This is a genomic window from Salipaludibacillus agaradhaerens (assembly GCF_002019735.1).
In the GTDB taxonomy this organism is placed as follows: domain Bacteria; phylum Bacillota; class Bacilli; order Bacillales; family Salisediminibacteriaceae; genus Salipaludibacillus; species Salipaludibacillus agaradhaerens.
Window position 1 is genome coordinate 3697725 of record NZ_KV917378.1, and the last position, 57671, is coordinate 3755395.

Here is a 57671-nt window from a genome sequence, read left to right on the forward strand (position 1 = left end):
ACAATCGGGAATAACGAAGGGATTACCTTATCCAAAGAGCAATTAGACCATTTATATGATGAAGCTAAATTTCCTGTTATTTTAAGCAATTTAATATATGAAGACGGTAGCTATCCAGAGTGGACTGTTCCGTATAAAATTTTCACATTGTCGTCAGGTGTTTCTATCGGCGTAACAGGTGTGACGATTTCTTTTCCACTGTTTTATCATACGCTGGGCTGGCGGGTGACAGAGCCATTTGCTGCATTAAAACGCACAGTTGCGAGGTTGAGCGAGAAAGTAGATGCGATTATATGTTTATCCCATCTAGGTTTAAAAGAAGATGAAAAAATGGCCAATGAAGTTTCTGGGATTGATGTCATACTAGGGGCACATACCCATCATGTCTTGGAAAGAGGAAAGAAAGTAAATAATACGTGGATTAATCAGGCAGGACGTTCAGGTACTCATGTTGGAGACATACAATTATCGTTTAAAGAAAATGAAAAAGGGGCGTTTAGTCTTTCAGTAAATCATGTTCAATCTATAAAGGTAAATTTAAACGAACGTGATGCAGAAACAGAAAAGCTTCTTTCAAAATTGGCGAAACAAGCCGATAATATCCTTAAGGAACCTGTGACACATTTAGCAGAATCATTGGAAGTTCAATGGTACCAACATAGTGATTTTCCGAAACTACTGGCTGAAACATTGAGGGAATGGTGCCACGCAGACTTGGCCATGGTTAACTCAGGAGTGCTATTAAAGAGTTTGGAAATTGGCCCGGTCACGTTAGGAGATCTACATGAGTGCTGTCCCCATCCAATTAACCCTGCAAAGGTTGTTGTATCAGGGGAGAATTTGATTAACATTTTGCACGAAGCGCAAGAGGAGAGAATGATACACTTTGCGTTAAAAGGCTTTGGCTTTAGAGGCAAAGTGTTAGGATATATGGTGTTTGACAACTTAAGAATTGCAAAAGGCGCGCCAGCCCTTAATGAAAAGAGTATTTTTATCGGAAATAAGCCATTACAAAGAGACCGTAATTATACACTCGCCACAGTTGATATGTTTACATTAGGGCAACTATATCCTGCCATTAGCACGTCGACTAAAATAGATTACTTTATGCCGGAGTTTTTAAGGGATCTACTCGCTTGGAAACTAAGAACCTTTAAGACACCCTCCCGTTAAAGAGCCTATTACATAGAAAGGAACGGGGTTTTTATGAAATTGATGCCTTTAGATAAAATAACGCATGAGGCCCGTCTTGCTGAGCCTATTTATAATGAAGAAGGAAAAACATTATTAAATCGGGGCATGCTGTTATCAGAAAATGTTGTGGAGCGTTTAAAAGAAAAAGGCGTCACATTTGTGTATATTGAGGATGAAGTAACTGCTGACCTTTATCCGGAAGAATTGCTTACGCCACATGAACGTCAACAAATGTTGACTACCATTCATAAGAATTTCAATGACATTTCCAATAAAATGTCAGAGGGTGCAACAGTTAATATGGATGAGTTTTCCCAATCATTTTCAAAAGTCATTAAAGAAATCTTAGAAAAAGTAGCGGCCAATAATGAAGCCATTTCGTTACTGACCAATGTTATCTCGTTCGACTCATCGATTTTTCAGCATTCATTAAACGTTTCAGTTCTTTCACTTGCATTAGGCAAAAAACTTAAGCTTAATATGTATGAACTGTATGAGCTTGGGCTAGGGGCCTTATTACATGATATAGGAAAGCTTGGTATTCCAGCTGACATCTTAAATAAAACGGATTCATTAAGCGATGATGAATATGAGACTATAAAAGCCCATACGATAATAGGCTTTGACATGATACGTAAATGTGGCACATTACCATTATTGGCAGCTCATTGTGCGTATCAGCATCATGAAAAAGGAGATGGCAGTGGTTACCCTCGACAATTAACTGCAAATGAGATCCATTTGTATGCTAAAATAATTAGTATTGCCGATGTCTTTGACGCGGTCACATCAAATCGTGTTTATCGTAAAGCTCTCTTACCTCATGAAGGTTTAGAGTTACTTTTTAGCGGGGCTAACAGCGTGTTTGATCAACAATTAGTAGAATTATTTGCCAAAACAGTGGTCATTTATCCAATTGGATTAGAAGTGCAGCTAAGTGATGGGCGGGTCGGGATCGTGGCTAAAACACATGCGCATTTACCATCACGTCCTGTTGTGCGAGTGGTGACTGATAGCACGCAATATGACCTTGATTTGTCAAAGGAATTAGGGGTGACGATCTCTGCCTGTGAGCAGCCACTGATAGGTTAAGTCATCATATTAATAAGGGGGATATGTCATGCAAGCTTACCTCAATCTTTGTAAGCATATTTTAGAAAATGGCACGAAAAAAGATGACAGAACAGGTACAGGAACGATTAGTACATTCGGTTATCAAATGCGTTTTGATTTAGGAAAGGGTTTTCCAGTCTTAACGACAAAAAAACTAGCACTTAGAGCGATTATTCATGAACTTCTCTGGTTCATCAAAGGTGAGACAAATATTGCTTATTTAAAAGAAAATAATGTTCGGATATGGAATGAATGGGCTGATGAGAATGGCGATCTTGGTCCTGTATATGGTAAGCAGTGGCGTTCATGGCCTGCCCCAGATGGTCGTACGATTGATCAATTGGGAGATGTTATAGAACAAATTAAAACGAACCCTGATTCTCGCAGATTGCTTGTCAATGCCTGGAATGTAGCAGATATTGATAAAATGGCGCTCGCTCCTTGTCATTGCTTATTCCAATTTTATGTAGCAGATGGGAAATTGTCCTGTCAATTGTATCAGCGGAGTGCGGATGTCTTTTTAGGTGTGCCGTTTAATATCGCATCATACGCATTATTAACAATAATGATTGCCCAAGAATGTGGCTTAGAGCCAGGAGACTTTGTCCACACATTTGGTGATGCTCACATCTACAATAATCATGTTGAACAAGTAAAGCTCCAACTGACACGTGAACCTCGCCCTCTTCCTGAAATGCGATTAAATCCAGAGCGGAAGAAGATTGAAGACTTCACAATAGATGATTTTGAACTAATAGGCTATGACCCGCATCCTCATATCAAAGGGGAAGTGTCAGTATGATCGCAATGATCGCTGCTTTTTCAGATGGACGAGTTCTAGGTAAAAATGGGAAGATGCCGTGGCATCTTCCCGCTGAATTACAGTATTTTAAACGTGTCACCAGTGGGCATCCTGTGCTTATGGGACGGAAAACATTCGAATCCATCGGCAGGCCTCTTCCGAATAGACGGAATATTGTCCTCACACGCAATGAAAGTTTTACGGCGGAGGGAGTTGAAGTCTTCCATCATATAGAGGATGTTAAGCCACTGATGAAGGAGCAAGAAGAATTTTTTGTGATCGGCGGCGCGACTCTTTATGAAACGCTACTAGATAAAGCCGATCGTTTGTATATTACAAAAATCCATGCCTCATTTGAAGGTGATACGTTTTTTCCTAAAATTGATGAAGACGAATGGAAAGAAGTGTCTCGTCAAGAAGGAACGGTGGATGAAAAAAATCCTTTGGCACATACGTTTCATGTTTATGAACGTTTAAAATAGGTGCTTTAAAGAATACTCAAGTTAAGTCTGCCTATTTCGAGAAACTTGTAAGACGGTCACCAAACCTTAGTTTTTAATCTATTTTGATATAATCGCCTCCGTTATATTTGTTTGTATGGTTAACTTACATTAATACAACGGGGCGATTTTTTAAAAATCAAATAGTCATAGATAAAACGCCTTCAATCAGTAAGTGTTTTCGTACTTATTCCCCTGATTGGTCGTTGAGTGAATCAAGACATTAGCGTGCGTTAGCTCTCCTCTCTATTGTGAGTCGGGAGTTTTACGGACGTTTATCTGTTGATAAACCAGCACAAAAGAGTAAAAAATACGACTCCAGTGAGGTTTATCGCAGTCTGACAATCCACTTTGATGATACTTCGTAGGTATGAGTGGAAGGCAATTTCACGGAAAACGGCTGCGTGCATGGATTTGAGTAACATTTATCTCTTATAAAATAGGATGCCGTAAAAAATTGGTTACTTTACCGACTTTTGGGATATCCCTATTTTTCTTAAATTTAACGGTTTGAGAAATGTACTTGTTAATTTTTGTGACCTGGTTATATCAAAATTACATTTCATAAATTTAGTATATAAAGAATATTGAAATTGATGGTTATAGAACCTTTAAATTAAATATGCTGGATGGTAGTTGAATATAATATTCATTAACTTATATTTGGATAACTCTTCCTAAAGGGTTAGTCGAAAAATAAGAGATTTTAGCACTACCAAAAAATAAATAGACAAAGGCTTTTAACAGGAATACCTTACTAGAATTATGGTCTATTTCGATTTTCCACTTGATTTATCCAGTTTAAATCTGCTTCTAAATGCAAAAGGGTACTAGTGATTAATAAATACCTATTCTCGTCCCCTTGAAGAAGAAATTCTGTTTTAAATTTAGTCAAATCCATAACATCTTTCATTATCATCGCTTTTTGTTGATCAAGCATTTCATTTTCCTGTTTGAAGTCAATCTTACGAGCACAACTCCATTTAAAATGAAAATCTTCTTTAGTAGAATGATAGGGTACTGGTTCCAGTAACCATTTTTCCAACTCTTTATTACCTTTCGTCGTTATTTCATAAAATTTTCTTTCTTGGTCATCCATTCCTACAGATATGACAAGTTGATCACGTATTAGACGGTCTAGAGTCGTATAAATTTGACCAGGATTAATTTTCCCTTTAATCCCAAGGAGGGATTCTAGTTCTAGTTTTAATTCATATCCATGATTTTTTTGTAAATATAGCATTGTTAATATTCCATATTTCACCGACATATTTGTTCAACCTTCTTTGAGTGATGATATAATATCTATTCTACTCGCTGTAGCACTTGAAATCCAGGAAGCAAGGAGACTCAGGCAAACTCCAGCAATCAGTGCTAGAATAATATTCCCGACAGGTAATTGAAAAGATATAAAACCTCCTAATAGTTCGGATTGGCTAGTTGTATAAAGTAAAACTATACCTGAAATTATACCACCAATAACCCCTGACAATCCTATGAGTAAACCTTCTCCAATGATCATCTTTTTGACTTGCAGTTTCGTAAATCCAAGCGCTCGCATTGTCCCTATCTCAGAGGTGCGCTCTAATGTATTCATTAATAAAGTATTAGCTGTACCTATGCTAGCTAGCCCGATAATTAAAACTAGCATAATCAGAATTAATTCGTTCATTCCAGAAAATGCTGAAGTAGTTGATTGTATTTCATCTTCTATCGTTTCAACTTCTGAGAGGTGAGTGCTGAAATCCAGCCATAACTGATTTCGTAATTGTTCACCAGTATATCCGTCGTTTAAAGTTAATAAGATATCGAAGTGATTTGTCCAACCAAATTCATTATTTAAATGATTCTCATCCATAAATCCAACATAGCCTGAGTAATTCGATGTTTTCACTACATCAAGGACTTCAAGATGCTGTTTACCTGAGGGTGTATTAATGTAAATATATTCTCCTATATCTCCACCCCATTCATTAAAAGCTCTTTCCCCGAGGATAACAGAAGGTTCCTTTGCTAGTTCATAATACAATTCCTCTTTATTAGAACTCTCAAATAAGGTTGGTCCGGCTTCATCTACAGCAAAAATGGAAAATTGTCTCGTCTCCTCATCGGTGGTTACCCATGTAATTGGCGTAGCTTCCGTTAAAGGCTCAACGTTTACAACAGCATCATACAAAAGTAGCTTTTCTCTATCCTGTTTAGACCAAGGCGCTTCTGATGAAACTCTCAGGTCTCCGCCATACGTATTTCTGATTTCATTTTCATAACCTTCAGGTGCGGATTCAATAACAGCACTTAGTAATAATATCACTGCAATCCCCACAGCAAGAATAGCGGCAGTATTAGCATTTCGATTTAATTGTTTTGTAAGGCTTTGCGCCGCCAGACTTCCAGAGTATCCGAAGAATATTTTTATAATAGGCCTAAATATACATATCAGACCAAGTAACAGTAATGGAAACATCAATATGACACTTGCTAAAATCGCTAAGTAAGAGATGGGGTGATCGATAAATACAAAAACAAGCAAGCCGACACCTACAATTGCCCTAACTATGTATAGGCTTCTCAATGATTGGGGTTGGTTTGCCATTTTTAGTGTCAATAACACAGAGGTTTTCCCAGCATTGTAAATAGGAAATAATGAAGATAAAACAGGGAATGAAATTCCAATTAATACAGCTATTAATACAGGTATTTCCCAATTTAATGTGTAAACCATTTCAAATTCAAATACGCTTAGTAAAGTTTGCATGAACATATCCCCAAGCAAAATTCCTATAGGCACCCCAATAGCTGTACCTATTATTCCCAACAGTAGTACTTCAATTAGAATAAGTCTGGAAACGGAACTTTGTAGATATCCGAAACTTTTCATGATTGCAAATTCTTTTTTTCTCTCCATGACACTTGTATAAATCATATTAAATACAATGAATCCGCTAATAAACATGGATAACCCCGCGATTAAGTAAAAGAACGTATATAGTCCCCCTATGTCGTTACTTTGTCGATCATCCGCGACAACTGGTTGTACATATACATTTGAATGACTAAATTTTTCCTGTAGAGATAGAAAAAGTTGCTCTCCTTCTTCATTTATTTGAAATCTTACATAGGAAAGTTCGTCTTCCATACCCGTCCATTCTTGTAATAATTCAAGTGGAGCCATGATTCGGAAGCTGGTTGATTCAGCACGCTCCCAATTACCCGGGCTTGAAAGCAATTGTGTATATTCAACAATGGCGGAAACCTTAGCTTCTCCCAAATTGGTAAATCTAATTGTATCTCCTACCTCTTTATTTAACAGTTCTGCAACAGCTTTTGGGATCACCAAACCTTCATTATCCAAACTCCCTTCGATAACAGGAAGTTTCAGTAAAGAGCTGCTCTGATCATTCACACCTGTAATTCGGACGGATCTTTGATTTAGAGATTGATCACCCTCCAACTCAAAAAAAGCTTGTTTATCAAGCGCAAGCATGGTTTCTGTTATAATTGGACTAGTTAAAACTGACGAAACCATATCCACAGAGTAAGAATGTTCATCGCTTAGAATCCAATAATCGGCATTTGCCACATACATTTCTTCATAATAATCGAAAACATCATTTGTGGTTTTGTTTGCAATAAGCATAGATGTTACAAAAGCTACACCTAAGATTATCCCAAGTAGGGAAATAAAAAACCTTTTTTTATTTTGTGTTATATTACGCCATGAAATTTGCCACATATTTAGCAAAATCATCATCCTTTCTAGAAATCACTTGCTCAATAACGCCATCTTTAAATAGAATAATTCGATCCGCAACCCCAGCTGCAAAAATATCATGAGTTACCATGATGATTGTTTGATTATTTTCTCGATTGAATCTTGATATTAATCCGAGTATTTCGTCGGCTTTCCCTCTATCTAAATTTCCTGTCGGTTCATCGGCTAATAAAACAGAAGGTTCATTGACTAACGCCCTGGCTATGGCAACTCGTTGTTGTTGACCGCCACTCAGCAAATTAGCACGCTTTGGACCAAGTTCTTTCAATCCGATAGAATCAAGTAATTCTATAATAATTTGGTTATTCTTTTTACCATCTGCATGAAGAGGGAAAGCTATATTTTCCTCTACACTTAATGTAGGGAGCAGTTGGTAATTTTGAAAAATAAAACCTAGGTATTTTCTACGAAATATAGTTCTTTCTTTTTCCGTCATATTACTTAAATTACTCTGATTTATTACTATATCTCCTTCAGTAGGGACATCAAGCCCCCCTAAAAGTTGGAGTAATGTACTCTTTCCAGAACCACTTGGTCCCATTACAGCCACAAATTCGCCTTCTTTAACATTCAAATCAAAGCCCTTCAAGACGTGTGTTCTTTCTTGTCCCTGTGTAAATTCCTTTTTCAAGTTTCTAACCTTTATCATGGGTTAATTCCTCCTATTCTTCTAATGAAATTATATACTAAGTATATAATTTTCGAAAGAGGAATCGTTTTAATTTCTTTATACATTATATGTTAACTATAAATATCTTAAATATCATATATCCTAAATATCATATATACTTAATATGTATGGTATTTAGGGGAGATACCCATCCATAAAGTTTGAATATTTCTGCTGTTGACTTTAATATAGTCGGAACAATTAGCTAAGTTATTGACGAAATTAGGTATTAAAAAATTACGCTTCACGGTTTAAGAGATACTCATGCATTATTCTATTTTCTCAAGACATAAAATATTGAATATGTATCCAAACGATTAGGACACAAACATACATACTACACAGAATTATTATCTGGAACTTAACGCCTTGAGATAAATCCCCCAGCACTCTACAATATATTTCGTTGTACAATCCTCCTTTGTTGCATAGATATTAAAAGAAGGGGGAATGACCATGTTAACTCTCCGCACCATTCGGCCGCGCCGTAAAAAGAAAGGACCTCTTCCATTTCGTTATGTCTTTATGATCTCTTTAATCATTTTTATTATCTTGACGGTACAAGGGTTAATAATCGTTGAGAAAGGGGTCCGACCTACATTATTAGCCATTGCTAAAACGGAAACGCAACGTATTGGGACACTGGCAATCAATGATGCCATTTCTCGACATATTTTAGAAGATACTGATATGGAAGACCTTGTGGAATACGAAAAAGATGATGAAGGCAATGTGATTCTTGTTCAGTATAATCCCGTTATTTATAATCGTGTTTTACAAGAAACCACGAAGAGAGTACAAAATTATTTAAATGATATTGAGCATGGACGCGTGCAAGATATGCGTATCCCAAATGAAGTTGATGTAGATCGAGATGGAGCGACCTTTTCGGAGGACGGTATTATACATATGATTCCATTAGGTCAGGCGACTAACAATGCATTGTTGGCGCACTTGGGGCCGAGAGTGCCCGTCAGATTATCAGCAATCGGGGATGTGAAATCACAATTGAAGGAGAATATTGTCCATGTGGGGATTAACAACACTTACATGAGTGTATCAGTTGACATTGAAGTGGATGTTAAAGTGGTCATTCCATTTGCTACTGATACAGAAGTGGTGAAAACATCGATCCCTGTAGCGATGGTGTGGATTCCTGGTGAGGTACCAGACTTTTATGGTGGAACAGGTGGAGAAGGTGGTATGACACCGGCAGTCATCCAGCGACCAGAAGAGCTAGACATAGAAGATTCCATTGACTAACTATTGAATTATGACCGTTATTTTGATATTATAGTTCTCGGTCTAATAATTAAATACTGTCAGCATACCTCATCAAGAATGGGGTAGAGGCGCGAAATTTATGAGTAATGATCAAGAGCTAGGACAGCTATGAGGGGTCATGAAAGGAAATTTTGCCGAAGCATTTTATTTCGTCCAAAATAAAGGAGCTGGGGTTGCATTGAATAAGTGCAACACTGTCACTTTCGGGAAGACCGGAGTGGAGGACTACTTTTTACCTTGACGAGGATGATTTTCCTGACTTCAATGAAGCAGCAAGAACACACCTCTTGCTGCTTTTTGTGTTGGTATTTTAGAGGAGGAAAGAGAAAAATGGAACATGGTATTTTATCATTACTACCGCCAATTTTAGCATTAGTAATGGTTATCGTGACAAAAAGAGTCCTATTCTCCCTAGGGGTAGGGATCGTTGTAGGTGCCCTTATGATTAACCAAACTGAAGAACTATTTATTAATCAGGCATTGTCGCAAGTTGGAACAATTGTGACAAACATCTTTTATGTTGATGGTGGGATAAACACTTGGGAATTTTATATTATTTTATTTCTTTTAATTTTAGGGATGATCGCGTCTCTTATTTCCATAAGTGGCGGAAGTCGGGCATTTGGAGAATGGGCCTTAACAAAATTTAAAACCCGTATTAGCGTTCAAATAGCATCGGCTGTTCTCGGTCTGCTCATCTTTATTGATGATTACTTTAATAGCCTGACAGTGGGAAATGTAAGTAGGCCTTTGACGGATAGGCATCGTATTTCGAGAGCCAAATTAGCTTATATCGTCGATTCGACGTCAGCACCAATTTGTGTTATTTCTCCTGTTTCTAGTTGGGGAGCTTCCATCATTACAATTATAGCTGGCATATTTGCAACACATAATTTCACAGAGTATGGTTCTCTTCAAGCCTTTTTACTCATGGGCCCAATGAACTTTTATGCTGTTTTTACGATCTTGTTAGTTTTTGCAGTTGCTTATTTTAAATTGGACTTTGGCCCAATGCGCGTGCATGAAAATAGAGCTCTCTCAACTGGAGAAGTAGTGGATAAAACAAAAGGTCCTATCCCTGGGGATAGCAACTTAGATAAGAATGATAAAGAAGGTTATGTTGGAAACCTATTGTGGCCTATTGCAGCACTTATCATGTCTACAAGCATTTTTATGGTTATCACTGGTATAGAAGGGACAGAAGGTAGTGCTACATTATTAAAGGTATTTGAAAATACAGACGTGGCAGCCTCATTATTATATGGTGGTCTAGTTAGTTTAGTGATTACAATTGTGATTGTGTTAGTTCGTAGTCTATCGGTGAGGGACATGGGGATCGGCCTTTGGGCCGGTATTAAATCCATGCTTCCGGCAATATATATTCTCATATTTGCATGGACGATTATAGAAATTATTGGTGAGTTGGGCACTGGACAATTTTTGGCAGGCATAGTGGATGAACATGTATCACTTGCTCTTTTGCCAGCTTTACTATTTGTCCTAGCAGGTGTGATGGCATTTAGTACTGGGACGTCGTGGGGAACATTCGGTATTATGCTTCCTATTGCTGGTGATATAGCGGCCGCCACAGATATGTCTTTAATGCTTCCAGTATTGGCGGCTGTTCTTGCAGGGGCAATATTCGGGGATCACTGCTCACCAATTTCGGATACAACTATTTTATCGTCAACAGGTGCAGGTAGTCATCATATTGATCACGTATTAACGCAATTACCTTATGCGCTCATAACAGGAGCTATATCCATTTTAGCTTTCTTAGCCTTAGGGGTGACAGGGAGTTTATGGTTAGGTTTATTAGTTGGTGGTATTTTATTTACTCTCACCGTCTTTTTGCTACGCATCATCACCTTACGATTATCCGTTTAATGGTAAAAGATAAACGATTCCGTTCCAGTCTAGGCTGGAACGGTTTTTTGCGTGCAAAATAATGAAATAAAAGGCGTGTATACATTATGACTGTAAAATAATATATTATCGGGGCCGTGATTATTTATGAAAACCCTATCTAAATAAATTCCAATTTTTAGATTTTTATATAATATTCCGAAAATACTTTACTTTCAATTATCTGATAACTATAATAAGATAACGTAAGTTAAATCATTTACCTAGATGTTGATAATTTTTAAGGGGGAAACTCGTGCCATTAGTCGGTAAATGTATCAATAAAAGTCACTTTGTAAAAGAGAGAGAGGAGTTAGTAACATGAACAATGGGAGAGAAAGATGGGCTAGTGGACTTGGATTTATTCTTGCGGCTGTTGGCTCAGCGGTAGGATTAGGAAATATTTGGCGTTTCTCGTACGTAACGGGGGAAAATGGGGGAGCTGTCTTTTTATTAATTTATATTTTATGTATTTTCCTCATAGGGCTTCCAGTATTACTAGCTGAATTTTCTATAGGTCGTAAAGGCCAAGCTGACGTCGTGCAGTCATTTAGTGCAACGACGCCCTCAAAGGTGTGGAAAATAGGCGGTATACTCGGCGTATTTACATCATTTTTAATTTTATCGTTTTATGGCGTCATAGCTGGTTGGATCAGTTATTTCTTGTATAGTTATATAACAGGAACAGCCGGAGCTGTACCTGAAGGTGAGTTCGGTGATTTCTTTGGTGAATTTATTAGCGGAGACATAGCACCTGTTTTTTGGCAGTTTTTGTTTATGGCGTTTGTTATTGCTATTGTGTTCTTTGGTGTTAAAAAAGGGATTGAACTTTCAAATAAAATTTTCATGCCATTATTAGCTATCATTATCATAGTCCTATCAGGTTATAGTTTAACACTCGATGGTGCTGGAGAAGGGTTGTCATTTTTATTCTCTCCTGATTGGAGTGTATTAAAAGATCCAAATGTTTATTCTTCAGCTATAGGGCAAGCATTTTTTACTCTTTCCCTTGGGATGGGGATCATGATCACTTACAGTAGTTACTTGCCGACAGAAAGTCGTCTTCCCCGTGCTGCAGGACAAGTTGTCGTCTTGGATACCTTGTTTGCAGTCATTGCAGGTGTCATGATTTTCCCAGCGGTGTTTACATTCGGTTTAGATCCTGCTGGAGGTCCAGGTCTTATTTTTATTACTCTTCCTGAAGTCTTTAATCAAATGGGCACAGGAGGCACGATGTTTGCCATACTTTTCTTCTTCCTCGTTGCCATTGCTGCCTTATCATCAGCTATTTCGCTGTTGGAAGTTAGCGTCTCTTACCTTATGAGAAAGATGAATTGGGAGCGTAAAAAAGCGACTTTAGTAGCTGGTGTTGTTGTCACATTGGTTGGAATACCTTCTGCTTTAAGTCAAGGTGGTTCACTTAGCGAGTATACGTTATTTAATTTGCCATTCTTAGATCTTATAGATACGATTACTGACCAGTATACGTTACCACTTGCAGGTCTTATTATTGCCCTATTTGTTGGGTGGGGATGGAACAAAGTAGATGCCCTTAAAGAAACGGGTCTCACTAATTCAATAGTAGGGACTATCTGGATTTGGTTTCTACGCATAGTAGCACCTTCAGGGATTTTATGGATACTGGTGATTAACATTAGGAATTTATTTTAACTGTTTAAATTCGTCAAGCTCAACGGCTAATCCGTTGAGCTTGTTGTATTGAGGACGTATAAATCGCTTATTGCCGCTTTTTTTCTTCCTTTTCCCATTTTTTAAGGAGGGGATAAGGATCAAAAGACCACTCAGAAAACCCGTTGTCCCTGTACATACCATAATGAAGGTGGGGAGGAAACTTACCTTGTGTACCTTCTTTTCCATAGCCGGAGCTTCCTACATAGCCAATAATATCCCCAGGTTTAACGACTGTTCCCTGATCCATCCCTTTTTCAAAAGCGCTTAAATGGGCGTAATAGTGATAAACATTATTAGTATCGCGAATACCGACTCGCCACCCGCCATATTTATTCCAGCCCTTCAGCTCAATAATGCCATAAGTAGTCGATTTTACAGGGACTCCGTGATTGGCAAAAATGTCTGTCCCCTCATGAATGCGTCTACCTCCCCAGCCTCTTGCGTTTCCCCATGTACTGTTATAGCTGTAGTTAGCACGTAATGGAAGAGGGAATGCTCTTTCCCTAACATTTAAAGAACCAATTGTTTTGTAGGTTTTAGCGTGACCTATTATCATTTGCACTGCCTTGTCCCTTTGATAGTAATCCCAGAGGCCAATGCGAATATCTTTTTCTTTAAATCCGTATGTTGACAAGTAGGAAGCGAATGTCCAAAGGATGTCTTCATCATTTTCTAAATCGGCTAATCCATCGCTGTTACCATCTTTACCTATTCCTCCAAAAAAATCAATCGAGCTAAGTTGTTGATCATCCTGATTAGGGTTCATTTCTCCTACCCATTTTTCTTTTGGGATGTGGATAGCAATAAGTCCTTCTTCTTTAGGTAATGCCTTTTTTGCCCGACGTAATCCCCGCTCATAACTATCAACAGCGGCAAAATAGTACCATGGTATGGACGTTTCTGCTTCCGTTTTTAAGTAAAGTGCCATTCGTTGTTTATAAAGTTCCTCTAACGGTAAATCATCTGACAAAGCAGCAGATGAAAGTATGGGAAAGGACATCACGCATGAGGCCATAATAAACAATATAAGAAGCGCTGTATGTTTGATTTGTCGCATCATAATCTCCCTTCAGTAAGTTTTGAAAAATGAGAAGGCCTAGCAAAGTAAAAATCACTATAGCTACTGTTAACAATTAAATAGAAACATCATCATATCTTGTTTTAATGTTTATGCTTTGAAAACATGACATCTGGCGCTTTTCTTATATCGTGTCAAAAAAAAGCTGATTTCATTCGTCTGTATGTGAGCAAATTAATTCTTTGAGATCTGTTTCACAACGTGTTACAGTAAAAATTGAGATTATGCAGAAATATCGGAAAAAAGGGAGCGTGAAGAGCTTGGCAAAGCAAGCAGAACATGTCCGAAAGCCTGATTGGTTAAAAATTAAGCTAAATACAAATGAATCTTATACTGGTTTAAAAAAATTGATGAGAGACCAACGGTTAAATACAGTATGTGAAGAAGCAAAATGCCCAAATATTCACGAATGCTGGGCGGAACGAAAAACCGCCACTTTTATGATTTTAGGAGATATCTGTACGAGGGCTTGTCGCTTTTGTGCCGTAAAAACAGGCCTGCCAACCGAGTTAGATGAGCAAGAACCTGAAAGAGTTGCTGATTCAGTAAGTATTATGGGATTGAAACATGTGGTGATAACGGCAGTAGCACGAGATGACTTGAAAGATGGTGGCGCGAAAGTGTTTGCTGAAACAGTTCGTGCTGTTCGACGCAAAAGTCCTTTTACAACGATAGAAGTTTTGCCATCAGATATGGGAGGTAAGGAAGAAAATTTAAGTACATTGCTAGAGGCTAACCCGAATATCTTTAATTATAATGTCGAAACAGTACGTCGGCTAACACCGAGGGTTAGAGCGAGAGCTACATATGATCGCACGATGAAAGTGTTAAGAGAAGCAAAAGAGATGAAGCCAAGCATCCCTACGAAATCGAGCTTGATGATAGGGCTAGGGGAAACAAAGGAAGAAATTATGGAGACAATGGATGACCTTAGAGCTGTAAACGTGGACATCCTAACGATCGGCCAATATCTTCAGCCGACAAAATCTCATTTAAGTATTGAGAAATATTGGACACCAGAAGAATTTGCAGAATTAAAAGACATTGCTCTTTCGAAAGGGTTTAAACATTGTGAATCTGGCCCACTAGTTAGGTCTTCATACCATGCAGATGAACAAGTTAATGCGGCAAAGAAATAAGCTTCCATACCCTTACAGTAAAAAAGACAGGATTTTAAAATCCTGACTTTTTTTACTTTTTAGGTGATTATTGGATGTCGGTCTGAATCATAATAGATCTGAATATGTCAGCTTTCATCGATGGTCACTAATTCGCTGAAAGCGTCTCACATGAATAGGTTCAATTAATAAGCCAATTAAGTTGAAGTCAATAAATATAAATTCACTGATGAAAAAAAGATAGTAAATTTCAGTATGATGATGTGTCATACTAGTACTTAGAAAAAAGTATGGCTTTCGCTTTAAAAAAAGAGGCATCCGCAAAAGATTATCTCTTTTCGGATACCTTTGATCATTTAATTATCTGTTGGATCTTCACCTTGAGGGAAAGATTTCATTTGCTCAATCGTTTGTTCTAAAGCGTCACTTTCAGCTTGGTTTTCTGAATAGTGCCCTTTAAAACGTTCGATATCGTTCATAAGTTGTGGTTCGTCTGCGACGTACACATCATAATACGATGGAACGACAGACATAGCGGTTTTTTTCACTTGATCAGCAACTTTAGTTCGATTATCACTGTTAGATTTGTAAGCAATCAATACGTGCTGACTTGTAACGAGAACGCCAGCATCTTCCACATCAGGGATGATAGCAACCATTTCGCTAATACTTTCAGCTAAAAGGGGCCGATCATAAACGGCATAACCTGGCATCCTTTCTTCACTTGCAGCTTCTTTTGTATGACGTTCATAACCATATTGAATATAGGGAGTTGGATCATCAACATTTTCTTTATTAATGGCCTGACTCGGTTCTACTGTTTGGTATCCTCTCATAAAGTTAAAGGCTTCCCCATTATTATTGTCGGGTGTATTTCCACACCCTATTACTGTTTGACTCATAATAGTGACTAATCCTGCTAGGATACATAAGCGTCTTTTAATCATTTTCTACACCTCCGTATGATTAGGATGTGCAATTTTCTTTCGTGAATTTTGGTAATTTGAGGTTGTTCGATGTGAACTAAATATTGAAATTTTCAAGAATATAAGGCACTATAGAAAGAGATTATAAAGGAAGGTGTCCAATCATGATTCGTGTGCAAAGTAACAGTTACGAAGTCGTGGAAGATGTAAGAAACGGATGGTCTGAAGAAGCATTTAAAGAAAGATATAGTGATGTTTTAAATAAATACGATTATATTGTGGGAGATTGGGGATACGAACAGTTGCGTCTTAAGGGCTTCTTTCATGAAGAAAATCGAAAGTTTGGCCATGAATCCAAAATTGGCTTTCTGCCAGAATATTTGTATGAGTATTGTAACTTTGGATGTCCTTATTTTGTTATAAAAAAGGTGAACGAGACAAACGAGACTAGTTAAAACCCGTTACCGCTCAGGGTGATACAGGGGCGGTAACGGGTTTGGTTGAGGTTATAAAAAAATGAGACGTTTTCCCGAACGTCTCATAAGTGTTAATCGTCATTTTCCCGACTGTCGTGGGTCGGATGTGCTCCTGGATCTTTCCTTTTGTTCCCTTCATGCAGCTCGCGGTTTTCATAGGTAAAGGCACTGATTGCTCGTCTGTCAGGCTTGAGGCCGTTAGTACTTGCTTCAGAAGGAGCATAAGGAGAACCATAGGCCCCATCAGGAGTACCCTCTGGAATGATTTCTTCGCGATTCTTCTCAACAGCTTGAAAATCTTTTGTGTCAGGGTCTTTACTCATAAATAAGCACCTCCTCACCATAGTATGGCGCGGAGGTGCTTTCTCATACCTTTAAATGATTTCGTAAAGAAACTCTCGTAATTCTTGTCCGTCTTCCGAATTTAGTTCAAATACCGTCTCCAAATAATCGTCTTCTTCGAGGTCATCGGTTCCAATAATCGCGTAACGACTTGATAACATATTAAGGACGAGCTTTTTACCGTAATATCTTGTCGTGGTTATGATAGCAAGGTCAAAACGCTGATTTTCCCCCATGAAACTAACGAAGCGAGTTTTCGTTTCTTCTGAGTCATCGTATAGAAAAAAACGTTCAGTCACGCTATGTCGTCACTCCTATCTTACGTATTTTCAGGCATGACTAAATGAGGTTTTTTATTCAAGCGGTGATGGGCTTTAATATACCGGACGGTCCCTGTCTTTGCCCTCATGACAATCGTATCAGTCTCTACAAGATCCCCACCTAGGAATCGGACACCTTCGAGTAATTCACCAGTTGATACACCAGTAGCGGCAAAGATAGCGTCATCTCCCTTAACGAGATCATTAAGCATCAACAATGTGGTGGGATCTTCAAGCCCCATCTCTTGACAACGTTTATACTCCTCATCATTCATCGGGACTAAGCGAGCTTGCATATCACCGCCCAGTGCTTTAATGGCAGCTGCTGAAATAACGCCTTCCGGGGCACCGCCTGTTCCTACAAATAGATCTATACCTGTACGTGGTAATGCTGTCACAATAGAAGCTCCTACATCACCATCTCCAAATAGTTTAACACGGGCCCCTTTGTTTTGGATACGTGTAACTAATTCTTCATGCCGTTCTCTCTCTTGAATAATAACTGTCACATCACGAACTCTTTTATTATTCATTTTCGCTACTATGTCGATCGTTTTTTCAATAGGGTCAGTTAGCCTAACTAACCCAGCAGCTTCTGGTCCCACTACAAGTTTTTCCATGTACATATCCGGGGCATGCAGCAATGTACCGCGGTCTGCTACAGCAATCACTGCCATCGCATTAGGATGACCTTTTGCTACGATATTGGTGCCTTCCAGTGGATCGACAGCAATATCTACTTCGGGTCCGTTACCTGAGCCTAGTTCTTCTCCGATATAGAGCATTGGTGCTTCATCAAGCTCACCTTCACCAATGACGACTGTTCCTTTCATAGTGACGGAATCAAACATCGTTCTCATTGCTGTTGTTGCAGCGTCATCAGCTTCGATTTTTAATCCTCGTCCCATCCACTGAGCAGATGCTAATGCTGCTGCTTCGGTTACACGTACAATTTCCATTGCTAGTTCTCGATCCACAATGACTCCTCCAGTAGTTTAAAGTTATAATAAAAGTAGCTTTTTAAAATCCTTCATCATAATACCAAAAAAAACACACGAAATAAATCACATTTTTAAAAATAGTGTATATTTTTTCGGCGTGGTGCTACTAATGTGATATACTATTTCGGCTGGAAAGGGGTAATATTAGATGTATTTTGTTGACAGAGAGCTACTAGAAAAAAGATTAACGTACTTTGACGGTTTAGTCTCTGATTTTAAACAATTACCAAGCACACTTGATAAGGAAACCTCACTTATGACGGAACGCCTCTGCCATATGATGATTGAGGTCATTATGGATGCTGGTAATCAGATGATTGATGGTTTTATCATGCGAGATCCGGGTAGTTATGAAGATATTATTCACATATTAGTCGATGAGCATGTCCTATCTGAAAAAGAAGGTAAAGATATCGCTTCGTTAATACCTTGGCGCAAGGAATTATTGCAGAACTATACAGAGCTGGATGTAACTAAGTTATTCCATGCTTTTCAACATAATATAACAAGCCTTAGCCATTATCCTGACCGATTAAAAGTGTATTTAGAACATGAACTTGGACCTGTTTCAGCTTTTCTACCAAAAGAAAAATAACGGATGATGACGACTTAGTGAAAAAGTGAACAAACTTTGTACGTATTACGTCAATTTTTCAAACTTTTTACTTTCTAAATTTACTGTTATACAAACCTTCGATACAATGGTAGGGAAGGATGGTGAGGAATGATGGCCACTAAAACCACCTCAACACGCGATCAGATCTTAGAGCTGTTGAAAAAAAACAGGCAAATGACTGTATCAACGATTGCCAAGGCGTTAAGTATTACGGAGATGGCAGTACGTCGCCACTTAAATACGCTGGAAAGAGACAATATAGTTGAAACCACTTTATTGCGCCAGGCAATGGGGCGTCCTACAAATGTGTACCAATTATCTACTGATGGACAAGAAATGTTTCCAAGGGATTATAGTGCCTTTTCAATTGACATATTACGGCATATTCAAGAACAAGAGGGTCTCGAGAAAGTGAAAGAGCTGTTTAATTACCGGAGACGGGCTTTAAAGCTTCGTTATGAAAAAAGAATGGTGTTAAAAGATTTTCCAAGTAAGATCCGTGAGTTAGAAAAAATCCAGAATGAATTAGGTTATATGGCGGAAGTAACAGAAGAAGAGGACGGTTCTTATTTATTTAAAGAGTTCAATTGCCCTGTTGCAGCTGTTGCTAGAGAATTTCCGATGTTATGTGAAGCGGAGATCGGATTGTTTAAGGACCTTCTTAACACAGACAGTATTCAATGTCATCGGTGTATGGCAACTGGACAAGAGATTCATTGTTATTATAAAATCAAGCAAACAGATATAAATTGAACGTCACTCTTTTGGAGTGACGCTCTTTTTTCGATGATTGTCGGTTAAACGTTCTACTTAGAAGTTGTGAATGAAAGCTGAAGAACGTTTAAAACTGACACAAAACTAGGAGGCGTTTATGCATTATAAAGGTTATTTAATTGATTTAGATGGCACGATGTATCGCGGAGAAGAAAAGATTGATGCCGCATCTCGTTTTGTAAAGCAGCTGGCAGAAAGAAAGCTTCCTTATCTTTTTGTGACTAACAATTCTTCACGAACCCCAGAAGATGTGGCAGCAAAGCTGCTGGCAATGGATATTCCTGCTAAACCAGAGCACGTTTTTACGACGAGTATGGCTACTGCTCGATACATAGAAGAGAACTATGGGAAAACTGATGTTTATATGATTGGTGAAGAAGGTTTAGAACAGGCTTTAGAAGCTCAAGGTCATAAGCTAACAGATGTCGATCCAGAAGTCATTGTTATGGGAATCGACCGGAATCTTTCTTATGAAAAATTAGCTAAAGCCTGTCTAGCTGTGAGAAACGGAGCGGCTTTTCTATCTACAAATGGGGATACAGCCATACCCACAGAGCGGGGATTGTTACCAGGGAATGGTTCTATAACTTCAGTGGTTCATGTTTCTACAGGTGTAACGCCTCTTTTTATCGGTAAACCAGAATCAATCATCATTAATCAGGCGTTAGAGGTTTTAGGCACCCAAATTGAAAATACGTTAATGGTGGGAGACAATTATCAAACGGATATTATGGCAGGCATTAATGCGGGAATGGATACATTAATTGTTCATACAGGCTTCACAACACCTGAACAATTAAAAATGGAAAAAACGCAACCGACATATGCTGTAAACTCATTAGATGAGTGGCGTTTTTAAGAACCAAATGAATGAGATACCATGGATGTCAAAAAAGTAAGCTTAATAAAAGGTCTATGTGTGTCTTTTTCATAATGATATTTTTAAAGCAATAGCATGAATAGTATGTAATAAAATTTTATTTAATATATGATGCTGGTGATAAAACGAACCTTCAATCAGGGGGGATTGCGTTCTTCTCCCATTGGGACATTAACGTCCATTATCTCCAGCCTACATAGCTCTCTTCTCTATTTTGAGGGTGGACGGTTTAAGGATGATAAAAAGTGGATGAAATGTAAGACGGCGACGCTCAGAGGATGAAGCGTAGTCTGAGAAGCCACATTTGTTAGGGTTTACCGAACTTTAGCTGAAGACAAGCCTCGGAAAAGCGTCCGTTTGAAAAGGTCACAGTCACTATTCGAATAGTGACAGCTTAATTTGAGTTATGCACTAGAAAATATCATGCTGGTGCCATACGATAACTTTATAAAAATTGATGAGCAGGCCTTCTTTTTAGAAAGCCTGCTCCCTTTGTTAAGAGAGTTAGTCTTTTTTATTGATCTTAGAGTTATTCGCTAGTTTTCTCCAGCTTCCCTATGGGCAAGTCGGCTTGAAGCTGCTGCTGCAATAGCTCCAACAATATCATCTAAAAATGTATGACAGCCAAACGATTTGTCATTTAACTTTTCAAGTATACCTGGTTTCACTTTATCAATGTAGCCATAATTGGTAAAACCAATTGAACCATAGACATTGACAATAGATAAGGCAATGATTTCATCAATGCCGTAAAGGCCTTCATCACGTTCAATAATATCTTGTAAAGGTGATGTCAGTTTTTTTTCTTCTGCTAACTTATCTAACTGAATCCCCGTTAATATAGCGTTATGAATTTCCCTCTTGGTTAAAACACTATCCACATTTTCTAAACAATCTTCCAGTGTCAGTGAAGGATAATATTTGGATTGCAAAGTGTATACAAGCTCTGCTATATCATTCAGTGTAACACCTCTTTCTAACAGCCAATTTCTAGCTGTTTCTTCTATCATGCCTTTCTGCTTTTTCATCACGTTGCGCACCTTCTTTTAATAAATGATGTTCTTTGCGTTTAGTGTATTCACAGACTTTGAAGATATACTGTAAATTCGCACAATGTGGGCTTTTGCCACATAAACTAATTGGAGAATACGATAGAGGATAGAATGAGGAGTGTGAATAGCGTTGCTTGAGAGACAATTGTATGATTATTATCGATTAGATAGTGATAACATTATGTATATTAATGATGATATTGTTGTGTCAGCAAAAGGAAAATTATATTTAATTCGACCTAGCCGTTCCATGATCAACAAGAAAAAATTTGCGGAGCAATTGAGAATGCTAGAACACTTAACGGTTAGAGGAGAGTTTCATTTATTGATCCCAGTGAAGGCAGAAGGAGGCAACTACGTTTCGTTAATTGATGGTCAAGAATCAGTTCTGTTTGAAATAGTAAATGACTTTTCTGCTACACCTTCAGTGGATACCTCGATTGGAAGGAAACTTGCCCAATTTCATATAAGGGGAGAAGACTATGAACCCTCATTTTCATCGTGGCAAGGAGTTGCCTGGTTGGCTTGGCAAAACCGTTGGATAAAGCGTTTAGAACAGCTGGAGGGTTGGTTTGTTAAAAAGCAGACAGATGTCCATAAAACGTCTGCCGATGAGCTGTTCCTCCTCAGTTTCCCTTATTTTTTGGGGATGAGTGAAAACGCCATACAGATGCTGACGGATATGCAGTTAAGTCATGCCTTTATTATACGAGAAGGAAAAGGTCATACCATTTGTCATCAACGTTTTGAGGAGAATACATGGTTGACTTTAGATAGCCACCATATTTCATTATACAAAGTGCCGACAGATTTTATCTATGATCATCTGACACGGGACATTGCAGAATATATTAGATATATTGCCACCACATCTGCTCCCTTATTTGAAAAAAAGAAACGAATTCATCTGTTTTTAACTCGTTATTCTCACGTGCGTGTATTAGAAACTGTGGATAAAACATTGCTATTAGCTCGTCTTTGTTTCCCGATTCATTATTATGATGCTATTGAAGCCTTCTATCAAACAATTGATAGCAGGAAATTAAATTATTTAGAAGAGGACATGTACCGTATAATCAATGAAGCAGATGATTATGAAGCTATTCTAAATAGCGTGGCAGCTTATTGTTTTCCGGAAGGACGTAGCAGGGAGATTATGCCCGAATGGCTTTTGAAAAAATCCTCTTATACTTCTGACCACCTTTAACTACAGAATTTGATTATCATTCACCACTAGTGATAATGTGAGGAAGTAGGTAATTTGAGTAACGGAAGGAGCTTGAATGATGGAAGAGAAGCCATTTGTATTCGTGACTCGGAAGGTACCTGTATCATCCTTAGCTTTATTAGAGGAGATAGCAGAAGTGGAAGTTTGGCCCAAGGAAGATGAACCGGTGCCCTACGATATTCTAAAAGCGAAGGCGAAAAAAGCGACTGGTTTATTCACGATGCTTTCAGATCGCATTGATGCAGGTTTACTAGCTGAAGCGAAACAGTTAAAAGTTGTAGCAAATTTAGCGGTAGGCTTCGATAATATTGATGTAGAGGCAGCCACAGAACAAGAAGTAGTTGTCTGTCATACACCAGATGTTCTCTCTGACACAACTGCCGATTTAACTTTTGCTTTGTTAATGGCTGTAGCAAGACGTATTGTGGAAGCCGCAGAGTACGTGAAAAAGGGTGATTGGAAAAATTGGGCCCCACTGTTACTTGCCGGTCATGATATTCACCATAAAACAATTGGCATTGTCGGGATGGGCCGAATTGGAACGGCTGTTGCCAAAAGGGCTAAAGGATTTGATATGACCGTCCTGTATCATAATCGTAAAAGGGATTATGAAGGTGAAAGGACAGTTGGGGCAACTTATGTGTCATTTGATGAGCTAGTTTCAAGATCAGATTTTATCGTATGTCTGGCTCCTCTAACAAATGAAACGATTAATTTATTCACGTACGATACCTTTAAACAAATGAAAGAATCGGCTATCGTTGTTAACGTGTCGAGAGGAGCGGTTATAGTTGAAGAAGACCTAGAAAAAGCACTTGAAAATAAATTGATTGCAGGTGCTGGTTTGGATGTATTTAAGGATGAGCCCATAAGTAACGGTCACCCCTTGCTTCGATTTCCAAATGTCGTTGCTTTACCGCATATCGGAAGTGCAAGTAAAGAAACGCGTGAGAAAATGGCTTCCTTGTCTAGTCAACATATTCTCAATGTATTAAAAGGAACGAAGCCTGAAGCTATTGTCAATGATGACGTATGGAAGAAGTAACTGATAGTTAGACATGTGATCGATTAGACGTTATTCCTTTTTCTAATATTTTCATAAAAGCAGTTTTACATATCAGCACCATGAAGTATATTAAAACGCTAAGTTAATCTACATGTTAGTAAATGGAGAAGGTGATTATTAGTTATGAAAAATAACAATTTTGCAAATGGTGGAGAAGTAGAATTAAAGCTTCCAAGCAGGAGAGGTGTTGATTCTAATGGTTTTATTATAAACCCTACCGGCAAAGATAACATTCAGTCTTCAATTAAGCCTGTATTACAGGCCATTGTCAGCTTACTTCAAGAGCTATTTACAGAAAAGGTGCATAGTATCTATGTGTATGGAAGTGTGGGACGGGGAGAGGCAAAAGAAGGATTATCTGATTTAGATTTGACGGTTATTTTACATTCATCTTTAACAGGGGCTGACATTCACATGCTCAATCATGCTACAGACCGGCTACTGCAAGATTTTAAAACGGTTTCGAAAGTAGATTACGACTTGAATTTATATGAAGACGTATTGGCTGAAGAAAATGTGTATGAGCATGGATTTTGGTTGCGTCACATGTGTACGTGCCTGTATGGAGAAGACCTATCCGTACATTTTAAGAGGATGAAGCCAAATGAGAAGATAAGTTTAGCACTTAATAAAAACTTTTTTCAAGTAATGACTCAGTATCGAGAAATACTCTTACAAGAAACGCTATCGGCGTCAAAAAAGAGAACAATTTTAAAACGGATGATCAGAGGAGTATACTTAAAAATTAACGTTCAAGATGAAAGCTGGTCAACTAAAATAACTGAAAATCTTAACATCATCCAGCAATACTTTCCTGATGAACCGCTTTTCCGAGAAGTGGCGCCCATGCTTCATTCTGAAGAGGAGCTGTCACAAGAATCTCTTCTGACAGTAGTTGAATCGTTTTTAAATTGGTATGAAAAGCACAGATAACAGAAAGTTTGTATTTATAACTATTATGATACAAAAAAAGGGCTGCACATGGCAGCCCTTTATCAGTCATTAAAAAACTTGCTCTAATTCAGTTACTCCAGGTACTTCTTCTAAAAGAGCACGTTCGATTCCGGCTTTCAGTGTGATAGTTGAACTTGGACAAGATCCACAAGCTCCCATAAGTCGCACTTTAACAACGCCGTCTTCTACGTCAACAAGTTCAACGTCCCCGCCATCACGAAGTAAAAATGGACGCAATTTATCGAGTACTTCCTGAACTTGTGATTCCATTGTTTCTGTTGTCATATCGAAACACTCCTTTCTTTACAACTATTATAATATCCTTTTTTAAAAAAATCCATGAAGATGATTTATTTTTCCTTAAATAAAAATATAAATACAGGTTATTGTAGTTAAAATACGTTTAAATTTAGGCTTTATCCCACACTTAAGGGGCAGTAAAATCCCCACCTCAAAATTTAAGAAGATCGAAAAGTTTAGGTGGGGGTAAACTGCCCCTAAAGGTCCCATAAGCTAAATTAATAATCAGTGAGTATGAAGGAAATCCCCACTGATTGAAGCTTAGCTTTATGGTACCATTAGAGAGTAAGGGAGTGAGACAGATAATGAAAGAATTAAGGTTGACCGTTTACGGTGCAGAAGTAAAATGCCCAAGCTGTATAAACCTTCCAAGTGCAATAGAAACAAAGGAATGGTTGGAAGCAGCTGTTAAGAGAAAATTTCCTGAAACGACGATACATTTTGTATATTGTGATATTTTTAAACCAACCACCACGGAAGAAAAAATTTTTTCAGAAAAAATTCAAAACGAAGACTATTTTTACCCTCTCGTTGTCATTAATAACGAGGTGGTAGCTGAAGGTAACCCTAAGCTACGAGCCGTTTTTGAAAAAATTGAAGCTGAGTTAAATTATTCTAAGTAGCACTACAAAACCAGAGCAGCTCTTTTAAGAGAAGCCCTGATTGACTAAGTGATTTTAACCAGAGTGGTGTTTATACATCCACAGAACACCAGATTTTAAAACACGAGGAACCCTGCCGGTTAACGACTTTTCTCCCATTAAGCCAAAACCATGTTTTTTTCCGAGAGAACCAAGGACCCCTTTTAGCTTAATTTTTGGCATTTCCTCTGGATAAGGTTCATTATTCCATTTTTTGTTTAATATCATGGCCACACGTTCTGCTTGGGCTTCTGCTAGCTGAGCACTAGGTGCATGATCGGATGCTGCACAGTCACCAATAACAAAGACATTTGGATAATCGTGCAAATGATGGTACTTTGTCGTGTGGAGCCTTCCCATATAGTCTTTTTCTACGTCTAGTTCTCTCACGATTTTGCTTGCTTGGATACCTGCTGTCCATATAATCGCATCGGCTTCTATCGGGTCGTCATGATTATAAAGAACATGGCGTTCCACCTTTGTTATATTTGCTCTATTAACGATGGTCACACCATTATTAACTAACCAGTCTGTTACATAATTATACAGCTTTGCAGGAAACATAGATAAAATATTTTCCCCTCTATCAAAGAGTCTAATATCTAAGTCAGGTCTACTTTCTCGTAGCTCACTAGCTAATTCCACACCGCTTAATCCACCACCGACAATACAAACTCTTCCATTTGGTTTCACACTATGGAGCACTTGATAGGTTTTACGAGCACGTCTCATGCTTTGAATACTTAAAGAGTTTTCTTCTGCACCTGGTACACCATGATGTTTGTCTTCGCAACCGAGGCCTATGATTAAATCATCATAGCTGAAGAAACGTCCAGATACTGTTTCTACCTTATTTTCGTCTAAGTGAATATGATTGACTGTTTCAAAAAGTAGTTGTAGACGCACATCATTAGGAAATGATAGTCGCAAATGGCGGTCAGCAACCGTTCCTGCTGCAAGAGCATAAAATTCTGTTTTTAGACTGTGATATGCTTCTTTTTCAATTAAGGTAATCGACACATCTTTGACATTCTGCTCGTTTAAAAGTTTTTGTATGACCCGAAGACCACCGTAACCCCCACCTAAAATAAGTATGTTGCGCACGGGATCAGCCCCTTTCATTCGTGAAAACAGATATAGCAGTAACCTACTACTCATGAGTTCAGTTTACGATGATATGACTTAGTTTAAAAATATTTCTTTAAAAGAAAATTCACAATTGCACAATTAAATTTGCAAGAAAAACATTTTGTATTTGAGGCACATTGAGATCCTCAAATAGCAGTTATTAAACAAAAAGTTGTAGAAGTGTGCTTCACACTTCCTTTTTAGCATTTAATGTGTACATAGAACATAATGTGACAAAATAATGACAATTTAAATATATCAGTTTTCAACAAAATCTACAATGAAAAAATGAAAGCGTTTATAATATTGATATAGTAGTTAACGAACGATTTAATTGACAGAAGGATGTGGAGGCGTTAGGATAATCAACGTACGTATAATGATATTATAAATTTCCACAAAGAGATGTGGAGATTGAGGTGAAAAGTATGAAGCCGATTATAGAATTTTGTATAAGTAATCTTGCTAGTGGTTCCCAAAAAGTGAAAGAAGAGCTGGAGAAAGACCCCGATCTTGATGTCATTGAATATGGATGTCTTAGTTTCTGTGGTCAGTGTGCACGTAGTCGATTTGCCCTCGTTAATGGTGAAGTGGTAACAGGGGATACAAATGACGAGCTCCTTGTGAATATTTACCAATTTTTAGATGATAATCCCATGTTTTAAGTTAAAACATGGTTTGCATATTTGTATCAGTAGATATATCTTATGCCGATAAGGAAATCAGGTTGTCTAATTGATATGTGGTAATAAATAACATTGGGGGATAAGTCAGATGAAACCAATACCATTTGAGAATACGTGGCCTTATGAAAAGCAAATGGGGGATGTCTATTTCACGACCTGTCCTTATTGTTCGGCTGAAAACGTGTTAACGAACCTATCAAACAATGGGCTCACTCGTGCTAAGGAAGGTGTGAAAGTAAGAATAAACTTGCCATGTTGTCATCAGACAATGGTGGTACTGGAAGCTGATGACGATTATTTTTGGACAAATGAATCGCTGAGAAAATAATAGGAGCTGCAATGGACGTTATTTAGTCCCACATTGCAGCTCTAATTTTGTTATCAATACTCTTTAATAATGTTGTAAAATGTATCACGTTCAACAGGCTTTTTATTAGCTCCTTTGATTAGGTGAACGAGTTCCTGACGTGTAAGGCTTTGCGATGTTAAAGCACCAGCTGAGTGGGAGATACGTTCTTCAATTAATGTTCCATGAATATCAGAGCTGCCGAACGTCAGCGCCATTTGAGTTAATTGAGGACCAATATTGATCCAATAAGCTTTAATATGGTCAAAGTTATCGAGCATCAGTCGGCTAATAGCAATTGTACGTAAATCATCATATGCTGATGTTCTCCGCTTTAATCCAGCATTGACACTACGAGGCTGCATAGCTAGTGGGATAAATACCATAAACCCATTTGTCTTATCCTGCAATTGTCTGAGTCTATCCATGTGAATTAATCGTTCCTCTTTAGATTCAATGGAACCATAGAGCATAGTAGCATGTGTTTTTAAACCTAAATCATGTGCGATTTCATGAGCTTCCAACCACTCATACGTAGAGGCTTTGTCTGGGCTCATTTTTTCTCGATAGCGTTCAGTTAAGATTTCAGCACCACCACCCGGTAAGGTGTCAAGACCTGCTTTAATAAGTTCCTGCATAACTTCTCTCATGCTTAAACCAGCATGACGGGCAAAAAATTCTATTTCAGCCCCTGTGTAAGCCTTCACCGTACATTGTGGATAATGCTTTTTCAAAGTACGTACTGTGTTTAAATAATAGTCAAACGGTACATCCGTGTTATGTCCACCAACAATATGAAATTCTTGAATATTGTCATTCCATCGATCTTCAACATACTTTAATAATGCCTCTTCATCCATTGTATAAGCGCCATCTTCACCGGGTTTACGTTTAAACCCACAAAAACTACAGCTAGCTTCACAAACATTGGTTGGATTAATATACATGTTTTCGATGAAATAAACATTCTTTCCATTCTTTTTTTCGTTTGCTTGGTTAGCTAATTGAGCCACAGTTAAGAAGTCAGCTGTGTCATATAGCTTCAAGCCATCTTCTATTGTTAATCGTTCGCCATGTAGTACTTTTTGTTTAATGTCTTCAAGATCGTGATCCAGTAAGATCGTACTCATGTTTGCTCCCACCTTTGTGAAAAATAATAACGTTCTTTCGTTTTATAGCTAAAAATTAATTGAAGTATTAGAAACATGACAGAAATAAGAGTTTAATTCGAACCACGTTCTGTTAATACGTTTGAAAAGGAGAAACGATTGGCATAGTCCATTTCGTTACTCGAAACTCTCTATTATCTTATCATCATTTTAACTAAGCTGCCAAATAGAAGATTTAAGGTAATAACTATTCGCAAAAGAAGTGGGGGAGGTTTAGTTCCTTGAAGCGTTGATTCATAGTCGGTATAATACTAATTAAGATCCTTTAGTAAGGAGGGAGATAACATGTTAACAATAACGGAAGTAGCTGTAGGTCAAGTGAAAACCATGATGGCTGATGATGACGATGCGAAATACCTCAGGATCGGAGTTCAAGGTGGAGGTTGCAGTGGGTTATCATATGTCATGGGATTCGATACAGAAATTAATGAAGAAGATAAACACCTTGAAATTGAAGGGTTAGAAGTTGTCGTTGAAAAAGAAAATATTCCTATGCTTGAAGGGGTAAAAATTGATTATAAACAAAACATGATGGGCGGCGGTTTTACAATCGATAACCCTAACGCCATCGCCAACTGTGGGTGTGGTTCGTCATTTAGAACAGCTAAAAATGCAGGGACACCTGAAGAGTGTTAATGAAAAAACACAGTGTTTTAAAAATTTGAAATTAGCGATAAATTTAGAGGGAAATGCGTTCTTACATTTATCGCAGTCATGCTATAACAATCGCTACCTCCGATAGAAGGAGAACAATCATAAAACATACGGACCATCATGACGTGGCCTCTTAGCGGAATCATCATCTCGTTGAGAGGTCTATTTATTTAAAAAAACAGCCCGTAAGAAACGGACTGTTTTAGAGTTAATTTAGAATAAACTTGAACTATGTCCTGCTATGGCACTAGCAGAAGGATCTACGTAGACTTTTGCACGGTTAACAGCAGTTGGCGCTTCACCGAAGCCACACGCGATGAGTTTCACTTTTCCTTCGTAAGTAGCGATGTCTCCACACGCATAAATACCTTCGATGTTTGTTTCCATATTCGAGTTAACAACAATTGAATTTTTCTCGATGTTCAATCCCCAGTTTTTAATGGGGCCAAGGTTAGATACAAAGCCGTAGTTAACGATGAGAGTATCAATATCAATCTTATGGGTAGCGTCCCCTGTTTTTTCCTTAAGCGTGACTGCCACAATACGGTCACCATCGTGATGAAGTTCACTAATGACATAAGGGGTACGGACAGTGATCTTTTCTGAATTTCTCAATTGTTCTACACTATGCTCATGGGCGCGGAATTTGTCGCGGCGATGAACGATGGTTACTTCCTCAGCAATATCTTCTAGCATTAGCGTCCAGTCGACAGCAGAATCACCACCACCAGCTAGAACAACTCGGTCGCCAGCAAATTTTGTTAAGTCACTTACGAAATAATGAAGGTTTTTGCCTTCAAATTGTTCGGCACCATCAATTTCAAGTCTACGAGGTTTAAAAGCCCCCACCCCAGCAGTAATAATAACTGTTTTTGTATAATGAGTTTCTTTATCAGTCGTAAGCGTGAAAATGTTATCTTCACCTTTTTCTACATTTTCAACTGCCTGTTCAAGAACAATAGTAGGGTTAAACTGCTTAGCTTGCTCTTCAAGTTTATCTACTAGCTCTTGAGCACGTACTTTAGGAAAACCAGCCACATCATATATGTATTTTTCAGGATAAAGTGCAGATAATTGCCCACCGAGCTGGGGCATTGCTTCAATAATTTTTACTTTTGCTTGTCTTAAACCGCTATAAAAAGCAGTAAATAAACCAACGGGGCCACCGCCAATTATCGTAATGTCAAATATATCTTTTTGTTCTGACAAAACTCACACCTCCACATGTGTTTGATATTTTTTCTAGTTTCTTCCCTCTATATTATAATCACAATGAAACAGGAAGGAAAGTAATTAAGACTAAATTTGCCCGAATTTTTAAAATCCTTAATGTGTCTTTTTTGTGTCGCTCTGAGAAAAGTTTTTTTAAATAGAAATCCTTATATATCAAGGTTTTTGCTTTTTTTGTCCACACAAAGTTCGATAATTCGTCATAAAATAGTTGAAAATTATCAGTATAAGCCATATGATGAGAGAGGTAAAACAAACTCTCCATAACGATAGTTATATCCGTTTTCTGAAATTATATGGATTATTTATATCCTGTTACGTGAATTTTATCACAAAGTAAAATGCCAATAAAACTCACGCTTGATATGGCCTTCGGAAGGGAAAAATGGGGAATAAGATTATAATTGGAGTGAGAACTATGAACAGAAAGCCGAAAATAGTTATCTTAGGTGCTGGGTACGGTGGTATGATGACCGCTAGCCGCTTAAAGAAGGCAAATGCTCATCAAGATGCGGACATTACCCTAGTGAATAAGCATAATTATCACTATCAAACAACTTGGCTCCATGAACCAGCTGCAGGTACACTTCATCATGACAGAACGCGAATGAAAATTGATAGTGTTATCGATACTAACAAAATTCAATTTATTAAAGATGCTGTCGTGAAGATCAACAAAGAGGAGAAAAAAGTTGTTCTTGAAAAAAGTGAATTAGATTATGATTATCTTGTCATTGGACTTGGCTCTGAGCCAGAAACATTCGGTATTCCAGGTGTTAAAGAACATGCGTTCTCTATTCGGAGCGTCAACTCTGTACGTTTGATCCGTGAGCATATTGAGTACATGTTTGCAAACTACAATAAGCAAGAAGAAAAGCAAGAGGACTTGCTGACATTTGTTGTCGCTGGTGCTGGCTTTACTGGCATTGAGTTCGTAGGTGAACTTACTGAGCGTATTCCTGAACTTTGTGAAGAGTACGATATCGACCGTAAAAAAGTAAAGATTATTTCCGTTGAAGCGGCGCCAACTGCTCTTCCTGGATTTGATGAAGAACTAGTGGAATACGCAATGAACCATTTAGAGAGTAAAGGGGTTCAGTTCAAAATTAACACACCTATTAAGGAAGTACAGGACGGTGTTGTGTTACTTGCGGACGGAACAGAAATTAAATCTCAAACAATTGTTTGGACAACAGGGATTCGTGGAAGCTCTATCGTTGATGATGCCGGCTTTGAAACCATGCGTGGTCGTGTAAAAGTGGAGAAAGATTTACGCGCTCCAGGTCATGATGATGTTTTCATTATTGGAGACTGTGCGCTTATTATTAATGAAGAAATAAACCGACCGTATCCACCAACAGCACAAATAGCCATTCAACAAGCCTACACCTGTGCGAAAAACTTAAAAGCACTCGTAGCAGGCAAGACAGAGCTTGAAGAGTTTAAACCAGATATAAAAGGAACTGTTGCATCTCTAGGAGGAAAAGAGGCGATCGGTTTAGTCGGGGACAAAAAGATTTATGGTCATTCAGCTTCTGCAGTGAAAAAACTGATCGATAACCGTTATCTCTACATGCTAGGCGGCATGCCACTCGTCCTTAAGAAAGGTAAGTTAAACTTATTTTAAATACTAACTTAGGAAGCTAATCTATCGCTAATGGATTAGCTTCTTTAATTTACTTCTTTTTAATGTAGTTCTCAAAAAAGACAAAGACATATTAAAGTGATGAGACAGTATAATCGTGTTCATAAAGTTTTTAGCTACAGGAGAATATCATAGCCTCATTAAGCTTTTCATGGCTGAATTTATTTTTAAAATCTTAAATTACTAGCAATACGAAAAAGTCAAATTTTCAGTTTAATGATTCTAGTTGAGCCAAAGAAGAGAATACCCGGTTAAAATTGAACTTAGACGGGTTACTAGATGATGTAAAGAAACGTTAAATCTAGATAACACATTAGTGACAAACCAAAAAAGTATAATAATAAAATAGGACAGACTTGTCATTAATAAAAACCTCGGTTTAAATGTCTTTACCTGTAGATAGGACGTCTTGTTAACAATTAAGTCATTAGTGAGAGTAAAATAAGCGGAGATTATTCGGTTAGACACAGCAGAGAGCTCATTTTTGGAAATATAAGAGGAAACTTTCCGATTATCTAAAGCAAAACGATCCATTTCTCGGATTTTTCGGGTCAGTAGCGGAATCTTTCCGTCTATTTAAGCTATTGTCATGACTAATGACTATTTAAGAGGATTTTTTCCGTCTATTACTCAGGGTGGATTCTTAACTTGATCCCCTAATCGGTAAGAGAGGACCCTCACGATCCAAGAGAGGCGGGAATCAGCCTATCAACTGGTTGAACTTCTCTTAGCTTGGCCATCTTAAAAGCGAACGGCGGTCAAATCGAATACAACTTAGCCGTTATTAAAAGGCTACATTTTTGAGACATAGGCTTATTTGAGGCGCTTTCCCGAAGGCATGTCCTCAGCTAACCTGTGCTCGTTAAAACCTCGCAAAAATGGCTCTTCATCTAGAGTTTATTGTATATTATGCTGTTATTACTTTAAAAACATTATCATAATTGACTTCCTAATTTTATCACTTGAAAGTGTTGAAATGAAAAAGAGAGGAAACAATTAATTTAGTATAAAAATGAGAGTATTCTCTTGTTGTTTACGCTTACATGACGAGTTGTTAGAAAATATGACACTTTTAATCAAGCGTTTTTTTTGTTATATTATCAGAAACTTCTGAAAAATCTTTCTTTTGAGGGGGGCTTATGATGATTTTTGAGAAAGAAAAGGTGAAAAGTAAAGATTGTCCTTATTGTACTGGGAAAGGATACTTTCAACTTTTGTTAGGTGGTTCTGAAACATGTAAGCATTGTCATGGCTCAGGCAAAAAATAATGATTATACCTGTGAATGATGCTCCACAGAAACAAATGATAAAACATTTATATGACCTCGGTGAAAAAAAGAGTTCCTTTGTTAATAAATTAAATAATTGACGACGTCTCTAGCACACTGCTAGAGATTTTGTTTTGTTAAAGAGGGATTGGAGAGTGTATGTTGTAGAATAAATGAAGGAATATGGAAATAAGAAAGTACACTTATGACATCTCATTGATTGACGTTAGCTTCACAATTAAGTAAACTAAATTTGACTTGATGGGAGTGAGGAAGATAAAATGCTAAATTTGCCACAGTTAATGATAGCGACTTTATTATATTTTGTACTTTTTTTTGGTATTGGATTTATTCTTAATATGTTATTAAGGTCTACTTGGACGATGGCTATAATTTATCCAGTAGTTATTTTCTTTATGATTAATGATTCTGGATATATAAGTTATTTTACCGAACCGGGTACAGCATTTCCTACATTGGGACATGCCTTTATTTCTTTAACGACAGCAGACATCATTATCCTTACTGCAGGCATGATTGGGGCTATTTTAGCAGGGATAGCAATTCGCATGCTCCGAGTACGTGGTTATCAAATGTTCTAACTCTCCTAGTGAATAGGAGAGTTTTTTAGTAAAGGGATTTATAAGTCTATCTCTTAATTAGTAGTTCCTCGAAAAAAGAAAGGTTGGAGTTAAGGTCTATTAGCCTTTATTGTAAGAAGTGCGTATGATTCTTTCATATTTTGGGGATGCTGTGTTGATGAAAGGTGTGAAAAAAATGGCTTTCATTAAAAAACACTTATTAAGAATAGGTTTTCTTATTTTATTTGCAGGTGCTCTTTTGACGACTTATACGACTATCACAAATATTAGCGTGACTCAGCTTAAAGAATGGTTACAAACAACAACCTTATTTAGTCAAGATGGGACAGTTATGGGTGTAACGACTATGAATCACGAGGAAGAAGCGAATAGTTGGGTTCTTGAAACAGCAGAAGATTGGACGAAATATCCTTCTAAAGAAGTTATCGCAACAGGTTATACAGCAGGAATAGAGTCTACAGGAAAAACAGAAGATCATCCTCAATATGGCATTACTTACTCTGGTGTTGAGGTGAAAAGGGACCTTTACTCTACGATTGCTGCCGATCCGCAGGTTTTTCCGTTAGGAACCATTCTGTTTATACCAGGATATGGATTTGGTGTGGTAGCTGATACAGGTTCAGCCATAAAAGGTGATAAAATTGATTTGTATTATGAAACCGTCGAGGACGTCTACAACCTATGGGGCAAAAAGTCCATAGAAGTGTTTATCGTTGAAGAAGGAAGCGGTCAAATAACCGAAGAAGATTTATTCAAGTTGAATGAAGCAGAAGAAGTGCAAGGTTTTCGAGAGCAAATCGTATCTCGTCAAGCTTCTTAAACTAGCTTTCATGTATAATATAATCTCATTAAAATATGACAATGGAATGGTTGTGCCCCTAGGTGTGGATTCAATGTTGAATCCACACCTAGGGGTGTTGGAGACAAATCACTCGCTAATAGAGAATACCATGAAAAATTAAAGCAATAATGATCCCAAGTAATCCTCCGAAGAAAACCTCAATCGGCTGATGACCGAGTAGCTCCTTTAATTCTTTTCGTTTTTCTTGTTCCTCTTTTTGAGGCCAATGTTTCATTTCAGCAATGGCTTTGTTAAAGTCTGTAACAAGTCGATTAATAACAGTTGCCTGTTCACCTGCATGTCTACGAACTCCTGTGGCATCAAACATGACAATGATACCAAAAATAGCAGATATAGCAAAAAAAGGAGAATCAAACCCGTGTTGTAATCCTATGGCTGTAGCTACAGCTGTCACAGCTCCAGAATGTGAACTAGGCATACCGCCAGTACTTGTAAGCAGTGACCATTCAAACTGTTTCGTTGCGATGAAATTCAAAGGTACTTTAATAAACTGGGCAAATCCGATTGTAAATAGTGCTGTCCACAGGGGGAAATTATAAAATAATTCCATATGATGTCGCAATCCTTCCTTCCTTAGCCTTCATAATACAAACAGGACAAAATCATTTAATTTATAGTGTTAATTATATCACATATTTTCCCTCACCCTCAGTTTTATAAACACCTCTCTAGCGCTAATTTTCTATTGTGAAATATTAACGAATAAAGGAAATATATTCACAAAGGGTCTTGAATAAGAATAAAACATGTTTATTTAAAGAACTGACAGGGTATTTATATGGCCATGACCTATTGTGTTATGTCTTAATCGTGAGTTGTCTTGAGTATTTTTCCATTGGCATTATGTGTTGTCACTTGAGTAGGAAGTATCCCTCAATTCACGTATATTTGTCTGACAATCCGTTTTGAGCTAAAAGTTGGATTGCTATATGATATTAAATAACTCACTTACTGGACATATGTTTAAGAGGGGGAATTACTATATTAATTTAGTGCTAACCACGCATATTATGTTATTTTATCGTATTGAAACGAATATATTATTATTTTAAAAAATAAATTATTGCACTATGACATTGTTAGAGAGGGGGAAAACTATTGGATCAGTCACAGGAAAAAAGGCCAGTTGAGAAAAAAAAGAACCGTGTTTTTAACTTTTTGGATGGGACACTTCATACACTAGAGAAACTTATACTCAGCTGGTCAATTATTATTATATCGGTTATGACTATTGGAAATGTGTTGTCACGGCTAATAACTGGAACGAGCTGGCATTTTGCTGCTGAAATTAGTCGCCTTGCTGTGATTGTAGCAAGTTTTATGGGCATTAGCTATGCAGCTAGGAAAGGCCGTCATATTAGTATGTCAGCACTCTTTGATATATCACCTAAACCGGTAAAAAAAGTATTATCTATCGTTAATCCCTTCATCACGGCACTCGTTCTTTTTACCGTAGGGTATTTTGCTGCTTTGTATACATATGGTATTTATGAAACAGGTCGAACAACAGCTGCGCTAGAATTCCCATTCTGGTTAATGGTTGTGGCTATCCCTGTTGGTTGTTTTATTGGCGGTATCCAGTTCTTAAGGAACATGTGGACGAATATTGTTCATAAAGAAGTGTATATTGCAGAAGAAAAAATAGATTATGATGAACAATAATCCCAACCTCAAGGAGAAAAAGTTAATTATTTTTTAAGATCTTAAATAAAATTGAGAGGAATCTATATATGGTTTGGACACTACTCGGAATTATGGTTATTTTGCTCTTAATGGGGTTTCCAATGATGATTCCTTTAATAGCTGGTCCTTTAATTATTATACTATTTTACATGGATAATTTAGACCCGACTATTATGGTTCAACAAATGGTTGAAGGGATTTCATCATATGTATTAATTGCTGTACCATTATTTATTTTTGCTGCAGATATTATGACTTCAGGAAGAACTTCTCGAAAGTTACTGGATTTTGTTGGCTCCTTCGTTGGACATTTACGGGGAGGTTATGCGATTACGACAGCTGCAGCCTGTACATTGTTTGGTTCTATTTCAGGCTCCACGCAGGCGACCGTTGTAGCGATCGGTAAACCGATGCGAGAACGTTTATTAAAAGTAGGCTATAAGGATTCCAGTGCCATCGCCCTCATAATCAATTCGAGTGATGTAGCGCTACTGATCCCTCCAAGTATCGGTATGATCATTTATGCGCTGGTGTCAGATGCCTCGGTAGGTGATTTATTTATTGCCGGTATTGGGCCAGGTGTATTAATTTTTATTTTCTTTGCTTCTTACGCCTATATTCACGCTAAAGTGTATGATATCCCACTAGCGCCAAAAGTACCATGGAAAGAAAGAGGCGACATCTTCTTAAAGGCGCTACTTCCTTTAGGATTTCCAGTTATTATTATTGGTGGCATCTATACAGGTCAATTTACCCCTACAGAAGCAGCAGGAATTTCAGTTCTATATGCTTTTGTACTAGAAGTGCTTATTTTCCGTTCAATTAAACTAAAAGAAATTCCTAATATTGCGTTGTCTTCAGGAATTGTAACGTCAGCAGTCTTTGTACTTGTTGCTGGTGGGCAGGCCTTTTCTTGGGTCATATCATTCGCTAGAATCCCACAAATGCTTACAGATGCTGTCCTAGGAAATGATCCATCGGCATTATATATCTTGTTTATTGTGGCATTATTTTTCTTTATTGGATGTATGTTTGTAGACCCTATCGTGGTCATATTAATACTAACACCTATTTTTGCCCCAGTAGCAACAATGGCTGGTGTAGATCCTATTCACTTAGGTGTTGTTATTGTATTTCAAGCAGCTTTAGGTTCAGCTACACCGCCGTTTGGGGTAGATATCTTTACTGCAAGTGCTGTTTTTAATAAATCGTATTTAGATGTGATCCGTGGCACACCGCCTTATATTATCATGCTATTAATTGTGTCAGTATTAGTCATTGTTTTTGAAGATATTTCTCTGTTCCTTTTAAGATTATTCTAGTCTTTAAAATAAAAAAATTTGGGGGTATTATAATTATGCTTAAGAAAACAGGCTACTTAGCCGGTGTCTTATCTTTAGGTGTCATCCTTGCAGCTTGCGGCGGTAATGATGAGACTGGTGGCAATGAAAATGGTAACGGAGAAGCTGAACATAACTGGCGTTTCACTGTAGAAGAAACCCAGGGACAAGTACAATATGTTTATGCTCAAGAATTTGCAGAGCTTGTTGAGGAAAAATCAGATGGTGCTATTAATATTGATGTGTTTGAATTTGGTGCCCTTGGTAGTGAAGTAGACCAAGTTGAACAGCTACAACAAGGAATCGTTGAATTTGCAATCATTTCTCCAGGATTTACAGGAACACTTGTGCCTGAAGGGAATATATTTGCCTTGCAATTCTTGTTTGATGATGATCAAGAATTAAATCAGCAAGTTTTAAATGAAAGTGAAGCGATTAATACACATTTAGCGCAAAAATATGAAGAACAGTCTATAATGCCGCTTGCTTTCTGGACAGAAGGTGCCATGCAATGGACTGGAAGCTCAGCTATTCAATCACCGGCTGATTTTGCGGGATTTCAAATGAGAACGCAAGAATCACCATTAATTCTACGTTCTTATGAAGCGTATGGAGCTAATCCAACGGCGATGAGTTGGAGCGAGCTTTACACAGGTCTTCAGCAAGGTGCTGTGGATGGTCAAGAGAATCCATTATTCTTTATTGAGGATGCTGGTTTTCATGAAGTTCAAGATCACTTAACTATTTCTAATCATAATATGTACGTCACCATGACGACAGTAAATACTGATTTTTACAATGATTTAGATGAAGAAACACAATCGATTATCGATGAAGCTATTGAGGAAATGAGAGACCGATCGTTTGAAATCCAAGAAGAACAAAATGGTGAGGCGTTAGAATTAATCGAAAATGCCACAGATACGCCAACTGATGTCTATGAATTATCAGAAGACGAAAGAGAGGAGTTCCGTGAGCTTGCTAGTGAGGCACGTGACTACTTCCGAGAAAATGGTGGGGACGATGCGGAAATGATTTTAGATATGCTTATGGAAGAAATTGAAGAGGCACAAGGGAATTAATATATATAGTGATGACCGAGGATAGTTTATCCCTCGGTCATTTTTCATGTTGCGTCATGGATCGTGAAGAAAGATATATAAGAACTCGTGCATTCTAAAAATACGGTGCCCAGACCCTATATAAACAATTGACACATGTTAACATTAGTGATATATTATCGTTGCTTTCATTATTTATCATGATAAAGTAATAAAGTAAAAAAGGGGATTCAAGTATGAATGCAGTGGTTATAGCGGTATTAATTATGATTGTCTTAAGTTTATTAAGAATTCACGTTGTTATTGCTCTTATTATTGGGGGAATAACTGGAGGATTAGTGGCTGGCTTTACACTTGTAGAAACGATTGAGGTTTTTAGCGAGGGACTGAGCTCTAATGTCACTGTTGCACTCAGTTATGCTATGTTGGGAGCCTTTGCTGTTGGGATAAGTTATACTGGATTACCTAATGCGATGGTTAAATCAGCTATTAAACTAGTTGGTAGAGAACAAGAAACACATAGAAAAACAATGACGAAAGTTCTACTCTTATTTTCTATTGCAATTGTAGCATCGTTTTCTCAAAATTTAGTTCCTGTTCACATTGCATTTATTCCGCTATTTATTCCGCCACTTTTAAAGGTGTTTAATGAATTAAATATGGATAGAAGGGCGACTGCTACAGCCTTAACATTCGGATTGAAGGCGCCTTATATATTAATTCCGGCGGGGTATGGTCTAATCTTTCATGAGATTATTGTATCTAATATGAATGAGAGTGGAATGGTTGTAAACATGAGTATGGTACCGAAAGCAATGTTACTTCCAGTTATCGGTATGTTGGTTGGTTTGGCATTAGCGATATTTGTCAGCTACCGTAAACCAAGAAATTATTTGACACAGGAGTTGACTACATCGGGCGATTCTGAAGAACATTCGTTTACATGGCCTGGTATATTTGTTGGTGTAGCAGCTATTGTCTCAGTGCTTGTTTCACAAGTTTTAACTAAATCAATGGTGTTTGGCGCACTAACCGGTCTAATTATTTTATATGTTTATTTTGGTTACCTTCATCTCACGAAAAAATTAAGGTTAAGTCAGTCTGAAGAGTTACTAACCGATGGTATGAAAATGCTGGCATTTATAGGGTTCGTGATGATTTCGGCTGGTGGATTTGCAGAAGTGATTAGGGAAACCGGACATGTGGATCAACTTGTTGCAAGTGTTTCAGGATGGATCGGTCATAATCATGGTCTAGCAGCACTTATCATGTTAATTCTAGGGTTATTAATTACAATGGGAATTGGTTCATCATTTGCTACGATTCCTATTATTGCAGCAATCTATGTTCCTTTAGCTGCTGCAATTGGCCTTTCACCTTTGGCGACTATTGCATTAATAGGTACTGCTGGTGCATTAGGTGATGCTGGCTCCCCTGCTTCGGATAGCACTTTAGGGCCGTCGGCTGGGCTTAATGCAGACGGTCAGCACAATCATATATGGGATACCTGTGTACCGACATTTTTACACTTTAATATTCCATTAATTATTTTTGGTTGGCTTGCAGCACTTATTTTATAGAAGGTAGGAAAAATAGCAGTATAGAGACGAGCAGGGGGATGGTGAACCCTGCTCGTTTCTATACTATATAGAAGATGGTTCTTTATAGCTGTAGGAAACATTATTATGACGCTTCTTTCATTGAACTGGAGAAAGTTTGCGCTTTTTTTAATTTTGGAGCAACACTTGCTGTAAAAAGTGCGAGGATAAAATCTTTAGCAAAGAAAGGCCCCATGCTAATAGCGATTGTAGTGAATTGGATATTCTCTAATTGAAGTATGACACTACTATGAAAGTAAAGATAAGGAACGCCAATAAAGTAGTTTACTAAAAGTCCAATAAGTGATGCTTTAAAGTAGGTTGTGGAAGTTGGCTCAGTCTTTCCTTCTACAAGTTTTCCTGATACGTAAGCGATGGCTACAAAAGAAAGTAAGAACCCTAAAGTTGGGGAAGCGAGAACTTGAAAGCCGCCGGAAAAACCGGCGAATACAGGTACGCCGATAAGTCCGACCATAATGTAACCAATGATAGAAAAAGCGCCTAAATTTTTTCCAAGCAAAATACCGGCTAAGATGGCAATAACGCTTTGAAATGTTAAAGGAACTGTACCGATTGTAATAAAAGCTGTTAAATTAGCTCCTATTGCCATCAGTGCAATAAACATAGCTCCTTTTGTTAAATCACTAATGCGAAATTGTGAGGTAGATCCCATGATACAATCACTCCTAATTGTTAACGTAAAATTATTTTAGTTAACAATAGAGTAATCTCATCTAAGTTGTGTTGTCAACTACATTTTATATTGGTTTACATTTATCCTACTCTTAAGGGGCAGTAAAACCCCCCGCCTCAAAACTTAAGAAGATTGAAAAGTTAAGTGGGGGATAAACTGCGCCTGTCCGATAAGTTAAACTAACAATCAGTGGGGATGAAGGAAAACTCCCACTGATTGAAGCTTAACTTTATGTGACGTTAAGTTGCTCTTTAAAGTGAACTTATTATAATAATAGATTTTCGCTATCTTCTTTTTTGAACTTGAATAGGTGGAAAATCAAATATGGATATCTAACTGAAGCTTATAGTGTTTATTAATGTATATAAGTCTCCTTAATGCTTTCAGTTTGTATGAATCAATGTCATCATCCAAAGCACACGTATAAAATATTCCACTGCAGAACTTTTTTATGGCCATATGTGAATAGAGACTATTTATCTTTGTTTGCTTGTTCGTGGGGGAAATTTAATTGTGCTATCCAAAATAATGAATGAATTAAAATGAAATTATCGCAACTAAACGTTTTGCTTGTTCATTTATAAAAACTTTTATGATGGTTTGTTTATTAGTGTCATGAACAGTTAGGGTACTCAAAGAAGAATTTTTTTGAATTACTATTGACCGCAGTCGTGAAGGTCGTTATAATTTATCAAGCACATGCTATGAAGTGACAGTAAAAAGAAATAAAAAACTATTGCTTTTTATTTTCTATTCTAGTATAATATTTTTTGTCGAGTTGATAGCGGTAAACATAATTTATTTATGAGATTTAAGATATAAATATAACTATTGACTTTCGTGATTAAAGATGTTATATTTATAAAGTCGCTAAAAAACGACGGAATGATTTTGACCTTTGAAAACTAAACAAAAAGCCAAGCAAAGTGGGATATGAAAATATCCCGTCAAAGAAACAAAGCGTTGAGTGGAAACACTCAACAACGCCAGACGAAAGTTTGGACATGATGTCAGAGACATCGAACTCTATCGGAGAGTTTGATCCTGGCTCAGGACGAACGCTGGCGGCGTGCCTAATACATGCAAGTCGAGCGCAGGAAGCCGGCGGATCCCTTCGGGGTGAAGCCGGTGGAATGAGCGGCGGACGGGTGAGTAACACGTGGGCAACCTACCTTGTAGACTGGGATAACTCCGGGAAACCGGGGCTAATACCGGATGATCATTTGGATCGCATGATCCGAATGTAAAAGTGGGGATTTATCCTCACACTGCAAGATGGGCCCGCGGCGCATTAGCTAGTTGGTAAGGTAATGGCTTACCAAGGCGACGATGCGTAGCCGACCTGAGAGGGTGATCGGCCACACTGGAACTGAGACACGGTCCAGACTCCTACGGGAGGCAGCAGTAGGGAATCATCCGCAATGGGCGAAAGCCTGACGGTGCAACGCCGCGTGAACGATGAAGGTTTTCGGATCGTAAAGTTCTGTTATGAGGGAAGAACAAGTGCCGTTCGAATAGGTCGGCACCTTGACGGTACCTCACGAGAAAGCCCCGGCTAACTACGTGCCAGCAGCCGCGGTAATACGTAGGGGGCAAGCGTTGTCCGGAATTATTGGGCGTAAAGCGCGCGCAGGCGGTCTCTTAAGTCTGATGTGAAAGCCCACGGCTCAACCGTGGAGGGTCATTGGAAACTGGGGGACTTGAGTGTAGGAGAGGAAAGTGGAATTCCACGTGTAGCGGTGAAATGCGTAGATATGTGGAGGAACACCAGTGGCGAAGGCGACTTTCTGGCCTACAACTGACGCTGAGGCGCGAAAGCGTGGGGAGCAAACAGGATTAGATACCCTGGTAGTCCACGCCGTAAACGATGAGTGCTAGGTGTTAGGGGTTTCGATACCCTTAGTGCCGAAGTTAACACATTAAGCACTCCGCCTGGGGAGTACGGCCGCAAGGCTGAAACTCAAAGGAATTGACGGGGGCCCGCACAAGCAGTGGAGCATGTGGTTTAATTCGAAGCAACGCGAAGAACCTTACCAGGTCTTGACATCCTCTGACACCTCTGGAGACAGAGCGTTCCCCTTCGGGGGACAGAGTGACAGGTGGTGCATGGTTGTCGTCAGCTCGTGTCGTGAGATGTTGGGTTAAGTCCCGCAACGAGCGCAACCCTTGATCTTAGTTGCCAGCATTCAGTTGGGCACTCTAAGGTGACTGCCGGTGATAAACCGGAGGAAGGTGGGGATGACGTCAAATCATCATGCCCCTTATGACCTGGGCTACACACGTGCTACAATGGATGGTACAAAGGGCAGCGAGACCGCGAGGTTAAGCGAATCCCATAAAGCCATTCTCAGTTCGGATTGCAGGCTGCAACTCGCCTGCATGAAGCCGGAATTGCTAGTAATCGCGGATCAGCATGCCGCGGTGAATACGTTCCCGGGCCTTGTACACACCGCCCGTCACACCACGAGAGTTTGTAACACCCGAAGTCGGTGCGGTAACCTTTTGGAGCCAGCCGCCGAAGGTGGGACAGATGATTGGGGTGAAGTCGTAACAAGGTATCCCTACCGGAAGGTGGGGATGGATCACCTCCTTTCTAAGGAGCTATTAAGCTCAGCTTATTAAAACTTTGCTTTGGCTATTTTGTTTAGTTTTGAGAGGTTAAACTCTCAGATAGAAAAACTTACCCGTTGGGTAAGAATCGACCTTTGAAAACTGGATAACGAAAGACTGATAAATGACATCACCGGTTCACAATCGCTTGATTTAATCAAACGATGAGAGAACCGAGTGTCTTAGAAAAAGGCCATTAAGACGCCTAAAACCGCCTTTTTAATAAAGGAAAGGGTTTAAGCCACCTGGTGATAAGCCAGAAGTGTGCTTAAACAAAGAGCATCAAAGAGATCGAGGAAGCAAGTGAGCGCAACACCGGAACGTACTGAGGTACGTGAGGATGGTGAGCGAACGCAGCTGCCGACGCGCTCTGCCGATGATCTGCGGTTTAAGAGGTTAAGCTAGAAAGGGCGCACGGTGAATGCCTTGGCACTAGGAGCCGATGAAGGACGGGACGAACACCGAAATGCTTCGGGGAGCTGTAAGTAAGCGTTGATCCGGAGATATCCGAATGGGGGAACCCACCGCCTGTAATGAGGCGGTATCCACACCTGAATCCATAGGGTGTGAGAAGGCAGACCTGGGGAACTGAAACATCTTAGTACCCAGAGGAAGAGAAAGCAAATGCGATTTCCTGAGTAGCGGCGAGCGAAACGGAATCAGCCCAAACCAGAAGGCTTGCCTTCTGGGGTTGTAGGACACTCCATACGGAGTTACAAAGAGTGATCGTAGGTGAAGCGACCTGGAAAGGTCCGCGGGACAAGGTAAAAGCCCTGTAGCCGAAACGGTCACTCCTCCGGAGTGTATCCTGAGTACGGCGGGACACGTGAAACCCCGTCGGAAGCAGGGAGGACCATCTCCCAAGGCTAAATACTTCCTAGTGACCGATAGTGAACCAGTACCGTGAGGGAAAGGTGAAAAGCACCCCGGGAGGGGAGTGAAATAGATCTTGAAACCGTGTGCCTACAAGTAGTTGGAGCCCGTTAATGGGTGACAGCGTGCCTTTTGTAGAATGAACCGGCGAGTTACGATCCCGTGCAAGGTTAAGTTGAAGAGACGGAGCCGCAGCGAAAGCGAGTCTGAATAGGGCGCCAAAGTACGTGGTTGTAGACCCGAAACCGGGTGATCTACCCATGTCCAGGGTGAAGTCCAGGTAACACTGGATGGAGGCCCGAACCCACGCACGTTGAAAAGTGCGGGGATGAGGTGTGGGTAGGGGTGAAATGCCAATCGAACTCGGAAATAGCTGGTTCTCCCCGAAATAGCTTTAGGGCTAGCCTCGAGGGAAGAGTGTTGGAGGTAGAGCACTGATTGGACTAGGGGTCCCCACAGGATTACCGAATTCAGTCAAACTCCGAATGCCAATCACTTATCCTCGGGAGTCAGACTGCGAGTGCTAAGATCCGTAGTCAAGAGGGAAACAGCCCAGACCATCAGCTAAGGTCCCCAAGTATACGTTAAGTGGAAAAGGATGTGGAGTTGCTTAGACAACCAGGATGTTGGCTTAGAAGCAGCCACCATTTAAAGAGTGCGTAATAGCTCACTGGTCGAGTGACTCTGCGCCGAAAATGTACCGGGGCTAAACGTATCACCGAAGCTATGGATGGCCACCGTCAGGTGGCTGTGGTAGGGGAGCGTTCCAAGGGCGTAGAAGCATGATCGTAAGGACATGTGGAGCGCTTGGAAGTGAGAATGCCGGTATGAGTAGCGAAAAGAGGGGTGAGAATCCCCTCCGTCGAAAGCCTAAGGTTTCCTGAGGAAGGCTCGTCCGCTCAGGGTCAGTCGGGACCTAAGCCGAGGCCGAAAGGCGTAGGCGATGGCAAACAGGTTGATATTCCTGTACCACCACGTTTCCATTTGAGTGAAGGGGGGACGCAGGAAGGTAGGGTAAGCGCACCGTTGGATGTGTGCGTCGAAGCAGTGAGACTGACAAGTAGGCAAATCCGCTTGTCGTAAGGTTGAGCTGTGACCGCGAGTGAACTAAAGTAGCGAAGTTCCCGATCCTACACTGCCAAGAAAAGCCTCTAGCGAGGAAACTGGTGCCCGTACCGCAAACCGACACAGGTAGGCGGGAAGAGAATTCTAAGACGCGCGGGAGAACTCTCGTTAAGGAACTCGGCAAAATGACTCCGTAACTTCGGGAGAAGGAGTGCTCTTGCGGGTGAATAGCCTGCGAGAGCCGCAGTGAACAGGCCCAAACGACTGTTTATCAAAAACACAGGTCTCTGCGAAGCCGCAAGGCGAAGTATAGGGGCTGACACCTGCCCGGTGCTGGAAGGTTAAGAGGAGGGGTTATCCCTTACGGGAGAAGCTCTGAATTGAAGCCCCAGTAAACGGCGGCCGTAACTATAACGGTCCTAAGGTAGCGAAATTCCTTGTCGGGTAAGTTCCGACCCGCACGAAAGGTGCAACGATTTGGGCACTGTCTCAACGAGAGACCCGGTGAAATTATATTACCTGTGAAGATGCAGGTTACCCGCGACAGGACGGAAAGACCCCATGGAGCTTTACTGTAGCTTGATATTGGATTTTGGTACAGCTTGTACAGGATAGGTAGGAGCCTTGGAAGCCGGAGCGCCAGCTTCGGTGGAGGCATTGGTGGGATACTACCCTGGCTGTACTGGAATTCTAACCTCGAACCGTGATCCGGTTCAGGGACAGTGTCAGGTGGGCAGTTTGACTGGGGCGGTCGCCTCCTAAAAGGTAACGGAGGCGCCCAAAGGTTCCCTCAGAATGGTTGGAAATCATTCGTAGAGTGCAAAGGCATAAGGGAGCTTGACTGCGAGACCTACAAGTCGAGCAGGGACGAAAGTCGGGCTTAGTGATCCGGCGGCACCGTATGGAAGGGCCGTCGCTCAACGGATAAAAGCTACCCTGGGGATAACAGGCTAATCTCCCCCAAGAGTCCACATCGACGGGGAGGTTTGGCACCTCGATGTCGGCTCGTCGCATCCTGGGGCTGAAGTAGGTCCCAAGGGTTGGGCTGTTCGCCCATTAAAGCGGCACGCGAGCTGGGTTCAGAACGTCGTGAGACAGTTCGGTCCCTATCCGTCGCGGGCGCAGGAAATTTGAGAGGAGCTGTCCTTAGTACGAGAGGACCGGGATGGACACACCGCTGGTGTACCAGTTGTTCCGCCAGGAGCATGGCTGGGTAGCTACGTGTGGCAGGGATAAGTGCTGAAAGCATCTAAGCATGAAGCCCCCCTCAAGATGAGATTTCCCATCACTTTATGTGAGTAAGATCCCTCAGAGAAGATGAGGTTGATAGGTCTCGGGTGGACGCATGGCAACATGTGGAGCTGAGAGATACTAATCGATCGAGGGCTTAACCAAAAGCAAGTCGTCTTTTCTCTAAGACATGATGTCCTATCAGTCCCGTTATCCAGTTTTGAAAGGTCGATAAGACCTTGATATGTTCAGTGACAATCGCGGAGAGGTCACACCCGTTCCCATGCCGAACACGGTAGTTAAGCTCTCCAGCGCCGATGATAGTTGGGGGCTCTCCCCCTGTGAAAGTAGGACGTCGCTGAGCATATTATCTAAATATAAGCGTTTACATATTTGGAATGTTTATAAGAGGATGTTTATTTGGGGCCTTAGCTCAGCTGGGAGAGCGCCTGCTTTGCACGCAGGAGGTCAGCGGTTCGATCCCGCTAGGCTCCACCATTATTATTTAAATAATCTGTTAAATTGTGGCGGTGTAGCTCAGCTGGCTAGAGCGTACGGTTCATACCCGTGAGGTCGGGGGTTCGATCCCCTCCGCCGCTACCATGAAATTTCGGAGGAATACCCAAGTCTGGCTGAAGGGATCGGTCTTGAAAACCGACAGGGGCTTCACGGCCCGCGGGGGTTCGAATCCCTCTTCCTCCGCCATAAAAGGTCCCGTGGTGTAGCGGTTAACATGCCTGCCTGTCACGCAGGAGATCGCGGGTTCGATTCCCGTCGGGACCGCCATTTTTTAATGTTTTGTATTAGCTCATATTTTTTTGACGAGAAGCAAGAAGGTCAAGGAAGTGAGAGAAAGAATGACAGCGTATTTAGTATACGTGAAGGAATGAGAGAACGAAGCTGACGAAGAAATTCGTAGCTTATCACTATTTTCTTGGCGAGAAGCAAGAAGGTCAAGGAAGCGAGAGAAAGAGTGACAGAGCGTATTTAGTATACGTGAAGGAATGAGAGAACGAAGCTGACGAAGAAATTCGTAGCTTATCGACAAGAAAATTTGGAGGGGTAGCGAAGTGGCTAAACGCGGCGGACTGTAAATCCGCTCCCTACGGGTTCGGGAGTTCGAATCTCTCCCCCTCCACCATCACAGGGGTATAGTTTAATGGTAAAACGAAGGTCTCCAAAACCTTTGATGTGGGTTCGATTCCTACTACCCCTGCCATCATTTTTATGGCGGTTGTGGCGAAGTGGTTAACGCACCGGATTGTGGTTCCGGCATTCGTGGGTTCGATTCCCATCAGCCGCCCCATTAATTTAATCTTTATAGGCCCATAGCCAAGCGGTAAGGCATCGGATTTTGATTCCGTGACGCGCAGGTTCGAATCCTGCTGGGCCTGCCATTTTAATATGCGGGAATAGCTCAGTGGTAGAGCACCACCTTGCCAAGGTGGGGGTCGCGGGTTCGAATCCCGTTTCCCGCTCCATGCGCCCGTAGCTCAATTGGATAGAGTGTCTGACTACGGATCAGAAGGTTAGGGGTTCGACTCCTCTCGGGCGCGCCATTTTAAATTTTCTAATTTGCTAAGTACATAAGCAGTCATAACATTCTTCAAGGATATAATTCTAAAATCTAAATATAATCACATGCGGGTGTAGTTTAGTGGTAAAACCTCAGCCTTCCAAGCTGATGACGAGGGTTCGATTCCCTTCACCCGCTCCACTTTATTTTTCTTTGTGGGCCTATAGCTCAGCTGGTTAGAGCGCACGCCTGATAAGCGTGAGGTCGGTGGTTCGAGTCCACTTAGGCCCACCATATTCCACAGTAGCTCAGTGGTAGAGCAATCGGCTGTTAACCGATCGGTCGTAGGTTCGAATCCTACCTGTGGAGCCATTAAGGAGAAGTACCCAAGTGGCTGAAGGGGCGCCCCTGCTAAGGGTGTAGGTCGTGTAAACGGCGCGAGGGTTCAAATCCCTCCTTCTCCGCCACTTTTTTGTTTGGCCCGTTGGTCAAGTGGTTAAGACACCGCCCTTTCACGGCGGTAACACGGGTTCGAATCCCGTACGGGTCACCATTATTTATCTATTTCTAATACACAATACCTTTAGTTAAATAAACACTAAGTTATTAACTTAGTGTGAACCCTCGAAAAAGCTAATGAACTGACCTAGAAAAATGAGATTTAAAAAAACACCTAGGCTGCCATACTCCTGAATTCTACTGGGGTATGGCAGTTTAACTTTTTAAATGGTCGTATATAATTGTAATAATACATGTACGTTTCTACTTTTTCTAGTACAATAGAATTTGTAAGGTGCACTCGTTGCTGAGTGCTGAATTCTTCCGACTTTAGTGAGGAATGGAAGGATTCAATGACGGCATTATCAAAGCAGTTGCCTTTCCGAGACATGCTTGTGGTAATGCCTTTTTCTTTTGCTTTTTCTTGAAATTTATAGGATGTATACTGAGCTCCTTGGTCACTGTGTAATAGGACGCCATAAGTCTCCCTACCTCTACAAGCATCTTCTAAAGTGTTTATCACGAGCGAGAGATCTTGTTTATCACTGATTCGATAGGCAATAATTTCGTTGTTATACAAGTCCATTATGGTTGATAAATATAGCATCTTTTCACCATAAGGTAAGTATGTAATGTCAGTCACCCACTTTTGATTCGAACTCTCTGCGGAGAAATGTTGTTCTAACAGGTTCCCAACCACAAGTTTACTTTCCCCAGCTATATAGGATTGTCGCTTTGGCTTTACGCGACATTGGATATTAAACTTCTGCATGATCTTCTGAACGGTGTTTCGATTGACGTTAATATGATGTTCCTTTTTAAGAAGATCCCTCACCATTCGATGCCCGACTCTATATTTAAATTCTTTACAAATAGTTAATACCAATTGTTCTAAAGGTTTAGGTTTCCAAGATGTCTTTCTCCAACGATAATAAGTTGACTGGGAACATTCAAACAATCACAAATCGACGTAATCGTGTATTTAGACTTCAATATTTCAACCAATTCTACGAATGCTTCTGGCACCACTTCCTTTCGATTTCCTGGTACTTTCCCAACAGTTCTTCTCTCATTTCATAATAGGACAATTTTCTTTTTAACAGGTCAATTTCGCTCATATCCTCTGATCCTTTTCCATACTTATACTGCTTTCCAGCAGGTTGAGCTAATCGTTGTTCTTCTCCTTTTCTATACCATCTCATCCAAGTCTTAATCTGTGTTTTATTTTTAATGCCAAAGCGTGCCATCAATTCTTTATTCGTATACTCTCCTGTTAACTTTAATCGAATAACCTCTTTTTTTATTTCTTCTGGATAAACATTATTTTTTCGGCCCATAAGAAAAACACCTCCAAATTTGTCGTTAAGTTTATATACGACTATGGGGGTGTTTTTTCCTTGTCTCATTTAATTAGGTCACTCTACTAATGCTTTCGGGGGTTTTTATTTAGACTTAATTTCCTCGGATAATGTGGTATTATAGTTTGTGATGTATGATGGGGGGGGATTGAACAAAGTCATTTTGATGGAAAAGAAAAACATCAAGTTATAATGATGGAGAAAATTCAAAAAAGAAAACTGTTGGATATAATGCGTGACCTTTCTGTAAAACAGTGAAAAGCTATTTAAGGAAAAAGGGGGCCATGTCCAAGTGATCGTGGTGGCCATGAGATGTTCATTTAAATCTGCTGTGGAGAAAGGAATAGGTTGTCCAGTCATTATCGCGAATCGCTTCCACTTCTGTCACTATATTATTGGGCATTAGATCGTGTACGACGACGTGTTCAAAAAGACTTTCATGAGTAGGTCCGAAATAAGTGTAGGCTATGATTGTTTTTAATAAAAGTTAAGGAGGATTATATGGGACTTATGATGCTAGTATTCTTGTTGCTTTGTGCAAGTATTGTAATAAGTGTTATTGGGCTTGTACGTAAAGATCGAAAGTTTATTTTTGGGGGATTGGTAGGTAGTGTGACGGCGATCGGTATCTTTATAATCGTTTTCGCCCTGGTAATATAGACATGCCTGTTCATTCTAGACACCTTCCAATATGGAAATGAGGAGGTGTTTGTACGTTGAGAAGGAGTACTATATAATTACATTAGTATAGAAGAACGCGAAAGAGCTTATTTAACTGATTATAAACTAGAGTGTTGCTGATACTTGTTGATGTGAGTTATTTTAGATGCATAAAACTGAATGTGTTAGAGGAATTCTTGTTGACTTTTTAGCATGATTTTGGTATACTGATATAGTTGGAATTGAAGTCTCTTAGTAGTAAAGGCTTTGATGAGAAGGGAGCTATTGTCTCCATCCCTTTGATCCTTTCACCGCGATAACACGAGTTCGAATCCCGTACGGGTTACCATTTATCTATTTTAATACAACAGCTTTAAACAGAGTAAACTATGAGCCATTAGCTCAGTTGGTAGAGCATCTGACTTTTAATCAGAGGGTCGGAGGTTCGAATCCTCCATGGCTCACCATATTTATAATTGTATGCTTCCTTTATAGAAGGAAGCTTTTTATTTTTATTTGCAATGACAGAAGTAATTATTGGGAAAGATATGCTATGAGGCAAAATCGAGATGTTTATTAATTCTTTTGTAGATAAAACAAACAATGTCAATAGAAATTGGAAATAATTGTTTTGTAAGAAACAATTAACGCCATCTTTTTAATTAAGGAAAGAATTATCATTAAAAAAGAAGTAGTTTATTGTTAACAACCCCTTATATTTCTAAAAAAGTTCTATATAGGTTTTAAAAGTCGTTATTTTCTGATAATTTTAAAACATTTTGAGCAGAATGGTTGTTTGTAAGTGTTTTCACATGTTTTAATAAATAACAATGAAAGTAAAACCACTTTCATACTTTAAAGAAATGGAGTGATCTTCGTGAGTTTACGACAAGATAAGAAAGTATATCCTTACCTTTTTAATAATGAGTGGAAAGAAAGTACAACTGGGGAGACTGTAGAAATTATGTCTCCAGATGATGGTGCAGTAGTAGGGGCGGTCCCAGCAATGAGCCAAGATGAGGTAGATCAAGCAGTGAAAAGTGCCTCTGACGTTCAAGAGAATTGGGAAGCGACAGAAGGACACGAACGTTCTGAACTTCTCCATCGATGGGCAGAAGAGTTAGAAAAAATGACAGATGAAATTGGAGAAAAGATACATTTAGAAGTAGGTAAAACATTGTCTGCGGCTAAAAGTGAAGTTAAGCGTACAGCGCAACTCATTCGACATACAGCAGAAGAAGGCTTACGAACTCATGGTAGCTTTATTCAAGGAGATGCTTTCCCTGGTGCTTCTAAAGCAACAAAGGCAATGGTACAAAAAGTGCCTCATGGGGTAGTGCTTGCAATTTCTCCGTTTAACTATCCTGTTAACCTTGCAGCATCTAAAATTGCACCCGCTTTAATTACAGGGAATACAGTGGTGTTTAAGCCAGCAACTCAAGGGGCAATCAGCGGTTTATTAATGGTTGAAGCACTTGTTAAAGCAGGCTTGCCTAAAGGGGTGTTAAATGTCGTGACAGGACGAGGTTCTGTTATTGGAGATTTTGTTGTAACACATCCATCCATCGATATGATTACTTTCACTGGAGGAACTGGAACAGGTCAACATATTGCTAAACAAGCCTCTATGATTCCAGTTGTGCTCGAATTAGGTGGTAAAGATCCAGCCATTGTTTTGGAAGATGCAGATTTAGAAAAAACTGCGAAAGAGATTGTCGGAGGAGCTTTAAGCTATTCAGGTCAGCGTTGTACGGCAATTAAACGTGTGATGGTTATGAATAGCGTTGCAGATGAACTTGTTGCTAAAATTAAAGATAAAGTTGAAACATTAAAAGTAGGTAAATCAAGTGAAAATGCAGATATTACCCCTATGATCGATCAAAAATCAGCAGACTTTGTTGTGTCATTGATTGACGATGCAAAGGAAAAAGGTGCTACGGTTGTTACGGAAGGTATTCGTAATGAAAACCTCTTAGGTGCAACGGTATTAGATAATGTGACGGAAGATATGGAATTAGCATGGGAAGAGCAATTTGGTCCGGTTATTCCTATCATGCGTGTAGAGAATGAGTTAGAGGCTATCGATTTAGAAAAGCGCAATCAATATGGCTTACAAGCAAGTATTTTCACTAAAAACTTTGAGAATGCTTTTACAATTGCCGATAAGTTAAATGTGGGAACAGTTCAAGTGAATGGTAAAACGTCTCGTGGTCCTGACCACTTCCCATTCCTCGGAGTTAAAAATTCAGGTCAAGGTGTTCAAGGTATTGGGCGAAGCATTGATTCCATGCTCCGTGATAAAGTATTAGTTTTAAATTTATAAGGTTTATTATAAAATTGGACAGCCCTGTTGCATGCTTTGCAACAGGGCTTTTAGCTATCTATATTGAAAATGGCGATAAGCAGGAATAATTAATAATTTCATATTTAGGGACACTGCTAATTAATAGTCGATATGAGTGGCATTTTCTTTAATCTCTTCTGGAATCTCCAACGGCTCAATGTCATTAAAATCGTTAAGAGTTATAGTGATCATTTGGCTTACTTCAATAATGTCAATCATCATTTTCATTTCAATGTTAATATCAGTTTGATAGAACGTTTCTTTATCAAGTGTAATCGTATATGTGATGTCCTCTAAATCAGAAATACCATCCAGAGCCCCTAAATCCATATTATAAAATTCTAATTCCTCTAGGTGTTTTTTAAAATCGTCAGTATTTAATTCATCTTCTTGTAAAGAAATGATATACGACGTATCGGTCTCTTCCATTGTCAAATGAGATAATTGGTTCTCAAAGTAGTTTAAAGTCGTAGTTGTCGATCCAGTATGAAATGCTGGTGCTGTTACAAAGGATTCCACAAGGTCATCAGAAAGTTTGCCCCACTGGTCGGTCGTTGTTTCTTTAAAATAGAAGCCGTCTTCCTCTGAGAAGTTGGTAACATAGTCAACCCCATCTTCTCCACCTATCTCTGAGTGAATTTCTAATGTTAATGGGTCATTAGTTACAGAAGTCTGGGTGTGTGTTAAGGACATGTCATCTTGATCGTCCATAATGAGGCCTTTAGAAACGTCAATAGTCGTCTGAAATGACTGTAATGACTCAGTGGCTGAAATTGCTTCAGATAAGACCTCCTCCAAGGTTAATTCCTTACATGCTGTTAAAGTTGTAAGGATAATTGCAGTCAAGCTTAAAAGTGTCAGTTTTTTCATAGTTGTTATGCCTCCAAAGTAAATGTATATTGCGTTATATAGAACACACCTTGCTAATATTAGCTACAATCTAACAAGAATCATAGTGACCGTAGACTCATTTTTACGAAAAATTCACAAAAGTAACGATGTTTGACAGAATAAAGGTCTTTTATTATAAAAAAGACCGATTGCATTGTCGCAATCGGTCTTTAAAGGGTCATGTTGTGACTTAAAAGTTTAGCTCTTCTGCTTCTTCAAGAACGTCCTCAGGAATTTGAATTGGATCAATGTTATTAAAGTCACTTAACACCATGTGAATTTGCTGACTGGTGGAGATAGTTTCTCCCATCATTGTCATGTTATAAGTCATATCAATATTGGCTTCCGTTTGATAAAACGTCTCTTTATCAACGGTAATTTTGTAAGAGATATTTTCTATATCCATGTCCATCTCATTTAATTCTTCCATGCCAAGCCCCATGTCGTCAAATCCTAAGTCACCAATCTGATCTAAAAAGTCATTCATGTCTAAGTCGTCACCGTCTAATGAGATGATATAAGACGTGTCAGTTGTTTCAACTGACAGGTTTGTAATATTATCTTCAAAGGATTTTAATTGATCTTCAGGACTTGTTTGCATTTCTGATATTGCCATAAGATCATCTGAGAAATCGTCTCCCATTTTCACCCATCCACCTAAAGTAGGATCCTCAATATAAAAACCATCTTCTTCAGTGAAGTAAGATAAAAATTCCATATTAGTATCTTCTCCAAGACCTAGTTCACCCATATCCATACGAGTAACTATTTCCATCGTCATAGGCTCTAACGTTAACGATACATCAGAAGTGGTATCGAAACTCATTGATTCAAGCTCGCCTTCTTCATTCTCTCCTTCTAACGTTTGGGCCATTTCCATTGATAAAGTATAAGAGTCCAATTCTTCCATTGTAGAAATTGACTTACTCAAAATCTCTTCTACACTAAGTCCATCGTCAGATGTGGTGTCACCACATGCTGCTAAGCTCAGTAAGGTAACTGCTGATAAACTAGTTAACAATGATTTTTTCATAAAATAACCTCCAAAAGAATGTCTAATATGGTGTACGAACGAACCGATTAAAAAGTTTCATTTCCCTGAAACATTTTCTTAATTTGGTGATTCATTCATTAAAATACTCTACCTAAGTTTAACGTATAAGGGAGTGTTAGTGCGAGAAATATAAAGAAATTTTTTGAAAATAAACGTTTGGTTTATATAGACATTAAGACAGACTGTATTTAAATGTGTGGTGTGATCGTTAGAGGACATGTTTTAAAATTTATCCCACGATTAAGGGGCAGTAAAACCCCCACTGATTGAAGTTTAGCTTTATAAAACAATAATAAAAAGATGCCTTTAATGTCGGATTATAACGTTTTATCTTATGGCACAGGCATACTTAAGATCCCCCACACTGTATTAGTTGTCAAGAAAGGGGATTATGGTATAATGTTATCAAAAGTGATAATATTATATTTATTGATAATGGAGGGAATTATGAAGCAACGGAAGATTGATGTCGTGTTACATCCAATACGCATGCAACTCATTCAAGCATTAATTAAAAAGCCTATGACAGTGCAGGAGTTACTTAACGACTTGCAAGGTGTGGCACAGGCAACGTTATATCGTCACCTGAATTTATTGAAAGATCATCACATTATTCGCATAAAAGAAGAACGACAAGTGCGAGGAGCCGTTGAGAAAACGTATGAACTACTGGAGGGAGCAGCTATTATTTCTGCTGAGGAAGCAGAGACTATTACGAAAGAAGAGCATCAGCGTTATTTTTTAAGATATTTTGCAATGATTCTAAAGCAATTCGACGATTATCTTGAGGGTGATGTCACCATGGAGCAAGATGGGTTTGGTTATACGCAAATAGAACTGGCATTGACGGATGAAGAGTTCCAGTCTTTTACGCTTGAATTTAGTGAGCTTTTAAAACGATATGGAAATAAGATGAATTCTCAAGCAAGAAAACGAACACTTTCAACAATTTTACTTCCTGAAAAAAAAGGTGGAGGGGAAAAAAATGACCGAAGTGATTGAATTTTTACACGAGATTAATTGGACATTATTTATTCCTATTATAGCCCTTCAATTTATTTTAGTGCTCATAGCTCTTATTGACTGTGCTAGGCAGGAAAAGACTAATGGACCAAAATGGTTGTGGGTACTTATTATTATAGCAGTCAATTTATTAGGGCCAATTTTATATTTTATTTTTGGAAGGAGTCAAAACTAATGGGACTCATTGAGACGAAAAATTTAACGAAAAGATATAAAGGAGACGAAGCAGTTAAAAACATCTCATTAACTATTCAGGAAGGAGTGTGTACGGCACTTCTTGGGCCGAATGGCGCGGGGAAGACAACAACACTTAATTTACTTACAGGTTTAATTAAACCATCTAATGGTCACATTTCTTTCCATCAGGACTATCCGGGAGACCGAAGAAAGTTTATTGGTTATCTTCCTCAATCTCCTCAGTTTTATAACTGGATGAGTGGAATAGAATTTGCTGTATTTGCAGCTGAATTAGCAGGTATGAATCGCTCTTTAGCTAAAAAAAGGGCTAATGAAATGATGGAACTCGTAGGTTTATTAGAAGTAAAACATAAGAAAATTGCTAGTTATTCCGGTGGGATGAAGCAGCGTTTAGGTATTGCTCAAGCGCTCGTTCACGAGCCGAAACTTATTATCTTGGATGAGCCGGTGTCTGCTTTGGATCCTATTGGTCGTAGAGACGTATTAGAACTAATGAGGCGACTTAAGTCACAGACATCAATTTTGTTCTCTACCCACGTGCTTCACGATGCAGAAGAGATATCTGATGATATTTATATTATGAAAGAAGGCGAAGTGGTGATAGGAGGTTCTCTAAAAGAATTGAAAAAGAAATATCAGCAACCGACTATCATCATTGAAACAGAGAAAAATCATGACAGT

At 39.2% G+C, this 57671-nt stretch carries 49 protein-coding genes, 16 tRNA genes, 3 rRNA genes, 1 pseudogene and 1 riboswitch (2 of these 70 cut by a window edge); of the genes and pseudogenes, 51 read left to right on the plus strand and 18 right to left on the minus strand.

What is annotated here, in order from left to right; genetic code table 11:
* The 4 genes in view from BK581_RS16940 to BK581_RS16955 are tightly spaced (at most 33 nt apart) and all read left to right on the plus strand, a layout consistent with a single transcriptional unit that may run on beyond the window.
* Positions 1-1173, plus strand: partial view of a bifunctional metallophosphatase/5'-nucleotidase gene (locus tag BK581_RS16940; protein ID WP_078579280.1) — the 3' portion only. The gene continues 234 nt to the left of window position 1, outside the view; the window shows 1173 of its 1407 coding nt (coding positions 235-1407); its start codon lies off the left edge, out of view; it ends in the stop codon at positions 1171-1173.
* A gap of 33 nt (positions 1174-1206) precedes the next feature.
* The gene (locus BK581_RS16945; protein ID WP_078579281.1) at positions 1207-2286 is read left to right on the plus strand and encodes an HD-GYP domain-containing protein; all 1080 of its coding nucleotides are present in this window, start codon (positions 1207-1209) and stop codon (positions 2284-2286) included.
* Between the two features lie 28 nt (positions 2287-2314).
* On the plus strand, positions 2315-3109 hold the full coding sequence (locus tag BK581_RS16950) for a thymidylate synthase (RefSeq protein ID WP_078579282.1): 795 nt from the start codon (positions 2315-2317) through the stop codon (positions 3107-3109).
* On the plus strand, positions 3106-3591 hold the full coding sequence (locus tag BK581_RS16955) for a dihydrofolate reductase (RefSeq protein WP_078579283.1): 486 nt from the start codon (positions 3106-3108) through the stop codon (positions 3589-3591). The genes BK581_RS16950 and BK581_RS16955 overlap by 4 nt, the downstream gene beginning before the upstream one ends.
* Before the next feature lie 781 nt (positions 3592-4372).
* On the opposite strand, the gene BK581_RS16960 is transcribed toward BK581_RS16955, so the two are convergent.
* From BK581_RS16960 to BK581_RS16970, 3 genes are read right to left on the minus strand one after another with little or no spacing between them, the layout of a single operon-like run.
* The gene (locus BK581_RS16960; protein ID WP_078579284.1) at positions 4373-4879 is read right to left on the minus strand and encodes a PadR family transcriptional regulator; all 507 of its coding nucleotides are present in this window, start codon (positions 4877-4879) and stop codon (positions 4373-4375) included.
* A 6-nt stretch (positions 4880-4885) separates the two neighbouring features.
* Complete coding sequence (locus BK581_RS16965) at positions 4886-7351, minus strand: ABC transporter permease (protein ID WP_078579285.1); 2466 nt, start codon at positions 7349-7351, stop codon at positions 4886-4888.
* Positions 7320-8030, minus strand: a complete 711-nt coding sequence (locus tag BK581_RS16970) for an ABC transporter ATP-binding protein (protein WP_078579286.1) — start codon at positions 8028-8030, stop codon at positions 7320-7322. The genes BK581_RS16965 and BK581_RS16970 overlap by 32 nt, the downstream gene beginning before the upstream one ends.
* A gap of 477 nt (positions 8031-8507) precedes the next feature.
* Here BK581_RS16970 and yunB point away from each other — a divergent pair, with 477 nt between their 5' ends.
* From yunB to BK581_RS16985, 3 genes are all read left to right on the plus strand, one after another.
* The gene (gene yunB / locus BK581_RS16975) at positions 8508-9314 is read left to right on the plus strand and encodes a sporulation protein YunB (RefSeq protein ID WP_078579288.1); all 807 of its coding nucleotides are present in this window, start codon (positions 8508-8510) and stop codon (positions 9312-9314) included.
* A gap of 76 nt (positions 9315-9390) precedes the next feature.
* Positions 9391-9571, plus strand: a riboswitch (Lysine riboswitch).
* A 94-nt stretch (positions 9572-9665) separates the two neighbouring features.
* On the plus strand, positions 9666-11222 hold the full coding sequence (locus tag BK581_RS16980) for a Na+/H+ antiporter NhaC family protein (RefSeq protein ID WP_078579289.1): 1557 nt from the start codon (positions 9666-9668) through the stop codon (positions 11220-11222).
* A 339-nt stretch (positions 11223-11561) separates the two neighbouring features.
* Positions 11562-12911 carry a sodium-dependent transporter gene (locus BK581_RS16985; protein WP_078579290.1) on the plus strand — a complete coding sequence of 450 codons (1350 nt, stop codon included), beginning with the start codon at positions 11562-11564 and terminating at the stop codon, positions 12909-12911.
* 67 nt (positions 12912-12978) lie between these two features.
* Here the strand turns inward: BK581_RS16985 and BK581_RS16990 are convergent, their stop codons facing one another.
* On the minus strand, positions 12979-13989 hold the full coding sequence (locus BK581_RS16990; RefSeq protein WP_078579291.1) for a M23 family metallopeptidase: 1011 nt from the start codon (positions 13987-13989) through the stop codon (positions 12979-12981).
* 281 nt (positions 13990-14270) lie between these two features.
* Between BK581_RS16990 and lipA the strand changes: the two genes are divergently transcribed.
* Complete coding sequence (lipA, locus tag BK581_RS16995) at positions 14271-15149, plus strand: lipoyl synthase (RefSeq protein ID WP_078579292.1); 879 nt, start codon at positions 14271-14273, stop codon at positions 15147-15149.
* A 335-nt stretch (positions 15150-15484) separates the two neighbouring features.
* Here the strand turns inward: lipA and BK581_RS17000 are convergent, their stop codons facing one another.
* Positions 15485-16075, minus strand: a complete 591-nt coding sequence (locus tag BK581_RS17000) for a YhcN/YlaJ family sporulation lipoprotein (protein ID WP_078579293.1) — start codon at positions 16073-16075, stop codon at positions 15485-15487.
* A gap of 143 nt (positions 16076-16218) precedes the next feature.
* Here BK581_RS17000 and BK581_RS17005 point away from each other — a divergent pair, with 143 nt between their 5' ends.
* A complete protein-coding gene (locus BK581_RS17005) occupies positions 16219-16509 on the plus strand; it encodes a YutD family protein (RefSeq protein WP_078579294.1) in 291 nt (96 codons plus the stop codon).
* A gap of 92 nt (positions 16510-16601) precedes the next feature.
* Here the strand turns inward: BK581_RS17005 and BK581_RS17010 are convergent, their stop codons facing one another.
* From BK581_RS17010 to glpX, 3 genes are read right to left on the minus strand one after another with little or no spacing between them, the layout of a single operon-like run.
* A complete protein-coding gene (locus BK581_RS17010) occupies positions 16602-16853 on the minus strand; it encodes a hypothetical protein (protein ID WP_078579295.1) in 252 nt (83 codons plus the stop codon).
* 51 nt (positions 16854-16904) lie between these two features.
* On the minus strand, positions 16905-17171 hold the full coding sequence (locus BK581_RS17015; RefSeq protein ID WP_078579296.1) for a DUF3055 domain-containing protein: 267 nt from the start codon (positions 17169-17171) through the stop codon (positions 16905-16907).
* A 20-nt stretch (positions 17172-17191) separates the two neighbouring features.
* Positions 17192-18169 (minus strand): class II fructose-bisphosphatase, encoded by a 978-nt coding sequence (gene glpX / locus BK581_RS17020; RefSeq protein WP_078579297.1) that lies wholly within the window; start codon positions 18167-18169, stop codon positions 17192-17194.
* 172 nt (positions 18170-18341) lie between these two features.
* On the opposite strand from glpX, the gene BK581_RS17025 reads away from it, so the two are divergent.
* The 3 genes from BK581_RS17025 (at position 18342) to BK581_RS17035 (ending at position 20442) form a co-directional block, all read left to right on the plus strand.
* On the plus strand, positions 18342-18788 hold the full coding sequence (locus BK581_RS17025; RefSeq protein ID WP_078579298.1) for a DUF86 domain-containing protein: 447 nt from the start codon (positions 18342-18344) through the stop codon (positions 18786-18788).
* Positions 18789-18917: 129 nt separating this feature from the next.
* The gene (locus BK581_RS17030; protein WP_245829124.1) at positions 18918-19562 is read left to right on the plus strand and encodes a helix-turn-helix transcriptional regulator; all 645 of its coding nucleotides are present in this window, start codon (positions 18918-18920) and stop codon (positions 19560-19562) included.
* Between the two features lie 118 nt (positions 19563-19680).
* Positions 19681-20442 carry a TIGR01457 family HAD-type hydrolase gene (locus BK581_RS17035; protein WP_078579299.1) on the plus strand — a complete coding sequence of 254 codons (762 nt, stop codon included), beginning with the start codon at positions 19681-19683 and terminating at the stop codon, positions 20440-20442.
* 557 nt (positions 20443-20999) lie between these two features.
* On the opposite strand, the gene BK581_RS17040 is transcribed toward BK581_RS17035, so the two are convergent.
* Positions 21000-21491, minus strand: a complete 492-nt coding sequence (locus BK581_RS17040) for a phosphatidylglycerophosphatase A family protein (protein ID WP_078580001.1) — start codon at positions 21489-21491, stop codon at positions 21000-21002.
* A 154-nt stretch (positions 21492-21645) separates the two neighbouring features.
* On the opposite strand from BK581_RS17040, the gene yutH reads away from it, so the two are divergent.
* From yutH to BK581_RS17055, 3 genes are all read left to right on the plus strand, one after another.
* Complete coding sequence (gene yutH, locus BK581_RS17045) at positions 21646-22722, plus strand: spore coat putative kinase YutH (RefSeq protein ID WP_078579300.1); 1077 nt, start codon at positions 21646-21648, stop codon at positions 22720-22722.
* A 76-nt stretch (positions 22723-22798) separates the two neighbouring features.
* Positions 22799-23788 (plus strand): 2-hydroxyacid dehydrogenase, encoded by a 990-nt coding sequence (locus tag BK581_RS17050; RefSeq protein WP_245829126.1) that lies wholly within the window; start codon positions 22799-22801, stop codon positions 23786-23788.
* Between the two features lie 144 nt (positions 23789-23932).
* Positions 23933-24742: a nucleotidyltransferase domain-containing protein gene (locus BK581_RS17055; protein WP_078579302.1), complete on the plus strand. Its 810-nt coding sequence runs from the start codon at positions 23933-23935 to the stop codon at positions 24740-24742.
* A 69-nt stretch (positions 24743-24811) separates the two neighbouring features.
* Here the strand turns inward: BK581_RS17055 and BK581_RS17060 are convergent, their stop codons facing one another.
* A complete protein-coding gene (locus BK581_RS17060; protein ID WP_013172111.1) occupies positions 24812-25048 on the minus strand; it encodes a NifU family protein in 237 nt (78 codons plus the stop codon).
* A 320-nt stretch (positions 25049-25368) separates the two neighbouring features.
* Here BK581_RS17060 and BK581_RS17065 point away from each other — a divergent pair, with 320 nt between their 5' ends.
* Complete coding sequence (locus BK581_RS17065) at positions 25369-25686, plus strand: YuzD family protein (RefSeq protein ID WP_211273966.1); 318 nt, start codon at positions 25369-25371, stop codon at positions 25684-25686.
* Between the two features lie 54 nt (positions 25687-25740).
* On the opposite strand, the gene BK581_RS17070 is transcribed toward BK581_RS17065, so the two are convergent.
* The gene (locus BK581_RS17070) at positions 25741-26808 is read right to left on the minus strand and encodes an NAD(P)/FAD-dependent oxidoreductase (protein WP_078579304.1); all 1068 of its coding nucleotides are present in this window, start codon (positions 26806-26808) and stop codon (positions 25741-25743) included.
* A gap of 452 nt (positions 26809-27260) precedes the next feature.
* On the opposite strand from BK581_RS17070, the gene BK581_RS17075 reads away from it, so the two are divergent.
* Entirely contained in the window at positions 27261-27497 is a 237-nt protein-coding gene (locus BK581_RS17075; protein WP_078579305.1) for a YuzB family protein, read from the plus strand.
* Positions 27498-27606: 109 nt separating this feature from the next.
* Positions 27607-27846: a hypothetical protein gene (locus BK581_RS17080; protein WP_078579306.1), complete on the plus strand. Its 240-nt coding sequence runs from the start codon at positions 27607-27609 to the stop codon at positions 27844-27846.
* A gap of 53 nt (positions 27847-27899) precedes the next feature.
* Here BK581_RS17080 and mqnE read toward each other — a convergent pair whose 3' ends face one another.
* Entirely contained in the window at positions 27900-28994 is a 1095-nt protein-coding gene (mqnE, locus tag BK581_RS17085) for an aminofutalosine synthase MqnE (RefSeq protein ID WP_078579308.1), read from the minus strand.
* A gap of 324 nt (positions 28995-29318) precedes the next feature.
* Between mqnE and BK581_RS17090 the strand changes: the two genes are divergently transcribed.
* The gene (locus BK581_RS17090; protein WP_078579309.1) at positions 29319-29669 is read left to right on the plus strand and encodes a HesB/IscA family protein; all 351 of its coding nucleotides are present in this window, start codon (positions 29319-29321) and stop codon (positions 29667-29669) included.
* A 231-nt stretch (positions 29670-29900) separates the two neighbouring features.
* Here the strand turns inward: BK581_RS17090 and BK581_RS17095 are convergent, their stop codons facing one another.
* Entirely contained in the window at positions 29901-30896 is a 996-nt protein-coding gene (locus BK581_RS17095) for an NAD(P)/FAD-dependent oxidoreductase (RefSeq protein ID WP_078579310.1), read from the minus strand.
* 439 nt (positions 30897-31335) lie between these two features.
* Here BK581_RS17095 and BK581_RS17105 point away from each other — a divergent pair, with 439 nt between their 5' ends.
* The 4 genes from BK581_RS17105 (at position 31336) to BK581_RS17115 (ending at position 35252) form a co-directional block, all read left to right on the plus strand.
* The gene (locus tag BK581_RS17105; protein ID WP_078579312.1) at positions 31336-32544 is read left to right on the plus strand and encodes an NAD(P)/FAD-dependent oxidoreductase; all 1209 of its coding nucleotides are present in this window, start codon (positions 31336-31338) and stop codon (positions 32542-32544) included.
* A 1160-nt stretch (positions 32545-33704) separates the two neighbouring features.
* The gene (locus BK581_RS20190) at positions 33705-33830 is read left to right on the plus strand and encodes a YuiA family protein (protein WP_169837773.1); all 126 of its coding nucleotides are present in this window, start codon (positions 33705-33707) and stop codon (positions 33828-33830) included.
* Positions 33831-34111: 281 nt separating this feature from the next.
* Positions 34112-34432 (plus strand): YuiB family protein, encoded by a 321-nt coding sequence (locus BK581_RS17110; protein ID WP_078579313.1) that lies wholly within the window; start codon positions 34112-34114, stop codon positions 34430-34432.
* A 157-nt stretch (positions 34433-34589) separates the two neighbouring features.
* Entirely contained in the window at positions 34590-35252 is a 663-nt protein-coding gene (locus tag BK581_RS17115) for a 3D domain-containing protein (protein ID WP_245829129.1), read from the plus strand.
* Between the two features lie 115 nt (positions 35253-35367).
* Here the strand turns inward: BK581_RS17115 and BK581_RS17120 are convergent, their stop codons facing one another.
* On the minus strand, positions 35368-35844 hold the full coding sequence (locus tag BK581_RS17120) for a divergent PAP2 family protein (RefSeq protein WP_078579314.1): 477 nt from the start codon (positions 35842-35844) through the stop codon (positions 35368-35370).
* A 548-nt stretch (positions 35845-36392) separates the two neighbouring features.
* Between BK581_RS17120 and BK581_RS17125 the strand changes: the two genes are divergently transcribed.
* The 4 genes from BK581_RS17125 (at position 36393) to BK581_RS17140 (ending at position 40958) form a co-directional block, all read left to right on the plus strand.
* Positions 36393-36956 (plus strand): TRAP transporter small permease, encoded by a 564-nt coding sequence (locus BK581_RS17125; RefSeq protein ID WP_078579315.1) that lies wholly within the window; start codon positions 36393-36395, stop codon positions 36954-36956.
* A 68-nt stretch (positions 36957-37024) separates the two neighbouring features.
* On the plus strand, positions 37025-38299 hold the full coding sequence (locus BK581_RS17130; protein WP_078579316.1) for a TRAP transporter large permease: 1275 nt from the start codon (positions 37025-37027) through the stop codon (positions 38297-38299).
* Between the two features lie 35 nt (positions 38300-38334).
* Positions 38335-39399 (plus strand): DctP family TRAP transporter solute-binding subunit, encoded by a 1065-nt coding sequence (locus BK581_RS17135; protein WP_078579317.1) that lies wholly within the window; start codon positions 38335-38337, stop codon positions 39397-39399.
* A 215-nt stretch (positions 39400-39614) separates the two neighbouring features.
* On the plus strand, positions 39615-40958 hold the full coding sequence (locus BK581_RS17140) for a Na+/H+ antiporter family protein (protein WP_078579318.1): 1344 nt from the start codon (positions 39615-39617) through the stop codon (positions 40956-40958).
* 103 nt (positions 40959-41061) lie between these two features.
* Here the strand turns inward: BK581_RS17140 and BK581_RS17145 are convergent, their stop codons facing one another.
* Positions 41062-41649: a biotin transporter BioY gene (locus BK581_RS17145; RefSeq protein ID WP_078579319.1), complete on the minus strand. Its 588-nt coding sequence runs from the start codon at positions 41647-41649 to the stop codon at positions 41062-41064.
* 1047 nt (positions 41650-42696) lie between these two features.
* On the opposite strand from BK581_RS17145, the gene BK581_RS17150 reads away from it, so the two are divergent.
* From BK581_RS17150 to BK581_RS17235, 18 genes are all read left to right on the plus strand, one after another.
* Positions 42697-44263 (plus strand): 16S ribosomal RNA (locus BK581_RS17150).
* Between the two features lie 411 nt (positions 44264-44674).
* Positions 44675-47613: ribosomal RNA gene (locus BK581_RS17155) — 23S ribosomal RNA — on the plus strand.
* An 82-nt stretch (positions 47614-47695) separates the two neighbouring features.
* Positions 47696-47812, plus strand: a 5S ribosomal RNA gene (gene rrf / locus BK581_RS17160).
* Together the 16S, 23S and 5S rRNA genes with 15 tRNA genes alongside form the textbook arrangement of a ribosomal RNA operon.
* Before the next feature lie 58 nt (positions 47813-47870).
* Positions 47871-47946: transfer RNA gene (locus BK581_RS17165), tRNA-Ala, on the plus strand.
* A 28-nt stretch (positions 47947-47974) separates the two neighbouring features.
* Positions 47975-48051 (plus strand) — tRNA-Met (locus BK581_RS17170).
* Positions 48052-48060: 9 nt separating this feature from the next.
* Positions 48061-48153 (plus strand) — tRNA-Ser (locus tag BK581_RS17175).
* Between the two features lie 5 nt (positions 48154-48158).
* Positions 48159-48234: transfer RNA gene (locus BK581_RS17180), tRNA-Asp, on the plus strand.
* A 270-nt stretch (positions 48235-48504) separates the two neighbouring features.
* A tRNA-Tyr gene (locus BK581_RS17185) sits at positions 48505-48589 on the plus strand.
* Between the two features lie 4 nt (positions 48590-48593).
* Positions 48594-48667: transfer RNA gene (locus BK581_RS17190), tRNA-Trp, on the plus strand.
* Positions 48668-48678: 11 nt separating this feature from the next.
* Positions 48679-48754 (plus strand) — tRNA-His (locus BK581_RS17195).
* 16 nt (positions 48755-48770) lie between these two features.
* Positions 48771-48845 (plus strand) — tRNA-Gln (locus BK581_RS17200).
* Between the two features lie 9 nt (positions 48846-48854).
* Positions 48855-48929, plus strand: a tRNA-Gly gene (locus BK581_RS17205).
* A gap of 1 nt (position 48930) precedes the next feature.
* Positions 48931-49007, plus strand: a tRNA-Arg gene (locus BK581_RS17210).
* Between the two features lie 84 nt (positions 49008-49091).
* Positions 49092-49165: transfer RNA gene (locus BK581_RS17215), tRNA-Gly, on the plus strand.
* Positions 49166-49181: 16 nt separating this feature from the next.
* Positions 49182-49258 (plus strand) — tRNA-Ile (locus BK581_RS17220).
* A gap of 3 nt (positions 49259-49261) precedes the next feature.
* A tRNA-Asn gene (locus BK581_RS17225) sits at positions 49262-49336 on the plus strand.
* A 4-nt stretch (positions 49337-49340) separates the two neighbouring features.
* A tRNA-Ser gene (locus tag BK581_RS17230) sits at positions 49341-49431 on the plus strand.
* Positions 49432-49442: 11 nt separating this feature from the next.
* Positions 49443-49517, plus strand: a tRNA-Glu gene (locus BK581_RS17235).
* A 120-nt stretch (positions 49518-49637) separates the two neighbouring features.
* On the opposite strand, the pseudogene BK581_RS17240 reads toward BK581_RS17235, so the two are convergent.
* Positions 49638-50799, minus strand: a pseudogene (locus tag BK581_RS17240) (IS3 family transposase).
* Between the two features lie 522 nt (positions 50800-51321).
* On the opposite strand from BK581_RS17240, the gene BK581_RS20195 reads away from it, so the two are divergent.
* The 3 genes from BK581_RS20195 to BK581_RS17250 all read left to right on the plus strand — a co-directional run bounded on the left by BK581_RS20195 (position 51322) and on the right by BK581_RS17250 (position 53803).
* A complete protein-coding gene (locus BK581_RS20195) occupies positions 51322-51480 on the plus strand; it encodes a hypothetical protein (RefSeq protein WP_169837774.1) in 159 nt (52 codons plus the stop codon).
* A 391-nt stretch (positions 51481-51871) separates the two neighbouring features.
* Positions 51872-51947, plus strand: a tRNA-Lys gene (locus tag BK581_RS17245).
* Between the two features lie 410 nt (positions 51948-52357).
* Positions 52358-53803 (plus strand): NADP-dependent glyceraldehyde-3-phosphate dehydrogenase, encoded by a 1446-nt coding sequence (locus BK581_RS17250; protein ID WP_078579320.1) that lies wholly within the window; start codon positions 52358-52360, stop codon positions 53801-53803.
* 120 nt (positions 53804-53923) lie between these two features.
* Here the strand turns inward: BK581_RS17250 and BK581_RS17255 are convergent, their stop codons facing one another.
* Positions 53924-54694: a DUF6612 family protein gene (locus BK581_RS17255; RefSeq protein WP_078579321.1), complete on the minus strand. Its 771-nt coding sequence runs from the start codon at positions 54692-54694 to the stop codon at positions 53924-53926.
* 211 nt (positions 54695-54905) lie between these two features.
* Positions 54906-55748 (minus strand): DUF6612 family protein, encoded by an 843-nt coding sequence (locus BK581_RS17260; protein ID WP_078579322.1) that lies wholly within the window; start codon positions 55746-55748, stop codon positions 54906-54908.
* A gap of 468 nt (positions 55749-56216) precedes the next feature.
* On the opposite strand from BK581_RS17260, the gene BK581_RS17265 reads away from it, so the two are divergent.
* The 3 genes in view from BK581_RS17265 to BK581_RS17275 are tightly spaced (each overlapping or abutting the next) and all read left to right on the plus strand, a layout consistent with a single transcriptional unit that may run on beyond the window.
* Positions 56217-56771, plus strand: a complete 555-nt coding sequence (locus BK581_RS17265; protein WP_169837775.1) for a helix-turn-helix domain-containing protein — start codon at positions 56217-56219, stop codon at positions 56769-56771.
* Complete coding sequence (locus BK581_RS17270) at positions 56755-56967, plus strand: PLD nuclease N-terminal domain-containing protein (RefSeq protein WP_245829132.1); 213 nt, start codon at positions 56755-56757, stop codon at positions 56965-56967. The genes BK581_RS17265 and BK581_RS17270 overlap by 17 nt, the downstream gene beginning before the upstream one ends.
* On the plus strand, positions 56967-57671 hold the 5' portion of the coding sequence (locus BK581_RS17275) for an ABC transporter ATP-binding protein (protein WP_078579324.1). 201 nt of this gene lie beyond the right edge of the window; only the first 705 of its 906 coding nucleotides appear in the window; it begins with the start codon at positions 56967-56969; its stop codon lies off the right edge, out of view. Before BK581_RS17270 ends, BK581_RS17275 begins: the two co-directional genes overlap by 1 nt.

Excerpts from the sequence above, each read along its gene's own strand:
- BK581_RS17135 (WP_078579317.1), top strand. The coding sequence starts at position 38,335 with ATGCTTAAGAAAACAGGCTACTTAGCCGGTGTCTTATCTTTAGGTGTC.
- BK581_RS17130 (WP_078579316.1), top strand. The coding sequence starts at position 37,025 with ATGGTTTGGACACTACTCGGAATTATGGTTATTTTGCTCTTAATGGGG.
- BK581_RS16950 (WP_078579282.1), top strand. The coding sequence starts at position 2,315 with ATGCAAGCTTACCTCAATCTTTGTAAGCATATTTTAGAAAATGGCACG.
- BK581_RS17145 (WP_078579319.1), bottom strand. The coding sequence starts at position 41,649 with ATGGGATCTACCTCACAATTTCGCATTAGTGATTTAACAAAAGGAGCT.
- BK581_RS20190 (WP_169837773.1), top strand. The coding sequence starts at position 33,705 with ATGATTTTTGAGAAAGAAAAGGTGAAAAGTAAAGATTGTCCTTATTGT.
- BK581_RS16990 (WP_078579291.1), bottom strand. The coding sequence starts at position 13,989 with ATGCGACAAATCAAACATACAGCGCTTCTTATATTGTTTATTATGGCC.
- BK581_RS17000 (WP_078579293.1), bottom strand. The coding sequence starts at position 16,075 with ATGATTAAAAGACGCTTATGTATCCTAGCAGGATTAGTCACTATTATG.
- BK581_RS17255 (WP_078579321.1), bottom strand. The coding sequence starts at position 54,694 with ATGAAAAAACTGACACTTTTAAGCTTGACTGCAATTATCCTTACAACT.
- BK581_RS17050 (WP_245829126.1), top strand. The coding sequence starts at position 22,799 with ATGATGGAAGAGAAGCCATTTGTATTCGTGACTCGGAAGGTACCTGTA.
- BK581_RS17105 (WP_078579312.1), top strand. The coding sequence starts at position 31,336 with ATGAACAGAAAGCCGAAAATAGTTATCTTAGGTGCTGGGTACGGTGGT.
- BK581_RS17010 (WP_078579295.1), bottom strand. The coding sequence starts at position 16,853 with ATGAGTAAAGACCCTGACACAAAAGATTTTCAAGCTGTTGAGAAGAAT.
- BK581_RS16985 (WP_078579290.1), top strand. The coding sequence starts at position 11,562 with ATGAACAATGGGAGAGAAAGATGGGCTAGTGGACTTGGATTTATTCTT.
- BK581_RS17115 (WP_245829129.1), top strand. The coding sequence starts at position 34,590 with ATGAAAGGTGTGAAAAAAATGGCTTTCATTAAAAAACACTTATTAAGA.
- BK581_RS17035 (WP_078579299.1), top strand. The coding sequence starts at position 19,681 with ATGCATTATAAAGGTTATTTAATTGATTTAGATGGCACGATGTATCGC.
- BK581_RS17260 (WP_078579322.1), bottom strand. The coding sequence starts at position 55,748 with ATGAAAAAATCATTGTTAACTAGTTTATCAGCAGTTACCTTACTGAGC.
- BK581_RS16955 (WP_078579283.1), top strand. The coding sequence starts at position 3,106 with ATGATCGCAATGATCGCTGCTTTTTCAGATGGACGAGTTCTAGGTAAA.
- BK581_RS17140 (WP_078579318.1), top strand. The coding sequence starts at position 39,615 with ATGAATGCAGTGGTTATAGCGGTATTAATTATGATTGTCTTAAGTTTA.
- BK581_RS17120 (WP_078579314.1), bottom strand. The coding sequence starts at position 35,844 with ATGGAATTATTTTATAATTTCCCCCTGTGGACAGCACTATTTACAATC.
- BK581_RS17270 (WP_245829132.1), top strand. The coding sequence starts at position 56,755 with ATGACCGAAGTGATTGAATTTTTACACGAGATTAATTGGACATTATTT.
- BK581_RS16960 (WP_078579284.1), bottom strand. The coding sequence starts at position 4,879 with ATGTCGGTGAAATATGGAATATTAACAATGCTATATTTACAAAAAAAT.
- yunB (WP_078579288.1), top strand. The coding sequence starts at position 8,508 with ATGTTAACTCTCCGCACCATTCGGCCGCGCCGTAAAAAGAAAGGACCT.
- BK581_RS17060 (WP_013172111.1), bottom strand. The coding sequence starts at position 25,048 with ATGACAACAGAAACAATGGAATCACAAGTTCAGGAAGTACTCGATAAA.
- BK581_RS17090 (WP_078579309.1), top strand. The coding sequence starts at position 29,319 with ATGTTAACAATAACGGAAGTAGCTGTAGGTCAAGTGAAAACCATGATG.
- BK581_RS17065 (WP_211273966.1), top strand. The coding sequence starts at position 25,369 with ATGAAAGAATTAAGGTTGACCGTTTACGGTGCAGAAGTAAAATGCCCA.
- BK581_RS17030 (WP_245829124.1), top strand. The coding sequence starts at position 18,918 with ATGATGGCCACTAAAACCACCTCAACACGCGATCAGATCTTAGAGCTG.
- BK581_RS16980 (WP_078579289.1), top strand. The coding sequence starts at position 9,666 with ATGGAACATGGTATTTTATCATTACTACCGCCAATTTTAGCATTAGTA.
- BK581_RS16970 (WP_078579286.1), bottom strand. The coding sequence starts at position 8,030 with ATGATAAAGGTTAGAAACTTGAAAAAGGAATTTACACAGGGACAAGAA.
- BK581_RS17040 (WP_078580001.1), bottom strand. The coding sequence starts at position 21,491 with ATGAAAAAGCAGAAAGGCATGATAGAAGAAACAGCTAGAAATTGGCTG.
- BK581_RS20195 (WP_169837774.1), top strand. The coding sequence starts at position 51,322 with ATGGGACTTATGATGCTAGTATTCTTGTTGCTTTGTGCAAGTATTGTA.
- mqnE (WP_078579308.1), bottom strand. The coding sequence starts at position 28,994 with ATGAGTACGATCTTACTGGATCACGATCTTGAAGACATTAAACAAAAA.
- BK581_RS17025 (WP_078579298.1), top strand. The coding sequence starts at position 18,342 with ATGTATTTTGTTGACAGAGAGCTACTAGAAAAAAGATTAACGTACTTT.
- BK581_RS17080 (WP_078579306.1), top strand. The coding sequence starts at position 27,607 with ATGAAACCAATACCATTTGAGAATACGTGGCCTTATGAAAAGCAAATG.
- BK581_RS16945 (WP_078579281.1), top strand. The coding sequence starts at position 1,207 with ATGAAATTGATGCCTTTAGATAAAATAACGCATGAGGCCCGTCTTGCT.
- BK581_RS17110 (WP_078579313.1), top strand. The coding sequence starts at position 34,112 with ATGCTAAATTTGCCACAGTTAATGATAGCGACTTTATTATATTTTGTA.
- BK581_RS17075 (WP_078579305.1), top strand. The coding sequence starts at position 27,261 with ATGAAGCCGATTATAGAATTTTGTATAAGTAATCTTGCTAGTGGTTCC.
- BK581_RS17005 (WP_078579294.1), top strand. The coding sequence starts at position 16,219 with ATGATTCGTGTGCAAAGTAACAGTTACGAAGTCGTGGAAGATGTAAGA.
- BK581_RS17055 (WP_078579302.1), top strand. The coding sequence starts at position 23,933 with ATGAAAAATAACAATTTTGCAAATGGTGGAGAAGTAGAATTAAAGCTT.
- BK581_RS17265 (WP_169837775.1), top strand. The coding sequence starts at position 56,217 with ATGAAGCAACGGAAGATTGATGTCGTGTTACATCCAATACGCATGCAA.